The sequence below is a fragment of the Lentilactobacillus diolivorans DSM 14421 genome (assembly GCF_001434255.1).
Classification (GTDB): domain Bacteria; phylum Bacillota; class Bacilli; order Lactobacillales; family Lactobacillaceae; genus Lentilactobacillus; species Lentilactobacillus diolivorans.
In genome coordinates this window covers 273,134-330,804 of sequence record NZ_AZEY01000090.1, presented here as the reverse complement: position 1 = coordinate 330,804, position 57,671 = coordinate 273,134, and the positions used below count along the sequence as shown (strand labels likewise).

Annotated in this window: 61 protein-coding genes, 1 tRNA gene and 1 other annotated feature (2 of these 63 running past the window's edge); of the genes, 4 read left to right on the top strand and 58 right to left on the bottom strand. The window is 39.4% G+C overall.

The genetic code is table 11. The features are described 5' to 3' along the window. The 18 genes from hslU to FC85_RS11100 all read right to left on the bottom strand — a co-directional run. A protein-coding gene (gene hslU, locus FC85_RS11185; protein WP_057865617.1) for an ATP-dependent protease ATPase subunit HslU crosses the window boundary here: on the bottom strand, positions 1–596 show its beginning. 820 nt of this gene lie to the left of the window's left edge; 596 of the gene's 1,416 nt are visible here — the first part of the coding sequence; its start codon is at positions 594–596; its stop codon lies off the left edge, out of view. A 15-nt stretch (positions 597–611) separates the two neighbouring features. Then, positions 612–1,154, bottom strand: a complete 543-nt coding sequence (gene hslV / locus FC85_RS11180) for an ATP-dependent protease subunit HslV (RefSeq protein WP_057865616.1) — start codon at positions 1,152–1,154, stop codon at positions 612–614. Positions 1,155–1,168: 14 nt separating this feature from the next. Then, positions 1,169–2,104, bottom strand: a complete 936-nt coding sequence (xerC, locus tag FC85_RS11175) for a tyrosine recombinase XerC (protein WP_057865615.1) — start codon at positions 2,102–2,104, stop codon at positions 1,169–1,171. A gap of 422 nt (positions 2,105–2,526) precedes the next feature. Then, entirely contained in the window at positions 2,527–2,889 is a 363-nt protein-coding gene (gene rplS, locus FC85_RS11170) for a 50S ribosomal protein L19 (RefSeq protein ID WP_057865614.1), read from the bottom strand. A gap of 124 nt (positions 2,890–3,013) precedes the next feature. Continuing rightward, on the bottom strand, positions 3,014–3,784 hold the full coding sequence (gene trmD, locus FC85_RS11165) for a tRNA (guanosine(37)-N1)-methyltransferase TrmD (protein ID WP_057865613.1): 771 nt from the start codon (positions 3,782–3,784) through the stop codon (positions 3,014–3,016). After that, complete coding sequence (gene rimM / locus FC85_RS11160; protein ID WP_057865612.1) at positions 3,781–4,308, bottom strand: ribosome maturation factor RimM; 528 nt, start codon at positions 4,306–4,308, stop codon at positions 3,781–3,783. The genes trmD and rimM overlap by 4 nt, the downstream gene beginning before the upstream one ends. A 72-nt stretch (positions 4,309–4,380) precedes the next feature. Next, complete coding sequence (locus FC85_RS11155; protein WP_057865611.1) at positions 4,381–4,626, bottom strand: KH domain-containing protein; 246 nt, start codon at positions 4,624–4,626, stop codon at positions 4,381–4,383. A 17-nt stretch (positions 4,627–4,643) separates the two neighbouring features. Continuing rightward, positions 4,644–4,919: a 30S ribosomal protein S16 gene (rpsP, locus tag FC85_RS11150; RefSeq protein ID WP_057865610.1), complete on the bottom strand. Its 276-nt coding sequence runs from the start codon at positions 4,917–4,919 to the stop codon at positions 4,644–4,646. 207 nt (positions 4,920–5,126) lie between these two features. Beyond that, positions 5,127–6,560 (bottom strand): signal recognition particle protein, encoded by a 1,434-nt coding sequence (ffh, locus tag FC85_RS11145; RefSeq protein WP_057865609.1) that lies wholly within the window; start codon positions 6,558–6,560, stop codon positions 5,127–5,129. A gap of 13 nt (positions 6,561–6,573) precedes the next feature. Further along, the gene (locus FC85_RS11140) at positions 6,574–6,915 is read right to left on the bottom strand and encodes a putative DNA-binding protein (protein WP_057865608.1); all 342 of its coding nucleotides are present in this window, start codon (positions 6,913–6,915) and stop codon (positions 6,574–6,576) included. Between the two features lie 286 nt (positions 6,916–7,201). After that, on the bottom strand, positions 7,202–8,695 hold the full coding sequence (gene ftsY / locus FC85_RS11135) for a signal recognition particle-docking protein FtsY (protein WP_057865607.1): 1,494 nt from the start codon (positions 8,693–8,695) through the stop codon (positions 7,202–7,204). A 2-nt stretch (positions 8,696–8,697) separates the two neighbouring features. Continuing rightward, positions 8,698–12,249 carry a chromosome segregation protein SMC gene (gene smc, locus FC85_RS11130; protein WP_057865606.1) on the bottom strand — a complete coding sequence of 1,184 codons (3,552 nt, stop codon included), beginning with the start codon at positions 12,247–12,249 and terminating at the stop codon, positions 8,698–8,700. A 14-nt stretch (positions 12,250–12,263) separates the two neighbouring features. Then, positions 12,264–12,953, bottom strand: a complete 690-nt coding sequence (rnc, locus tag FC85_RS11125) for a ribonuclease III (RefSeq protein WP_083485125.1) — start codon at positions 12,951–12,953, stop codon at positions 12,264–12,266. A gap of 86 nt (positions 12,954–13,039) precedes the next feature. Beyond that, positions 13,040–13,282, bottom strand: coding sequence for an acyl carrier protein (gene acpP, locus FC85_RS11120; protein WP_057865604.1), 243 nt, complete (start codon positions 13,280–13,282; stop codon positions 13,040–13,042). 50 nt (positions 13,283–13,332) lie between these two features. Further along, positions 13,333–14,376 carry a phosphate acyltransferase PlsX gene (gene plsX, locus FC85_RS11115; RefSeq protein WP_057865603.1) on the bottom strand — a complete coding sequence of 348 codons (1,044 nt, stop codon included), beginning with the start codon at positions 14,374–14,376 and terminating at the stop codon, positions 13,333–13,335. A 124-nt stretch (positions 14,377–14,500) separates the two neighbouring features. Beyond that, positions 14,501–16,531: an ATP-dependent DNA helicase RecG gene (gene recG / locus FC85_RS11110; RefSeq protein ID WP_057865602.1), complete on the bottom strand. Its 2,031-nt coding sequence runs from the start codon at positions 16,529–16,531 to the stop codon at positions 14,501–14,503. Between the two features lie 286 nt (positions 16,532–16,817). Next, positions 16,818–18,539 carry a DAK2 domain-containing protein gene (locus tag FC85_RS11105; RefSeq protein WP_057865601.1) on the bottom strand — a complete coding sequence of 574 codons (1,722 nt, stop codon included), beginning with the start codon at positions 18,537–18,539 and terminating at the stop codon, positions 16,818–16,820. A 35-nt stretch (positions 18,540–18,574) separates the two neighbouring features. Continuing rightward, on the bottom strand, positions 18,575–18,937 hold the full coding sequence (locus FC85_RS11100) for an Asp23/Gls24 family envelope stress response protein (protein ID WP_057865600.1): 363 nt from the start codon (positions 18,935–18,937) through the stop codon (positions 18,575–18,577). Between the two features lie 236 nt (positions 18,938–19,173). Here FC85_RS11100 and rpmB point away from each other — a divergent pair, with 236 nt between their 5' ends. Further along, on the top strand, positions 19,174–19,359 hold the full coding sequence (gene rpmB / locus FC85_RS11095) for a 50S ribosomal protein L28 (protein WP_008856832.1): 186 nt from the start codon (positions 19,174–19,176) through the stop codon (positions 19,357–19,359). 465 nt (positions 19,360–19,824) lie between these two features. Here the strand turns inward: rpmB and FC85_RS11090 are convergent, their stop codons facing one another. The 11 genes from FC85_RS11090 to gmk form a co-directional block, all read right to left on the bottom strand. Continuing rightward, entirely contained in the window at positions 19,825–20,487 is a 663-nt protein-coding gene (locus FC85_RS11090; protein ID WP_057865599.1) for a thiamine diphosphokinase, read from the bottom strand. Next, positions 20,488–21,141, bottom strand: coding sequence for a ribulose-phosphate 3-epimerase (gene rpe, locus FC85_RS11085; protein ID WP_057865598.1), 654 nt, complete (start codon positions 21,139–21,141; stop codon positions 20,488–20,490). Positions 21,142–21,152: 11 nt separating this feature from the next. Beyond that, on the bottom strand, positions 21,153–22,043 hold the full coding sequence (gene rsgA / locus FC85_RS11080) for a ribosome small subunit-dependent GTPase A (protein WP_057865597.1): 891 nt from the start codon (positions 22,041–22,043) through the stop codon (positions 21,153–21,155). A 73-nt stretch (positions 22,044–22,116) separates the two neighbouring features. Beyond that, on the bottom strand, positions 22,117–24,198 hold the full coding sequence (pknB, locus tag FC85_RS11075; RefSeq protein WP_057865596.1) for a Stk1 family PASTA domain-containing Ser/Thr kinase: 2,082 nt from the start codon (positions 24,196–24,198) through the stop codon (positions 22,117–22,119). After that, positions 24,191–24,940: a Stp1/IreP family PP2C-type Ser/Thr phosphatase gene (locus tag FC85_RS11070; RefSeq protein ID WP_057865595.1), complete on the bottom strand. Its 750-nt coding sequence runs from the start codon at positions 24,938–24,940 to the stop codon at positions 24,191–24,193. The genes pknB and FC85_RS11070 overlap by 8 nt, the downstream gene beginning before the upstream one ends. Before the next feature lie 14 nt (positions 24,941–24,954). Further along, entirely contained in the window at positions 24,955–26,289 is a 1,335-nt protein-coding gene (gene rsmB / locus FC85_RS11065) for a 16S rRNA (cytosine(967)-C(5))-methyltransferase RsmB (protein WP_057865594.1), read from the bottom strand. Continuing rightward, entirely contained in the window at positions 26,290–27,234 is a 945-nt protein-coding gene (fmt, locus tag FC85_RS11060) for a methionyl-tRNA formyltransferase (RefSeq protein WP_057865593.1), read from the bottom strand. It abuts the gene before it with no gap. Positions 27,235–27,258: 24 nt separating this feature from the next. Beyond that, positions 27,259–29,658 carry a primosomal protein N' gene (gene priA, locus FC85_RS11055; protein ID WP_057865592.1) on the bottom strand — a complete coding sequence of 800 codons (2,400 nt, stop codon included), beginning with the start codon at positions 29,656–29,658 and terminating at the stop codon, positions 27,259–27,261. Positions 29,659–29,676: 18 nt separating this feature from the next. Then, the gene (gene coaBC / locus FC85_RS11050) at positions 29,677–30,882 is read right to left on the bottom strand and encodes a bifunctional phosphopantothenoylcysteine decarboxylase/phosphopantothenate--cysteine ligase CoaBC (protein ID WP_057865591.1); all 1,206 of its coding nucleotides are present in this window, start codon (positions 30,880–30,882) and stop codon (positions 29,677–29,679) included. Between the two features lie 308 nt (positions 30,883–31,190). Continuing rightward, the gene (gene rpoZ, locus FC85_RS11045) at positions 31,191–31,403 is read right to left on the bottom strand and encodes a DNA-directed RNA polymerase subunit omega (RefSeq protein WP_057865590.1); all 213 of its coding nucleotides are present in this window, start codon (positions 31,401–31,403) and stop codon (positions 31,191–31,193) included. A 3-nt stretch (positions 31,404–31,406) separates the two neighbouring features. Then, a complete protein-coding gene (gene gmk, locus FC85_RS11040; protein WP_057865589.1) occupies positions 31,407–32,021 on the bottom strand; it encodes a guanylate kinase in 615 nt (204 codons plus the stop codon). Positions 32,022–32,195: 174 nt separating this feature from the next. Between gmk and FC85_RS11035 the strand changes: the two genes are divergently transcribed. Beyond that, positions 32,196–32,498: a hypothetical protein gene (locus FC85_RS11035; RefSeq protein WP_057865668.1), complete on the top strand. Its 303-nt coding sequence runs from the start codon at positions 32,196–32,198 to the stop codon at positions 32,496–32,498. A gap of 201 nt (positions 32,499–32,699) precedes the next feature. Here FC85_RS11035 and recN read toward each other — a convergent pair whose 3' ends face one another. The 13 genes from recN to rplU all read right to left on the bottom strand — a co-directional run bounded on the left by recN (position 32,700) and on the right by rplU (position 41,794). Further along, positions 32,700–34,394 carry a DNA repair protein RecN gene (recN, locus tag FC85_RS11030; protein ID WP_057865588.1) on the bottom strand — a complete coding sequence of 565 codons (1,695 nt, stop codon included), beginning with the start codon at positions 34,392–34,394 and terminating at the stop codon, positions 32,700–32,702. A gap of 25 nt (positions 34,395–34,419) precedes the next feature. Continuing rightward, positions 34,420–34,875, bottom strand: coding sequence for an arginine repressor (locus tag FC85_RS11025; RefSeq protein WP_057865587.1), 456 nt, complete (start codon positions 34,873–34,875; stop codon positions 34,420–34,422). Between the two features lie 38 nt (positions 34,876–34,913). Beyond that, positions 34,914–35,726, bottom strand: coding sequence for a TlyA family RNA methyltransferase (locus FC85_RS11020; RefSeq protein ID WP_057865586.1), 813 nt, complete (start codon positions 35,724–35,726; stop codon positions 34,914–34,916). 2 nt (positions 35,727–35,728) lie between these two features. Further along, entirely contained in the window at positions 35,729–36,622 is an 894-nt protein-coding gene (locus FC85_RS11015; protein ID WP_083485118.1) for a polyprenyl synthetase family protein, read from the bottom strand. Beyond that, positions 36,603–36,872, bottom strand: a complete 270-nt coding sequence (locus tag FC85_RS11010; RefSeq protein ID WP_057865584.1) for an exodeoxyribonuclease VII small subunit — start codon at positions 36,870–36,872, stop codon at positions 36,603–36,605. Before FC85_RS11010 ends, FC85_RS11015 begins: the two co-directional genes overlap by 20 nt. Further along, positions 36,865–38,223 carry an exodeoxyribonuclease VII large subunit gene (gene xseA / locus FC85_RS11005; protein WP_057865583.1) on the bottom strand — a complete coding sequence of 453 codons (1,359 nt, stop codon included), beginning with the start codon at positions 38,221–38,223 and terminating at the stop codon, positions 36,865–36,867. The genes FC85_RS11010 and xseA overlap by 8 nt, the downstream gene beginning before the upstream one ends. Further along, entirely contained in the window at positions 38,213–39,079 is an 867-nt protein-coding gene (locus FC85_RS11000) for a bifunctional 5,10-methylenetetrahydrofolate dehydrogenase/5,10-methenyltetrahydrofolate cyclohydrolase (RefSeq protein ID WP_057865582.1), read from the bottom strand. The genes xseA and FC85_RS11000 overlap by 11 nt, the downstream gene beginning before the upstream one ends. 77 nt (positions 39,080–39,156) lie before the next feature. Further along, a complete protein-coding gene (gene nusB, locus FC85_RS10995; protein ID WP_057865581.1) occupies positions 39,157–39,570 on the bottom strand; it encodes a transcription antitermination factor NusB in 414 nt (137 codons plus the stop codon). Then, entirely contained in the window at positions 39,570–40,007 is a 438-nt protein-coding gene (locus FC85_RS10990) for an Asp23/Gls24 family envelope stress response protein (RefSeq protein WP_057865580.1), read from the bottom strand. Before FC85_RS10990 ends, nusB begins: the two co-directional genes overlap by 1 nt. Positions 40,008–40,042: 35 nt before the next feature. Further along, on the bottom strand, positions 40,043–40,603 hold the full coding sequence (gene efp / locus FC85_RS10985; RefSeq protein WP_057865579.1) for an elongation factor P: 561 nt from the start codon (positions 40,601–40,603) through the stop codon (positions 40,043–40,045). A 201-nt stretch (positions 40,604–40,804) separates the two neighbouring features. Beyond that, on the bottom strand, positions 40,805–41,098 hold the full coding sequence (rpmA, locus tag FC85_RS10980; protein WP_057865578.1) for a 50S ribosomal protein L27: 294 nt from the start codon (positions 41,096–41,098) through the stop codon (positions 40,805–40,807). Positions 41,099–41,125: 27 nt separating this feature from the next. Beyond that, positions 41,126–41,461, bottom strand: coding sequence for a ribosomal-processing cysteine protease Prp (locus FC85_RS10975; RefSeq protein ID WP_057865577.1), 336 nt, complete (start codon positions 41,459–41,461; stop codon positions 41,126–41,128). 24 nt (positions 41,462–41,485) lie between these two features. After that, positions 41,486–41,794 (bottom strand): 50S ribosomal protein L21, encoded by a 309-nt coding sequence (gene rplU / locus FC85_RS10970; protein WP_057865576.1) that lies wholly within the window; start codon positions 41,792–41,794, stop codon positions 41,486–41,488. A 17-nt stretch (positions 41,795–41,811) separates the two neighbouring features. Beyond that, positions 41,812–41,890 (bottom strand) — a sequence feature (ribosomal protein L21 leader region). Positions 41,891–42,157: 267 nt separating this feature from the next. On the opposite strand from rplU, the gene FC85_RS10965 reads away from it, so the two are divergent. Next, the gene (locus tag FC85_RS10965) at positions 42,158–42,916 is read left to right on the top strand and encodes a potassium channel family protein (RefSeq protein ID WP_057865575.1); all 759 of its coding nucleotides are present in this window, start codon (positions 42,158–42,160) and stop codon (positions 42,914–42,916) included. A 144-nt stretch (positions 42,917–43,060) separates the two neighbouring features. Here FC85_RS10965 and FC85_RS10960 read toward each other — a convergent pair. The 9 genes from FC85_RS10960 to FC85_RS10920 all read right to left on the bottom strand — a co-directional run bounded on the left by FC85_RS10960 (position 43,061) and on the right by FC85_RS10920 (position 51,909). After that, positions 43,061–43,134: transfer RNA gene (locus FC85_RS10960), tRNA-Arg, on the bottom strand. Between the two features lie 566 nt (positions 43,135–43,700). Continuing rightward, complete coding sequence (locus FC85_RS10955; protein WP_057865574.1) at positions 43,701–44,240, bottom strand: dUTPase; 540 nt, start codon at positions 44,238–44,240, stop codon at positions 43,701–43,703. Positions 44,241–44,249: 9 nt separating this feature from the next. Beyond that, the gene (locus FC85_RS10950) at positions 44,250–45,185 is read right to left on the bottom strand and encodes a hypothetical protein (protein WP_057865573.1); all 936 of its coding nucleotides are present in this window, start codon (positions 45,183–45,185) and stop codon (positions 44,250–44,252) included. Further along, the gene (locus FC85_RS10945; RefSeq protein WP_057865572.1) at positions 45,175–46,056 is read right to left on the bottom strand and encodes a hypothetical protein; all 882 of its coding nucleotides are present in this window, start codon (positions 46,054–46,056) and stop codon (positions 45,175–45,177) included. Before FC85_RS10945 ends, FC85_RS10950 begins: the two co-directional genes overlap by 11 nt. A 301-nt stretch (positions 46,057–46,357) precedes the next feature. Next, positions 46,358–47,992 carry a peptide ABC transporter substrate-binding protein gene (locus tag FC85_RS10940; RefSeq protein ID WP_057865571.1) on the bottom strand — a complete coding sequence of 545 codons (1,635 nt, stop codon included), beginning with the start codon at positions 47,990–47,992 and terminating at the stop codon, positions 46,358–46,360. A 402-nt stretch (positions 47,993–48,394) separates the two neighbouring features. Continuing rightward, a complete protein-coding gene (gene glnA / locus FC85_RS10935; RefSeq protein ID WP_057865570.1) occupies positions 48,395–49,738 on the bottom strand; it encodes a type I glutamate--ammonia ligase in 1,344 nt (447 codons plus the stop codon). A 14-nt stretch (positions 49,739–49,752) separates the two neighbouring features. Then, positions 49,753–50,154 carry a MerR family transcriptional regulator gene (locus tag FC85_RS10930; RefSeq protein ID WP_057865569.1) on the bottom strand — a complete coding sequence of 134 codons (402 nt, stop codon included), beginning with the start codon at positions 50,152–50,154 and terminating at the stop codon, positions 49,753–49,755. Between the two features lie 85 nt (positions 50,155–50,239). Beyond that, the gene (gene miaA / locus FC85_RS10925; protein WP_057865568.1) at positions 50,240–51,166 is read right to left on the bottom strand and encodes a tRNA (adenosine(37)-N6)-dimethylallyltransferase MiaA; all 927 of its coding nucleotides are present in this window, start codon (positions 51,164–51,166) and stop codon (positions 50,240–50,242) included. Between the two features lie 2 nt (positions 51,167–51,168). After that, complete coding sequence (locus FC85_RS10920; protein WP_057865567.1) at positions 51,169–51,909, bottom strand: glycerophosphodiester phosphodiesterase family protein; 741 nt, start codon at positions 51,907–51,909, stop codon at positions 51,169–51,171. Between the two features lie 102 nt (positions 51,910–52,011). Here FC85_RS10920 and FC85_RS15555 point away from each other — a divergent pair, with 102 nt between their 5' ends. After that, positions 52,012–52,188 carry a DUF3042 family protein gene (locus FC85_RS15555; protein ID WP_083485116.1) on the top strand — a complete coding sequence of 59 codons (177 nt, stop codon included), beginning with the start codon at positions 52,012–52,014 and terminating at the stop codon, positions 52,186–52,188. Between the two features lie 414 nt (positions 52,189–52,602). Here the strand turns inward: FC85_RS15555 and FC85_RS10915 are convergent, their stop codons facing one another. From FC85_RS10915 to FC85_RS10890, 7 genes are all read right to left on the bottom strand, one after another. Then, positions 52,603–53,004 carry a rhodanese-like domain-containing protein gene (locus FC85_RS10915; RefSeq protein ID WP_057865566.1) on the bottom strand — a complete coding sequence of 134 codons (402 nt, stop codon included), beginning with the start codon at positions 53,002–53,004 and terminating at the stop codon, positions 52,603–52,605. A gap of 17 nt (positions 53,005–53,021) precedes the next feature. Next, complete coding sequence (locus FC85_RS10910; RefSeq protein ID WP_057865565.1) at positions 53,022–54,035, bottom strand: ROK family glucokinase; 1,014 nt, start codon at positions 54,033–54,035, stop codon at positions 53,022–53,024. After that, complete coding sequence (locus tag FC85_RS10905; protein ID WP_057865564.1) at positions 53,983–54,228, bottom strand: YqgQ family protein; 246 nt, start codon at positions 54,226–54,228, stop codon at positions 53,983–53,985. The genes FC85_RS10910 and FC85_RS10905 overlap by 53 nt, the downstream gene beginning before the upstream one ends. Positions 54,229–54,272: 44 nt before the next feature. Next, positions 54,273–54,935, bottom strand: a complete 663-nt coding sequence (locus FC85_RS10900; protein ID WP_057865563.1) for a rhomboid family intramembrane serine protease — start codon at positions 54,933–54,935, stop codon at positions 54,273–54,275. Between the two features lie 21 nt (positions 54,936–54,956). Continuing rightward, a complete protein-coding gene (locus FC85_RS10895; RefSeq protein ID WP_225427541.1) occupies positions 54,957–55,502 on the bottom strand; it encodes a 5-formyltetrahydrofolate cyclo-ligase in 546 nt (181 codons plus the stop codon). 267 nt (positions 55,503–55,769) lie between these two features. Further along, entirely contained in the window at positions 55,770–55,919 is a 150-nt protein-coding gene (rpmG, locus tag FC85_RS15550; protein WP_083485100.1) for a 50S ribosomal protein L33, read from the bottom strand. A 122-nt stretch (positions 55,920–56,041) separates the two neighbouring features. Further along, a protein-coding gene (locus tag FC85_RS10890) for a peptidoglycan D,D-transpeptidase FtsI family protein (RefSeq protein ID WP_057865562.1) crosses the window boundary here: on the bottom strand, positions 56,042–57,671 show its 3' portion. 428 nt of this gene lie beyond the right edge of the window; 1,630 of the gene's 2,058 nt are visible here — the last part of the coding sequence; the start codon falls outside the window, past its right edge; its stop codon occupies positions 56,042–56,044.

Sequence of the window (57,671 nt, the reverse complement as noted above, 5' to 3'; positions counted from 1 at the left end):
TTTTCCAAAAGGCCGGCTCGAAGCTTTTCGGCAGTCGACATCCGCTTTTCGCGAATATCATCAGTTACTTCCTCTTGATTGGAATCATCATTGGCAGAAGGCATTTTCCCATTTTGCATTTGAGTAAACATGCTCATTAAATTCTGCATATCATTTTGACGATTTTCTTTCTTTTTAGCCGGAACCAATAATTTAACCAATTGATTGTTGGCTTGTTTTTCAGCATCGACATGAACATTCTTATATTCATCTTCACGCTCAAGTTGAATGGCGTTTTCAACCAAATCACGAACCATTGATTCGACATCACCACCAACATATCCAACTTCCGTAAATTTGGTTGCTTCGACTTTAACAAACGGTGCATTAACAATTTTGGCAAGTCGACGGGCGATTTCGGTTTTTCCAACTCCTGTAGGTCCAATCATTAACAAATTCTTAGGTGAAATTTCGTCCTGCATGGCTTTTGTCAATTGCATCCGTCGATACCGATTACGGAGAGCAACGGCCACAGCCTTTTTAGCTTCAGACTGACCGACAATATACTGGTCTAATACTTCGACAATTTGCTTAGGTGTTTGAGTAGATTCTGTCAATTTTTGAATTCCTCTCTATATTTCTTCAGAAATGACGTGTTGGTTAGTAAAGATATCAATATTTCCGGCAATATGAATAGCTGCTTCCGCAATTTCGCGGGCGCTCATATCCGAAGCGTGGTGTTTCATTGCGGTCGCCGCAGCAAGGGCAAAATTACCACCTGAACCAATTGCCAGGATATCATCATCGGGTTCAATAACTTCTCCGGAACCTGATACTAATAACAGATCATGATCATTCATGACAATCAGCAAAGCTTCTAATTTTTGAAGTTGTTGATCACCGCGCCAATCCTGGGCAAGCTCGACTGAAGACCGTTTCAAGTCACCATCAAACTGGCTTAATTTTTTTTCAAAACGTTCTTCAAGGTTAAATGCATCGGCAACGCTACCGGCAAAGCCGACCACTACTTTATCATTATAAATTCGACGGACCTTTCTAGCAGTTCCTTTCATAATGACTTTTTCACCCATGGTTACTTGACCATCACCGGCCATTGCTAAATGACCATTATGACGGACTGCACAAATCGTTGTTGCTTCAAATTTAACTGGCATAAAAGATACCCCTTTTATTTTTTAGATTTAAATGATTCATTATTTCTTGGAAAAAATTTTTGATAATCACTCATCAAGTGAGATTTAGTTACATGGGTATAAATCTGAGTGGTTGATAGACTGCTATGTCCCAGAAGTTCTTGAACTGATCGCATATCAGCCCCATTATTTAGCATCTCTGTTGCAAAAGTATGCCTTAACATATGCGGATGAATATTAGTTGTCAAACTACTTTGGTGAATTATTTCATCCATAATATATTCAATCCCTCGAGAAGAAATCGGGCGACCATAATGGTTGATGAACAAGACGTCATGATTTTGATGGAATTTAGTCATCAGCTTTGTCCGAGAGTCAATTTGGTAATGTTGAATCGCCCTCATAGCTTCCTGACCAAATGGTACATAACGTTGCTTGTTACCTTTTCCAGTAACTAGCAACATCTTATTCTCAAAATCAATATCTTTCAACCGAATACCCGCACATTCACTAACTCGAATACCAGTTGCATATAAAAGTTCCAAAATGGCTGTGTTTCGCAGTGCAAGCTCTCGGGTTCCCTTCTTGGCACCCGCGAAAAGCGCTTGCATTTCATTTTGATAGAAAAAGCGTGGTAAGTGCCGATTCTGGGCCTTCAAATGTACATATTCAAATGGATTGGTTTTCATGACGTCATTTTTGACCATAAAATTATAAAATGATCTGATCGCCGAAACCTTTTGAGCAATTGAATTACGAGCATACTTTTTATCATACAGATTAGTTAAAAAGGCCTCGACATCGTATGCATCAACCTTAATTAAGGACTTTCGATCATTGGGGACCTCATCTAAAAAAATCACAAATTCAGAAATTGCTAACTGATATGCAGTGATTGTGTCCACAGAATAATGTCGATCACTTCGAAGATATTTGAGAAACCAATCAATATTTTTCTGATCTGTTTCCATAATTTCAACCTCTTTTAAATTCAGAACCTCAATCGGTATTACCGGTTAATCCGTTATCTAGTATGCGACTCATCCATTTATCTCAAAATTAAACAAGATCGCTTCAAAATTTTCAACTAGGAATTATAGTTTGAGCCTAATTATCGCACATCTATTATCATATCAGACATGTTTAATAAATGCCCATGGAAACGCTAATATTTGTGGATTTTAAATCTGATTTAAAAAGATATTCGCTTGCTCAACTTTAATTAGCGGCGATTAGCGTAATTCTACTCACGATTTGGCAAAGGTAACCTATTTTAGATAACTTTTAAAAGGATATTAAGTTTCTTTATCCTTTCTCAAGATTCAAAGAAAATGTCGCAACAAAAAAGACCGGATCAAGGCTAACCCTTGATTCCAGTCCAGAATGTTTATAATTACGAACGAGTTCGCAGTGAAGCCTTGATACGAGCAGCTTTACCTTGTAATTCACGTAAGTAATACAATTTGGCACGACGAACTCGACCATGTCTAATTACTTCGACTTTGTCAACTCGTGGTGAATGAAGTGGGAAGATTCGTTCAACCCCAACACCGTTACTAACTTTACGAACAGTGTATGTAGCTTGAATTCCTGAACCCTTACGTTTGATAACAACGCCTTCAAACAACTGAATACGTTCTCTAGTTCCTTCAACAACTTTAACGTGGACTCTAACTGTATCCCCAGCACGGAAATCAGGAATGTCATCACGAAGTTGTCCTTGATTGATTTTTTCGATCAATTGATTTTGTCGCATAAATAAATCTTCCTTTCACTAACATTCATTATCTTGTCTGACAGCGGAATGTTGTTTTGCAGCTTACGCCAAGAACTAGTGTAACATAATAACCACAACTGTGTAAAGGGCTTTTTCTTGTCAGCTATTGTGGTGACTTCGCCTGTCTTTGCTCCTCTTCAATTCGAACATCGGCTAACAATCTTTTTTGAATACTCGTTAGTTTACGATGATCAATCAAATCCGGTCGACGACGATATGTTCGACGAAGTGCTTCTTTTTGATTCCATAAAGCAATCTTTTTATGATCGCCATTCATTAAAACTTCTGGAACTTTCATTCCCCGAAAATCTGCTGGCCGAGTGTACTGCGGTTCTTCTAACAGGCCGGTTGAAAATGATTCTTCCACCTTAGATTGTTGATTGCCCAAAACGCCTGGAATTAACCGTGTCAGTGCGTCAATCATTACCATCGCGGGCAACTCACCACCTGTCAGTACAAAATCACCCAGTGAGTACTCGTCAGTTACAATCGAGCGAATTCGTTCATCGTAACCTTCATAATGACCGCAGATAAAGGTAAGGTGTTCAGACTTAGACAAAGTTTCCGCATCATGTTGTTTGAACTGTTTTCCTGCGGGATCCATTAAAATAACTTTTCCAACAGGCAGCCCATCTTCTTCTGCGGCCCGCTTGGTGTGTTCATAAGCATCAATGATTGGTTGGGCTTGAAGTAGCATACCAGCACCACCACCAAACGGGTAATCATCAACATGACGATGCTTATCCTGCGTAAATTCCCGGAAGTTGGTGACCCTCAAGTCAAAGATCCCATTATCAATTGCTTTTCCTAAAATCGAATCATGCATTGGCACTTGAAACATCTCGGGAAACAAGCTTAAAACGTCTATTCTCATTCGTCCAACCCCTCCGGAATGTCTACAACAATTCGGTGAGCATCAAGATTAACCTGTTTAATGACAGAATCAATTTTCGGTAATAGTAAATCCGATTTTCCATCGCGAGCCACTACCCACACATCGTTGGCACCTGGTGAAAGAATCTCTTTGACAATGCCAATCAGTTGTTGGTCCCGGTCATACACATCCAACCCGATAATTTGATGATAATAATACTCTCCTGGTTTCAAATCATCATCAGATAATGTATCTTCGGTAATTTGTAAAAGAGAAGGTTTTAAATATTCAACATCATTAATTGAGGGATGGTTCTCGAAATGTAATAAAATAAACCCTTTATGTTTTCGAACACCATCAATCACAAGCGTTACTAAGTCAGGTTTCTTGTCAAGTTTAGCGTAAACTTTATTGCCTTTTTTAAATCGTTTCTCAGGGAAGTCAGTAATTGGAATGACCCGGACTTCACCTTTAAGTCCTTGAGTGTTTACAATCTTACCAACATTATAATACGTAGCCTTCATTCAAAAACCTCCACCAATGCTGAATACGAAAAAAAGCTCTTAAACAAAACGGCCGTTTCGCTTAAGAACCTATTACTTGCCATCATCAACAATTAATCGCACCTTTTTGCGACCTACAACTGGAACACTATAAACAACTGTTCGAATTGTCTGAATCACATGACCGTGTTTACCGATAATTCGACCAACATCATCTTCATTCAAGTGAAGGTGATATTCCATAAATCGATCAGACTCATCATGTAAAATCTCAATTTCGTGCGGATAATCTACTAATGGTGACACAATCTTTTTAATTAATCCGTCGACGTTAATCATGACGCTGATCACTCACTTTACTTTTTTGAGTATTTAGCTTCGTGATACTTCTTCATGATACCAGCATCTGATAATAAGTTACGCACCGTATCAGATGGTTGAGCACCGTTGTTTAACCAATTAAGAATTGATTCTTCTTCAAGAGTAACCTTAGCTGGTTCTGATAATGGGCTGTAAGTACCAACTTTTTCGATGAACCGGCCATCACGAGGGCTACGTGAGTCGGCAACAACGATTCGATAGTATGGACGCTTTTTTGAACCCATTCGCTTTAAACGAATCTTAACTGACATGCAATTTACCTCCTATAATCATTTAACGATTAATAATATACCAGTAATTCGAATGGTTGTAAAGGTTTTTTTCTTTACACCATAAAAATCCTGCTACAAGCAACCTTGAATAACGACTCTTGAAACATTTCAGACATTCTTTTATGCCTGTAATTAACTATCATATAAAAATCATTAAACGTCTAAGTTGTCGTGAACTCGATTTGATTACCGTTTTTTCCGTTTCTTGGCACGGCGTCGTTTATTCTTTTTCATCTTCCGACTAAATTGCTTCATTGCCAACTTGGATAATTTGCCACCCATCCCTGTCGACTGCATTACATTTTCCATACCGGACATATTACCTTTAGAAACTTTATTCATCATTGTCTTCATCTGACCAAATTGTTTGATCATCCGGTTTACTTCCTGAACCGGCCGACCAGATCCACGAGAAATTCGCCTACGTCTTGACGGATTTAACACATCGGGGTCAGTTCGTTCTTGTTCAGTCATTGAATAAATGATCGCCTTGATATGCTCGATGTCCTTTGGATCCATATTGACATTCTGAAGGGCCGGGTTGTTGGCCATTCCCGGAATCATCTTCATTATTTCATCCAAGGGTCCCATTTTTTGAATTTGACTCATTTGGTCTAAAAAGTCATTGAAATCAAAAGTGTTTTCTTTAATCTTTTCGGATAACTCGGCAGCCTGCTTTTGATCATATTCTTTCTGGGTCTTTTCAATCAGGGAAAGCATATCCCCCATCCCAAGGATTCGAGATGCCATTCGATCAGGATGAAAGACGTCCAAATCAGACATTTTTTCACCTTGACCAACAAACTTAATTGGTTTACCAGTCACTGCTCTGATTGATAGGGCAGCACCACCACGGGTATCACCATCAAGCTTTGTCAAAACAACTCCGGTAACGTCCAATGTTTCATCAAACCCTTGGGCAGTTGCAACAGCATTTTGACCGGTCATTGCATCAATCACTAACAAAATTTCATCAGGATTGACTGCCTTCTTAATATCACTTAATTCGCCCATTAACTTTTCATCAATTTGCAGACGACCAGCCGTATCAATAATAACATAATCATTATGATTTTCTTGTGCCTGAGCTAATCCACGCTTGGCAATTTCAACCGGATCAACATCAGTTCCTAGTTGAAATACCGGAACATCAACTTGCTGACCAACCGTTTGCAACTGCTCAATGGCAGCCGGTCGATACACATCATCAGCAATTAACAGCGGCCGGGCATTCTGCTCGTTCTTTAACTTTAAAGCTAACTTTCCAACAGTCGTCGTTTTTCCGGCACCTTGTAGTCCGGACATCATGATAACTGTTGGAATTTTCTCTGATTTATTGAGTGGGACAGCCTCGTCCCCCATCATCTTGGTTAATTCTTCATCAACAATTTTAACAATTTGTTGAGATGGATTTAACCCTTCTAACACTTTTGCACCAGTTGCGCGTTGTTCAACCGTCTTGACAAATTGGCGAACCACTTGGAAATTAACATCGGCTTCAAGAAGCGCCAATCTAATTTCACGCATTGTCTCGCGCAGATCAGACTGGGAAACCTTCCCTTTGCCCCGTAATTTCTTCATGGCATTTTGCAATCGTTCAGTTAATCCTTCAAAAGCCATTATTCCACCACTTTCATTCTTCTTCACTTGTTTCAAGACTACTAATCATTTGATTGAGCTTCTGATCCTTTGGATAATTATCCTTCACATAGGCCTGAATCTTATCTAGTTTATGATTTCGATCTACAAAACTGTGATACAAATCCAGTTTGCTTTCATATTGCTGTAAAATTTTTTCGGATCTGCGAATATTATCATAAACTGCTTGGCGACTAACATCATATTCCTCGGCAATTTCACCTAGCGAAAAATCATCGGCATAATATAGTTGAATATAATTCGCCTGCTTTTTAGTTAACAACGGTTCATAAAATTCAAATAAAGAATTAATATAATTATTTTTTTCAAGTTCCATCCTGAAACTCCTTTAGCCATATGAATACGTTCTCTAGATTACCGATTTTTCAGATGGTAGTCAATGTCAACTATCATTTATTCAATCGCAATTAAGTTCGAGATAAGACAAGGTGGGCCAAAAAGCGATTAGATTTCAAAGTGCCCATGGGTAAGCCGAACATTTCAATTCGAAGATTTGGCTTATTCGTTTATCCACCTAAAATCTACTTTTTGGCCCACCAACTTTTAAAAGCATATCTTTCATTTTGCGAAATAACATCATGAAATAACATCATGAAATAACATCATTCAGAAATTAATCCCTTAAATAAACCATATACAAAGTCATTTGGATCAAACGGCTTTAAGTCGGTCACCTTTTCACCCAAACCAACATATTTGACGGGCAAATGAAGTTCACTGCGAATCGCCAAAACAATACCACCCTTAGCGGTACCATCAAGCTTGGTTAATACAATACCGGTGACATCTGTTGCCTCTTTAAACATTTTTGCTTGCGTCATCGCATTCTGACCGGTGGTGGCATCCAGAACCAGCAAAACTTCATGTGGCGCCTCAGGAATTTCTCTGGTCAGAATTTTTTTCATCTTACTGAGCTCGTTCATCAGGTTAACTTTGTTCTGAAGTCGACCAGCTGTGTCTACCATCAAAATATCATAACTTTCATCGCGAGCCTTCTTAACAGCATCAAAAACAACTGATGATGGATCACTCTTGGGCTTACCCTTAACAATATCAACACCATCGCGTTCTGCCCAAACATTTAATTGCTCAATGGCCCCAGCCCGAAAAGTGTCGGCAGCCGCGAGAACAACTTTTTTGCCCTGGTCTTTATACATCTTTGCCATTTTACCAATCGTGGTTGTCTTGCCGACACCGTTAACACCAACCATTAGGATGACGGTTGGTCCGCTTTTAGCCATGTTAATGCTTGCATTTTCGCCATTACCAGCAGCATCATACATGTCAATTAATTTTTTAACAATAACGTTTTGAACATCTTTAGACTTCTTAGCGTTTTGCAATTTAACCTCTTCACGGAGTTCATCCGTAATTCGGATAGCTGAGTCAAAGCCGACATCTGATTCAATTAACATATCTTCCAAATCATCAAAGAATGATTCATCAACATGTCGAAAATTTGCTAACAGGGCGTTTAATTTTGCGCCAAATGAAGAACGCGATTTTTCTAATCCACGCTCATAAGATTGGGTTGAGGTAGTCTCACTTGACGCCTCTTCATCATCTAAGCGATGTTTTTCAGCGGGAGATGCTGCCTCATCCACCGTTGGCAATGTGCGTTGCACTTTCTCGTCAGTCTTTTTTTGCTCGTCATCTTGACTAGCTGGTACTGATTCGGGATGATCACGCGACGACTCTTTAGCCACTAATTGATCAGGCTCACCTGGTTGGCTTTTCTCAGCAGCTTTAGTTGACTCATTCTGATTAGATCCAATTTCCAGTTTTACCTCAGAAGAAGCCTGTGAGACATTATCACTTGAATTGCGATCATCAACCTGAGAAACCGATCGATTGGCCGATTCCTGTGAGTCATTCGTTGGTGCCTCCACTTGTCGCTGTTTACTGGTTTGACTCTGTTTATCACCTGTATCTTCCTGGCTTGCCTGGGTTACCTTTTCAGTATCTCCAATTGTTTTATTCGATTCAGTTTCAGCAGAAGATCGTTTGGATGATTTTTGTGTTTCTTGTTGCTGTTCTTTTTCTTGTTTCTTTTCGTTTTTCTTTGAACGACGCTTGAATATATCAAAGAGCCCCATATTTAACTCACCTCTGTTTTTAAATTATCTAAGTTAACAGTGACAACTTTAGAAACGCCAGATTCCTGCATTGTAATTCCATACAACTGATCGGCATAAATCATAGTTTCTTTACGATGGGTAATCACAATAAACTGAGTGTCATCCCCAAAACGTTTCAGATACTTAGCAAAACGATCAGCGTTAAAGGGGTCCAAAGCCGCCTCAGCCTCATCAAGGATGCAAAACGGGACTGGCCGAACTTTAATGATTGCAAATAAGAGCGTAATCGCCGTTAATGCTTTCTCACCACCAGACAAAAGACTTAAACTTCGATAATTTTTGCCAGGCGGCTTAACCATAATTTCAACCCCACTAGTTAACATATCGGCTGGATCAGTTAAAACAAGCTTTGCCTCACCACCACCAAACATGTCAACAAACACTGTTGAAAACGTTTCGGCAACCTCTGAAAACGCCTTGGAGAATTTTTGATTAATCGTGGTATCCATATCACTCATCGTTGCCGTTAGATGATTTTTAGCATCAATCAAATCTTGACGCTGTTGCGATAGAAAATCATAACGCTTCGAAACTTCCTTAAATTCTTGGATTGCCGACACATTTACTGAACCAATTTCAGCAATCCCCATTTGGAGAACTTTTATCTGCCGTTCAACGTCTGAGGAATCCAAATCAAGTTTTAACTGCTCCAATGCATCCCTATCAATTTGATGCTTTGTCTTTAATTCTACCAAATTAGTTTGAAGTTGCTGCTCATGATCCCGATATTGATCGCGATCAACCGTCAACTCGTAAGTCGCATGATTAAGATTTTCACGTTGATCATTGAGCTGCCGATCAACAAGATCAAGTTGTTGCTCATCCGTAGCAACTTGTTGCTTTGTCGCGGTCAACTGTTGATTTAACTTTATTTGCGTATCCATTAATTGCTTAATTTTTAGCTTCAAAGTCTCGGTTGCTTTTTGATTGCCAAGTTGTTTGCTCAATTTTTCAATCTCGCATCGCTGCTTTTGTTGATCAGCTTTCAGCATATCAATTTGGCCTCTTAGTTCAACTTCTTTTTCTTTAGACTGTTTTAACTTCTGACGCGTCACAATTAGCGTTTTTTGGATCGTTTGTTTTTGAACCGCATATTGGGAAGCCAGTTCCTTAACATGGTTTAGCTGATCACGCTTTTGCGACACCTGTGAAGCCGTTTCGTCCAATTGATGTTGAATGCTGTCAGCTTGTGATTCTAAAGTTGCATCATCTGCAGAAGCCGTATCTCGTAGTGAATTCGATAATGACAGTTTAAGCGTATCGACTTCCCGTTGTTGATTGTTAAAAGATGTCTCTAATTTGGCAAGATCAGCTTGTCGGCTGCTTAATGTTTGGCTAACCTGGAATTTCTTTTGTTTACCACGCTCCAAAGAAGCTTTAATGTCAGAAAGCGCCTGCTTAGCAACAGAAAGATCACTTTCTCTTTTCTTTAGACGCTGTGCCATTTCCTGGGTCGCCTTCTGCAAAGATATTAACTCAGTCTTTTGAACAAGGACGCCCTCATTCTCGGTCCGATTGGCACCACCCGTCAGCGAACCGCCTGCATTCACAATTTGGCCATCCAAAGTAACTACTCTGGTACGGTGTTGGATCTTTTGACTGATTAGAATTGCATTATCTAATTGATCGGCAATAATCGTTCTTCCCAACAGAAATTTCTTGATCGAGGTCATCTTTGCCGGCATTGAAACCAAATCGGCTGCTATCCCAATATATCCAGTCATCTCGGAAGCTAACTGCACAAGTTGATTTGATAACGTTCGCGCCGAAATCACCGAAATAGGTAATAGTGTCACTCTTCCCAGCCGCTTACGGGTTAACAACTGAATGGCTGTTGAAGCGGCCGAATTGTCTTGAACAATGACATGTTGAGACTGACTACCTAGTGCAATATCAATTGCTTTAACAAATTTGGGCTCGATATCCAGGTAATCAGCAACTGGGCCAATAACTCCGGATATTTCATTTCGGTACTTTAAAAGATTAGCAACTCCGCGATAAAAGCTGCGATAAGAATCATGAAGAGATTGCAGGGAATTTAACTTAGCCTTGGCCTGCTCGGCAACCTTCAACGCCGTCAGCCAATTTGCTTGAGAATGGTCTGTTGTCGATTGCTTAGCTGATAAAGTAGCCGTAAGCTCCGTCAACTGTTGATTGATATCAGCCAGGTCAACTTGTGTTTTTGAAATTTCTTTTTTCTTTTCAACAATCTGCTCTTTAGTCTTTGTTAAATGGTCGCTAGCTAAATCAATGCGCTGATGACGAGAACGCAGCTGCTCGCTCAATCGTTGATTGTCATGCTCATTCAAATTGATTTGATTTTTTACAGATGTCTGCTTCTGAAGCAAATCAACATAATGATTTCGAAGCGTCTCGATCTTTTTTTCAAGTGCACCCGGATTATTTTGCCTTTCCTTTTGAATCAACTCATCGAACTGTTGCTGATGAATTGTTAGCGTTTCTGCCAATTTTTGCTGATCATCCGCTGAGTGGTTTAATCTTAACTGTAAGTCCTTTATTTGCTGCTTATTTGAGTTGATATGCTGGTTAATGCGCGTAAAATCCGCACTTTTATAATCATGAGCCTGCTCAGACAATTGATGTTGGCTTTTAAGCGTTTGGACCTGCTGAGTCAAATCCAACAATTTTTGATTCGTTTTTTCAATTAATGACCTCTGTTGGCTAATAGTGGCCTTTAATTGTGCCCGCGATTGTTCACGTTTATGGATTTGGGCAGATAACCGATCAACAATTTGCTCCTTCTGATCAACAGTTTGACGTAATTGATCAGTATCAGTAATGAGACGAGTCGCTGTAATGATCAGTTGTTTTTTCTTAAGCCTCTGGAGCTTTTTAGTCTGATCCAAATAATCGGTAGCTAAGCTGCTTTGTTCTTCAAGCGGATCTAGCCGTTTCTTGATTTCATGAATAATATCGTCAACGCGATTAAGGTTATCAACAGTTTGATCAATTTCCTTTTGAGCGGTTAACTTATGCTGCTTGTATTTATAAACGCCGGCAACATTTTCGATAATCGAACGTCGCTCAATAGGTTTGCTATTAAAAATATTTTCAACGTTCCCTTGCGAAATAATCGAAAGAGACCCCTGACCAATCCCCGTATCCATAAATAAATCTGTAATATCTTTTAAACGACATTGATTTTCGTTAATGTAGTATGAACTATCACCATTTCGAAAGAGCTTTCGAGAAATTTTGAGTTCTGAATAGGGCGTCTTAATAAATTGATCTGTATTATCAAGCGTTAAAGTAACACTAGCCATATTCAAAGAACGCCGATCAGTAGAGCCGGAAAAAATAACGTCCGGCATCCGTGATCCGCGTAGATTCTTAGCAGACTGCTCCCCAAGCACCCAACGAATTGATTCAGCAATATTGCTTTTTCCACTTCCATTAGGGCCAACAATTCCCGTCATTCCAGCTGGAAAATTGATTCGAGTCTTATCTGCAAATGATTTAAAGCCAATAATTTCAATGGATTTCAGTTGCACAATGTTTCTCCAATCTAAACTAAATTATCTCCGGCTGTGTCATAGTGGGTAAGTGCTTGTTGAGCCGCCCTTTGTTCCGCACCCTTCTTAGAATGACCAATACCAACACCAAACAATTTGCCGCCAATTGACACATTAACCTTAAATGAACGGTCGTTGTCCGGGCCATACTCGTCAACTAATTCGTAATCAATATCGACGGGGCCATCAGCTTGGGCTAATTCTTGGAGTTCAGTTTTATGATCAAAAAACTCAGCGAACATCCCTTCATCCAACTTAGGAAAAATAACCTGCTGAACAAAAGCTTCAACTGTTTTTTTACCCTGATCCAGATATAATGCGCCAACAAACGATTCAAAAATATCGCATAAGAGGGAGTCCCGTTTGCGAGCACCGGCTTTTTCTTCACCCCGGCCCAAACGAATATATTTATCAAAATGGCATTCACGGGCAAATGTGCTAAAACTCTGCTCATTAACCATTGCTGCCCTTAAGCGGGTTAGTCGACCTTGGGGCAACTTAGGGTAGCGAACAAAAATATATTCCGAAACAATTAATTGCAAAACCGCGTCACCTAAAAATTCGAGTCGTTCATAAAATTTGAGACCCTCACCCTTATGTTCGTTAACATAAGATGCCTGTGTAAATGCTTCATCCAACAAATCCTGATTGTCTACATGAATGTTAAAATCCTGCTTCAACATCTCATTTAAACCTGCTATCAAATTAATGCCTCCATAAATTAATGGTTCTTTTCCTATTTCAAAACACCTCATCAGGCATCTTAAAATTACTTTTGATTATTCATTACAAAATCAACTGCTTCGTCAATCGTATTTAGCTTCTCAGCGTCTTCGTCTGAAATTTCGGCATTAAACGTATCTTCCAAATCCAAAACAAACTCAACGAAATCAATTGAATCTGCATCTAAATCCTTTTTAAAATTTAAATTGCCGGTAATTTTTGCACGGTCAACATCAAATTGGTCAGCTACCAAATCGGCAATCTTGTTAAAAACTTCTTCTTTGCTCATTTTCTACACCTATTTCATTTATTAGTTAACATAACATTTATTATATCAAATTATCGGTTACTTTTAATACTGTCTTTAATTTGCTGTAATTCCTCAGCATGGTCAGTCACATAGTCATTTAATTGTGGGATCATTTTAGAATCAATGATGTCCTTAATTTGCCCAATCGTGTTCTTAACAGTTGGCGCTTTACTGGCACCGTGAGTCTTAACAACTGGGGCCTTGACGCCTAGCAAAACAGCCCCACCGTACTTTGAATAATCCATTGAGCTGGCAATATCTCCAAAGGTACTTTTTAGCATAACCGCACCCATTTTTGATTTAACACCACCCGACATGATACTCCCTTTAATCAATTTAAGCATGGAAAGTGCCGTTCCTTCAATACTTTTAAGAACGGCATTGCCAGTAAACCCGTCAGTGACAACAACGTCAGCGACACCATTTAAGAGTTCACGAGATTCAACATTGCCAATAAAATTAAGATCTTTATCAGCCGCTAGTAAGTCATGGACTTTGCGGTGATTCATATCTCCTTTGTCGGCTTCGGTTCCGTTATTAAGCAAGCCAATCCGTGGCTGATCAATTTTTAAAACATTTTGCGCGTAATACTTTCCCATCAGCGCATATTGATATATGTTCAACACCTTCGTATCCGCATTGGCACCCACATCAATCATGACAAAGTTTTTATGATCCTGATTATTAATAACGGGCAAAGTAGTGGTTAACCCAGGCCGATCAATCCCTTTAATCCGGCCAACAATGAATAATCCGGCCGCTAAAATTGCACCTGTATTACCAGCGGAGAAAAAGGCATCTGCCGTCCCTTCCTTAACAGCCGTAGCGGCCAAGACAATACTGGACTGCTTTTTTGTCCGAACAGCTTTAACCGGTTCATCCCCCATCTCAATAACCTCATCAGCTTGAACAACTTGAATTCTGGTATCGTTGTGTAGGTATTTCTTAATTTGGTCAGTTCGGCCGAACAATTGAAAGGTAATATCCGGATAGGCATCCCTCGCCAATTCAATCCCTTCAATAATTTCTTTAGGGGCAAAGTCGCCGCCCATAGCGTCAACAGCAATTTTCATAATGAAATCGTTCCTTTCCTGATTAGATATCACGATGATACAATGTAAGATTCTAATAACACTCGCTCTGAATTATTGGCAGAATTTAATCAATTTAAATTGGATTAATCATTAACCTTTCCGCCTAATCAGTTGTTATTGTTTGATTAAATTTTAAATACTGTGCTAATTGTACATTTTCTGGCTTTTTTTGCCAATTTCGATCAATGGCAATTTCCCGAGCCTCTTGATTCGCAACCGTTAGGATATTCAAGTCACCAACCGGATCAGCAACTTTAAAATCCGGCATCCCTGATTGTTTAAGCCCAGTAATATCGCCCTGACCACGCAATTCTAAATCTTTTTGTGATAAAAAGAAGCCGTCAGTGCTACTGGCAATAGCTTTCATTCGTTTTTTGCCAATTTCGTTTTTGGGATCAGCAATCAAAATACAATAAGACTGAGTTGATCCTCGGCCAACTCGTCCCCGTAGTTGATGCAGTTGAGCTAATCCAAAATGATCGGCATCAAAAATTAACATCGTATTGGCGTTGGCAACATCGACACCAACTTCAATAACCGTTGTGGCCACTAAAACCTGAAACTGATTATTTTTGAAATCAACCATTGCCTGATCCTTTTCATCGTTGGACATGCGCCCGTGCAATAAGCCAACCGAAAAATTCGGTTCAAAGATTGCCTTAAACCGTTCATATATGGCAACTGCATTTTTCATATCAACTGCTTCAGATTCTTCAATCAAGGGAGTTACAACATAAATCTGATTGCCACTTTGAAGTTGTTTTTTGACAAATCTAATGGCAGCCTCCGTTTTAGCTGACGTGATCCAAGAAGTCTTAATTGGCTTACGACCCTTTGGCAGCTCATTAATAATTGAAACATCCATATCACCGTACATAGTAATGGCCAACGTTCTGGGAATTGGCGTTGCCGTCATTGCCAACATATTAGTGCTGGTTCCTTTCTTGCGCAGTGCTTGACGTTGATGAACACCAAATCGATGCTGCTCATCGATGACCGCCAATCCTAAATTGTCGTAAGTCACCTGATCTTGGAACAATGCATGTGTCCCAACAATTAGATTAACCTCCCCATCTTTAATCCTCGGCAACATTGCTCTTCTTGCAACAGCTGATGTATCTCCAGTTAACAGAGCAATGTTAACGTTAAATTTTGCAAACATTTTGGCAAAATTATTTGCATGTTGTTCAGCAAGAATCTCAGTTGGCGCCATAATAGCTGCCTGCTTGTGTGCACTAATTGTGGCCAAGATTGCAATCGCTGAAACAACGGTTTTGCCACTCCCAACATCACCTTGGAGCAATCGGTTCATTGCCAGAGGCTGTTGCAAATCAGTCAAAATTTCATGGGAAACTTTATTTTGAGAATCGGTTAGCTGAAAGGACAATTGATCCTTAAATGACTGAATCAGCTGAGGATTATACTTGATCTGCGCTTGTGGATCTTCCTGCCGCCGAGTGACTTTCAAAATTTGAATTTTCATGGCAAACAAAAAGAACTCCATAAATTTTGCAGTTCGAAATGCTTTTTTAGCCGCAATCGGTGACTCTGGAAAATGAATGTTTTGAATCGTATCATGAAAGCTTTCCAATCGGTACTTTTTTCGTAACGAAGTTGGAACAATATCAACCAATTGACCACCATAAGCTTCAAAAGCTAATTTAATTAAATGTTTGATCGTTGCCTGTTTAACTTCTTTGTTGACTGGATAGATTGAATCATAAGCATCGTTTTGATCCTGACTCAAAATCTTCATTCCTTGGATTTGATTTCGCGATTGATTAAAAGTCCCAAAAACAATGACCTCAGATTCAAGAGATAACTGGCGCTTTAACCAGGGTTGATTAAAAAATGTCACATTGTAAATATCGTCATTGATTTTTAACCGAAAACTGAGTCGGCTACGTTTACGGCCAAAGAAAACAACCGTGGGCGCCGTAATGACGATGCCTTTAACCGTTACCCTTTCGCCGTCTAGAGCTGTTGACAAGTCTTTGAGTGACAGATCATCATAACGTCGGGGAAAATAAGTTAGCAAATCGTTAATCGTGTCAATTCCCAGTTTATTCAGTGCAATCTGCCGTCTTTGACCAACACCTTTAAGTACCGATACCGGATCGCTAAGACTACTCATTTTTAACCCCCATCTTTTATAAAATATAAAAAGGAGGCTGAGACAAAAGTAATTTTGCCCAGTCCCTTTTAGTGTGATCACGCTTATTAGCAAGTAGAAACATAGTAAGTAAGGCAACCCTTTCGTTCCACTCTTCTTTTTTTAATAACAACGATTGCTGAATTAAAACAAACACCAAAACCAATTTTAAGGAAAGTTAATCACTCATGTATTAAGATATTGGTTTTCTTAAACCGATGATTCTGAGTCTTATTTCTCCAGCTTGATTCAACTTGTTTTGCCTATTTTATTCAACAGAAATTAAGAACGGATAAACGGGCTGATCCCCTTCATGGACTTCAACTTCAAGGTCATTATCGATATCTGTAATTCCCTTTTGAACCTGATCAGCCAGTTTTTCGTCAGCACCATCACCCCAAATAATTGTGATGGCCTCACTATCATCATCGAGCATTGTTTTAACCATTGAAATTGCAGTTGCGACCAAATCGTTATCAACGGTTTTAATTGTTCCATCAGCAATTCCCATATATTGGCCTTTTTTAATTTGGAGTCCGTCAATATTTGAATCACGAATGGCAGTAGTTACCTGTCCAGATTTAACCGTTGGCAAATTATCTTCCATGGCTTTTTGATTATCAGTTAACGAATCCTCGGGATTATATCCCAGCATAGCAGTAATTCCCTGAGAAATTGTTTTTGAATGAACAATGACTGTTGGAATATCAACCACTTGTGCGGCTTGTTCAGCAGCCAAAAAGATATTTTTATTGTTAGGCAAAATGATGGCTTGCTTAGCATGGGTGTTCTTAATGGCGTTTGCAATATCCTCCGTACTTGGATTCATTGTTTGACCCCCATTAACAATATAGTTAACACCTAAGCTATTAAAGAGTTCATTAAGCCCCTTACCAGAAGAAACAGAAATAATCGCCGTATCTGAAATTGGCTGCTGGGTATTTAAATTCTCGGCTTTCTCAATTGGTGTGGCGGCATCTGAGCTCTCGCCTTCATCCTCATCGCCTTCAATAATTGTCTCTTGCTGCAGTCGCATATTATCCACTTTAACTGTCGCAAGATCACCGAATTCTTGTCCCCAGGCTAATACTTTGCCGGGATGCTCAGTGTGAACGTGAACTTTAACAATATCTTCATCATTGACAACTAATAACGAATCTCCAAGCTTTGCCAAATAATCATAGAAAGTTTGATAATCAAACTTACGGTCAACTTCCTTACCCTTGCCGATTCGAACCATAATTTGAGTACAGTAGCCGTAAACAATGTCATCAGGATTTAGCTTACTTTGGACACTTTGATGATGAGCGGCATCGATCATTTCAGTCATTTCGGCATCATTAGGTTGATATGAATCTTTTTGTGCTTCATCACGACCATTTAAAACATCATCAAATGCTTCTAATACGAACACCAGTCCCTGGCCACCGGAATCCACGACACCAACCTGTTTCAGGACAGGTAATAAATCAGGTGTCTTTTGAAGGGCGGTCTTTGAATTATTAAAAATGGCATCCATCACAGCAATGACATCGTTAGTTGTAGCTGCGGCTTTCTTGCCAGCTTGGGCAGCCATTCGAACAACTGTCAAAATTGTTCCTTCAGTTGGTTTCATCACTGACTTATAAGCGGTTTCGGTACCAGCCACAAAGGCATCGGAAAGATCCTGTGCGCTCAGACTCGCCTTGCCAGCCGTTGACTTTGAAAAGCCACGAAAAATCTGCGACAAGATGACACCAGAGTTACCTCGGGCACCCATTAAAAGCCCCTTGGCTAATGACCCTGCCAAGTCGCCAACATCCGAACTGGTATCCTTGTTAACATACTTATAACCACTAGCCAGTGACAAACTCATATTGGTTCCGGTGTCACCATCTGGTACCGGGAAAACATTCAGTGAATTAATAAAATCAGTATTTTTATTTAATTTATTAGCTGCAGCTTGAACCATTGCCGTAAATTCAGCGTTGGTAATTTTTGTTACTTTCAACTACTTTTCCTCCTTGGTCAATTTACAGTAATTAGTTAGTCATTTTGAACCTGAACACCCTGAACAATTACATTGACCGAATTTGCGGTGACGCCAAGCATGCTTTGAAGATTGTACTTCACTTTTGATTGGACATTCTTTGAAACTTCAGAAATCTTATTCCCATAACTGACAATAATATAGACATTGATGACAATTTCATTGTCACGCTGCTTAACCTCAACGCCCTTAAAGTAATTTTCTCGATTTAAAATATCGTTCATATTGTCGCGAAGTTGATTTCGGCTTGCCATACCAACAACACCGTAATTATCAGTTGCGGCACCACCAACAATATTTGCAATGACATCATTGTCAATATCAACTGTACCAAACTTCGTCTTAATTTTGACGGCCATGTGTTAACAGCCTCCTTGAATTTTATCTAAAATGGTCTATTTTATTATTAACGATAGTTAATATTACCACAAACCCCTAAAAAACCAAAGTAAACTTAATGTGTTCAAACAATCCTGTCAAGTATAATTACTTGAAAGAAAAGTGTTGCAATATCAGGGTAACTATGATAAATTATTCAAGTGTAATGATTCAGACATTTAACACTAAAATTGCAAAGAAGGGAGATTTGTTATCCATGGCTAAAGATTTTATTAATGGTAAACGGACTCACTTTGGTAACAAACGTTCACACGCATTGAACTCAAGTCGTCGTAGCTGGAAGCCAAACTTGCAAAAAGTTCGGATCCTAGTTGACGGAAAACCAAAGAAAGTTTGGATTTCAGCCCGGACTCTTAAATCAGGTAAAGTTACTCGGGTATAATTGCTTAATTGGATCGATGAGATGTCGGTCTTTTTTTGTACGCTCAATTCTGACTGATAAAAAAGCTGAGCATCAGCCAACACGACCAAATTGGTGGCCAATTGCCGTTATTCCAGAAACTCATCATCGCCCCCTAATTCCGATAGCAGCGTCTACCATCTTCAATAAAGCCAAAACGATGAGAGTGAGACGAAAGGCGGTTACGCTCTGGAAGTTGTCTTTCTTCCCACATTTTTACTCGGTAATAATTGTGCTCGTGCAAAAAAGCTGGGACATAAGTCAATAAAAATAGTTACTTTTCAAAAATCCCGTAAAATCAGTTTTCAAAAAAAACTGATTTTACGGGATTTTTACTTTGAAGTTAAGACGCCATAATACAAATTTGGACTATTGTCCCAGCCACTTTCTGTTTTAAATTAAATTAGCCACATACCGTAATCCCACAGCATGGAAAAGAGAGTCCATTTAACTAAAGCGGTCCACATCGCGACTCTGAATCACACACATCATACCACTGGCAAATTTGAAGCGGGCGGTTTGGCCGACAAATTCATTACTGGCCAGCGAAATTGGTCGTTTCACCTGATAGTCATTCAACTTGTATTTTTCATCAAACAACGTGAGATGATCCATTGGCGTTAAGGCAACAAAGGCTAAATATTTTTTGTCTGGTTCCTTGTTGATTTCATATTCACCAGGCAAAAAGAAGGTGATCGTGTTTTGGCGGTCAATCATTCGAATCTTTGGCGCGTACTTTTTAAACCGTGGCTCCAAGACCATCCATAGATTTGCCAAAAAATGATCAAGACGCCCCCCAGTTGCGCCGTAGATATCCAAGCGATCCGCCTGATGTTCCTCAATGGCAACTTTAAGTCCCAACTGAGTATCCGTATCATCCTTCTCTGGGATTGACTGCCGGATATCAGGAATATGATCCCGAACCAGTTGAAGCTCTTGGGGCTTTAAAGAATCAAAATCGCCAATGGCCACAATTGGGTCAATGCCCATTCTAATTAAATGCAAATTGCCTCGGTCAATCCCAATCCATTCACCTTTAATTTGACCAGCTTTCAATGTATCCGGCCATAAGTCAATTGGTCCCCCAACTAACAAATTTAAAATTTTCATTTATTTCGTAGCATCCTTTAAGGCTTGAATTCTTGAAACTGGATCATCAGCATCAAATACATACGATCCGGCAACAGCAACCGTTGCACCAGCTTGATAGGCATCAACAACGGTTTTTTCATTAACACCACCATCAATTTCAATATCAAAGTCCAATCCCTGATGTTTCTTAATATCATTTAGTTCGGCAATCTTTTTGACTGTTTCAGGTAAGAACTTTTGACCACCAAAACCAGGGTTAACCGTCATTACAAGAACCTGATCAACCATATATAAGACCGGTGTGATTGCAGCAACCGGTGTTCCTGGATTAATAACAACTTCAGCTTTAACACCCTTATTTTTGATCATCTGCAAAGCTCGGTGAATGTGGGGGGTAGCTTCAGTATGAACCCCAATAATATCAGCCCCGGCATCAGCGAACGTATCAATATAGCGCTCTGGATTCTGAACCATCATGTGAACATCCAACGTTAAACCAGTAATCGGCTTGATGGCTTTAACCCAACCTGGACCATATGACAATGCTGGAACAAAAGCACCATCCATGATATCAATATGCAGCAGTTCAGCACCACCCTTATCAACCATTTCAATATCTCTTTGTAAATTAACATAATCCGCGCTCAAAATTGAAGGTGCAACTTTAATCATAACTAACTTCCTCACTTTTTATATATAGGTTTACGGTTTTTAATATCCGTATACAATTGTAAATAATTTTCATATCGACTTGTCATAATTGTGCCCGCGCTTACCTGCCGTTTCACTTCACAACCTGGTTCGTTAACATGCGCACATCCCCTGAATCGACATTTTACTGAAGCTCGTTTGAACTCAGGAAAATAACTTCCTAACTGACGATAATCAATATCAAATGTATCGTATGATGAGAATCCCGGTGTATCAGCAATAATCCCATCATTGACATTTAAAAGGGCAACTTTTCGGGTGGTATGCTTTCCCCGATTTAAAGCAGCCGAAATCTCACCTGTCGCTAAATCAAGTCCTGGTGCCAGATGATTTAACAGAGTTGACTTACCAGCCCCAGTTTGCCCCATGATCACGTTTTCTTTTCCAGCAAACAGCTGCCGCAATTCATTTAATGATGCGTCATCAAATGCCTGTTTAGGAAAAATAACATCGTAGGGAATTGCTCGGTAATCCGTAGCAATTTGTGACAATCGTTGCCACTGATCCTTAGTTAACAAATCAGTCTTAGTAAAATAAATAATCGGCTTAATGCGACTAATTTCCAACCCAATCAATTGACGGTCTAATAAGTTGCTGGAAAAATCCGGTTCAATCGCGGCTGTTGCAACAATTGCCTGATCAATATTAGCCACCGGCGGCCGAACCAACGAATTCTTTCGCGGTAAGATTTTTAAAATATATCCTTGATCTTGATCTTTAATCTTAAATTCAACGTCATCCCCGACCAGTGGTGTTATTTTCCGTTTTCGAAAATTCCCCCTGGCTCGGGTCCGATAAATCTTATCACCCACATGAACGTCGTAAAATCCACTCAGTGACTGATAAATTTTTCCTTGGGTCAATTAATCACCTCTATCAAAAAAAGTTACTTCATCTTTCATTATAAGAGAAGTAACTTTAATTTGCAGTAATTTATTAATGTGAGTCGTAAGTTATATTATTATCCCGTAAAATAGTTTGACCATCACGGACAATTTTATAACGACCAACTTCATTTTTAGTTAACTTAAATGGCAGTGACACCGCTGTATCTTTAGTAATCACCATTTGCTTATAAACCGTTCCGAAATCATGATCGTGGTCCTTCAAATAAATTAAAACCACGTTTTCTGGCGTTTCGGCACTGGTTGGTTCGGGAGTCGCCGATTCCGCACTTGAAGATGATGCTGGTGCTTGCGTCCCTTGGGAATTGTTAAATGCCGAGCTGGCACTGCTTGAACCTTGATTACCATCAAAATAAGGAATTGTAACGCGAACATCAAAGCTCTTCAAGTCGTCATTCTTTTTAGTCTTTGACCCTCGTGACAAGGAAACTGCAACGTTTCCCCCCTGCCGAATACTTGTATTCGCAGCCGGCGATTGTTTAACAACCCGGCCTTTAGGTTGATCACTAGAATAAACGTAGTCAAACGTTGGATTGATTTCTTCCTTATTTGCATATGAAATAACCTGTGCCTTGCTCATTCCCGTTAGATCTTCCAGAGTAATTTGTTTAATACCCGTTGACACCACAAAAGTTAGCGTATGTTTGGCCGGATTCATTTTCTTACCAGCTTCGAAATCTTGTTGCAGCACGCGCCCAGTCCGAAATGAACTTGATGGTGCATTCCGACGACGAACTTTGAATCCTTCAGATTCCAGTCGTTGCTTTACCTGATCGTAATTTTGGCCGACATAGTTGTCAACTCGAACTTTACGAGGTCCGGAACTAACGACCAACGAAACTTTCGTATTTTTCTTAACTTTTGTATTTTCATGGGGGTTAGAAGAAATAACCCGGTTACGATCGATCGTATCACTACTATGATAACGAACTTTCCCCAACCGAAGATCAGCTGATTTAATTTTTTGGCTGGCTTCATTTTCCTCTGTACCGGTAATCACTGGAACGGTCGTTTTACCGTTAGCTGTCACAATCATTACCAGAGTCAGCAGCAATACCAGGAAAGCAAGAATGCCCCCCAATATCAACCAACGACGCTTACGTTTCGACATCCTTTTTTTTGGCCGTTTATCGGCTGAACGATTCTCGTTATCGTTAGGCAACGGACGCTGAGCATCAGATTCGTTTGCCGAAGCACTACTACTCGGTAAAGCATTAAAAGGCATCACCCGGGTCTTTTCATCAACTTTTTGCCGTTCATCAGGAACGATAAACTTTGACTCATTTGCTCGAGATTTATCAAGTGATGTGTTTAGGTCATCTGCCAGCTGATTAACAGTCCGATAGCGATCTTTTGGATCCTTAGTGGTGGCTCTTAAAACCACATTTTCCAGTGCCTGGGGGATTCGCGGATCAAAGTCACGGACAGACGGCATGGGTTCTTGTGAATGCTTAATTGCGATTGAAACAGCCGTATCACCATTAAATGGTACTTTTCCTGTTAAAATTTGGTAGAGAATAATCCCCAGTGAGTAGATATCCGATTGTTGCGTTGCCATTTCGCCTTTAATTTGTTCCGGCGATAAATAGTGAATTGAGCCGATAATTGATCTGGTCTGAGTCATCGTATCTTCGGTTCCGGCTCTTGAAATCCCAAAATCAGTGATTTTAATATACCCTTTTTTGTCAACCAGAATGTTTTGAGGCTTTAAATCACGGTGAATGATGTTATGACGATGAGCTTCGCTGACCGCGGAACAAATTTGTTCCATGATGTCAACGACTTCAGCGTAAGGAATTGGAAATCGGTCTTTAATATACTGCTTTAAATCCTCGCCATCGACATATTCCATGACCAGGTACTGCATCCCTTCAACTTCATCAACATCATAAATCCCAACAATGTGTGGATTATCAAGTTCCGTTGCCGCCATCGCTTCATGCTGAAACCGCTTTTTGGCTTTCGGGTTATCACGGAAATCCAAACGTAAAAGCTTAACGGCCACTTTCCGTTTCAAAATCAAATCCTCAGCCAGGTAGACATCAGCCATTCCGCCTTCACCTAACCGATTAATAATCTCATAACGACCGTTTAATACATAGCCTTTATTCATCGGGTTTCACCTCCGAATCGGCTTTGGCAATCAGTACTGTAATATTATCCAAACCACCATTTTGATTTGCTAAGGCCACTAGTGAATTACACTTAGCTTGCAATGGTTCTTGACGAGCCAAAATTTTTTCGATTTCCGGATCATCAACCATGTTGGTTAGGCCATCCGTACAGAGCAAAATTTGATCATTTGGTTGAACAGCATACGATTTAAAATCTGCTGCCGAATCATTATTAATGCCCAGACTTTTAGTAATAATGTTTTTATATGGATTGTTTTTAGCTTGGTCGGGAGTTAAATCACCGTGCTTCACCAATTCATTAACGTAAGAGTGGTCCTCCGTAATTTGAAATAGACGCTGGTTTGAAAAGATGTAGCCACGGCTATCGCCGATATTGGCAATAATACTCTTGCCGCCATCAACCAGTGCTGCAACAATGGTGGTTCCCATTCCTTTTAGCCGTAAATCGGTATTGGACTCATCAATAATGGCTGCATTAGCTTCCGCAAGTTGTTTTTCAAACCAACCTTCGATACCATCCAAAGTATCGATGGCTGTCTTTTCAAAACTAGCGCCAATGTGAGTAACAACCATTCTAGACGCAACTTCCCCGGCATTATTGCCACCAATCCCATCTGTAATCAAAGCTAAAATCAAACCGTGCTTATTTTTAAATACACCGACGGCATCTTCATTTTTATCGCGAACCTTGCCAGTTGATGATTGATAAGCAATCTGCATGTTAATCAACTCCGTTAAGATTTCTTAACCAATGAACAGACAAAGAACCCATCCGATTCATAATCATCCGGATAAATCTTAAGCATCCCGGTTTCATCCTGATGAAGGTCTAAAGCTGTTTTGGTTTTATCAATTTGAAAATCAGGATGGCGACGAACAAATTCGCTCACCACGTCCTGATTTTCCTGCTTCACAATTGTACAAGTACTATATGTAATAGTACCACCAGTTTTCACTTTAGGTGCAACCGCTTCTAAGATCTGCATTTGGATGTGACTGAGACGTTCGATATCTTCAGGGGTCTTGTCATAACGAATCTCTGGCTTGCGACGAAGAAGTCCCAGTCCCGAACAAGGGGCATCGACCAAAATTTGATCAAACATCTCGTCTTTAAACTTCTGATCAACCTTCCGGGCGTCCAGCTCAAATGTTTCGACTTGGGGCAAAACACCCAACCGGCTGGCGTTGCGCTTAACCGTCTTCAATTTATTGTTATGAATATCCAACGCGAACACTTTACCATCCGTCAGATGACTGGCAATTTGGGTTGTCTTGCCTCCTGGTGCACTGCAGGCATCTAAAATGAGGTCACTTGGGTGAATTGCCATTGATTCAACTGGTAACATGGCACTTTCATCCTGAATGGTTAACAAGCCATCCTTAAAAAACGAGCTGTGGATAATCTGACCACCATCAATGACGATGCCGCTTTCAGAAACTTTGCTTGCCTCAACATCAAATCCATCAACAGTTAGTTGATCCATTAATTGGCTTTTAGTAATTTTAGCCGCATTAAATCGAACTGATTGTTTTGGGGCCTTATTAAGTGATTTAAGAATTGCAGCGGTCTTAGGTTTACCAAGTTGAACCTGAAGCATTGAAATCAACCAGGTTGGTACACTGTACATCACTGACAAGCGGTCGGTTTCATTTTGAATATCGGCAATCTTAGGCATTCCCTTACGATCCATTTGGTGCAAAATACCGGTTACAAAACGGCGGGTACCATCATGACCCATCTTTTTGGAAATCTTGATGGTCTCATCAAAAATTGCCCGTTTTGGAACCCGATCTAAATATTCCAACTGATACATGGCTGTGTACAGCAGCTCTTTAACCCAGGATTCTGTTTTTTCAGGATCCCGAAGAAATGGCTTGAGCTGAAACTCAAGAGTTAACCGATGCTGAATAACGCCATAGACAATATTGGTGAATAGTCCCCGATCAGCCGCGTTCATAGTCGTTGATTCAATAACTGCATTAATCTGCAAATTCGAATAAGAACCACTACTTGTCCGAACCAATGTTTCCACAGCCAATTGCCGTGGATTGTTTGTTGTATATTTCATTTAATTAATCACCTTTTGGCCGACTGTTAAAGTCTGACCAATTCCATTCAAATAATCTGTAATTTTTTGCTTGGGCTTACCAGCAGGTTGGAGCTCCAAAACTGAAAGGACCGATCCGCTACCTGCTGACAAATATAAATGATGCTTGTCTTTATAGACAACTGTCCCGGCCTCATCGTCAGTCGTTTGATCAATCACTTCAGTCACCCAAATCTTAGTCCGCTTATTGCCGATCACCGTATAAGCTCCTGGATCTGGACGCAACGCTCGAACCTTGGCATCAACCAAAGCGGCGGGTTGAGAAAAGTCCAGTTGTTCTTCACCGGGTTTAATTGTTGGCGAGAAAACAACTTGGCTTTCATCCTGTTCAATTGGATGGACATCCCCTGCAAGTAGCTTAGGCAGTGTATCGAGTAACAGGTTCCGACCAACAATGCTTAATTTTGCAAACATTGACTCAGTGTCATCATTCTTGGTAATGGGGATGGCCTGTTGTGCCAAAATATCACCAGCATCCATCTTTTTCACCATGTAGATTAAACTAATCCCGGTTTCATGATCACCGTTCATAATTGCGTATTGAACAGGCGCACCACCCCGATATTTAGGTAGGAGTGACCCATGGACATTAACCGCAGCAACCTTAACTGATTGTAACATTCTGGTGGGTAAAAACTGGCCGAATGCAGCAGTTATAATTAAGTCAGCATGTAGGTCGATCACCTGCTGAAGCTCGTCACTGCCACTCAGTTTTTCTGGTTGTAAAACCGGAATCCCTAACTTAAGTGCTAATTGTTTCACTGGTGACTGCTGAATTCGATGCTTTCGACCAACCGGACGATCCGGCTGAGTAACAGCCGCCAACACTTTATATTTTGAATCAACCAAGCCTTGCAAAATTGGCACTGCAAAGCTCGGAGTTCCCATAAAAACAACTGTTGTCAAAGTAATGTTTCCTTCTTTCATTTTTTACATAAAATCAAGTGGTTCATTATCAATGGCGATCTGAAGCCCATGACGCTGTTTTTTTTGCGATTTAAGCAACACCTGGTCAAGAACCGCTTTTAGATGTGGCTCGTTTTGATACTTGATAATGATTTGGTAGTAGTAACGATTGTTAATTCTAGTAATGGTCTTAGGGGTTGGCCCTAGGATGATTGCCATCTTTGATAAATTCGCCTTTAGGAAATTTAATATCGCATACATCTCTGCAGCTGTTTGATTTTCATTTGGTGAACTACCAGTTAGTTTCACTGTAAAGTAATACGGCGGATATTTACCATCATGGCGAACACGCATTTCAGTTGCATAAAACCGCTCATAATCTTGCGTTTGTGCCAGCTGAATAGCGTAATGGTCCGGATTAAAGGTTTGGATAAATACCTCGCCAGTTTTATCAGCTCGACCGGCTCGACCAGAGACTTGCGTTAATAATTCAAACGTTCGCTCGCTGGAACGAAAATCAGGAAAAGCTAATGCTGAATCGGCGTTTAAGACGCCAACCAGGGTTACCTCGGGGAAATCCAATCCCTTGGCAATCATCTGAGTTCCCAACAAAATATCAGCCTTGTGAGCACCAAATTTATCAATAATTGCTTCATGAGATCCCTTTCGACGAGTTGTATCAACGTCCATTCTTAAGACCCGCGCAGTCGGAAACATTTCCTTAACCTGTTCTTCCAACTGTTGGCTCCCCATACCATAATGACCAATTCGCTTGCTATGACATTGAGGACACACTCGGGGGATCGGTTCTTTATGGCCACAATAGTGACAATCTAATGTCCCGGTATCTTTATGCATCGTTAACGAAATATCACAATTGGGACATCGGGGAACATAACCACAGTCACGGCACATGAGAAATGAGGAATAGCCCCGCCGGTTCAATAATAAAATAATTTGTTCATGTTTAGCCAACCGATCACTAATTGCCGTTGATAGTGCCGTTGATAATGCACTATGGTGTTTGGCCATTTCTATTTTCATATCAATAATTGAAACATGGGGAAGCGCATGGCGATTAATTCGATGTGGCAATCGCAACAGCCGATAAACGCCCTTCATTGCACGTGCACGCGATTCTAAGGATGGCGTTGCACTTCCCAGAACAACCGGGCAATGGTGATAGGCAGCCCGCCATTTTGCAACATCACGAGTTTGATAACGAGGATTATCTGCTTGCTTGTAACTACTATCATGTTCCTCATCAATGATAATGAGGCCCAAATTTGTTAACGGCGCAAAAACTGCCGAACGAACTCCAACAACAACTTTGGCTTGACCACTATTAATCCGTTGCCATTCATCGAACCGTTCGCCATTCGATAAGGCACTATGCAGCATGGCCACCTGATCACCAAACCGGCTGCGAATTCGACCCACAATTTGAGGGGTTAAAGTAATTTCTGGAACAAGCATTAATGCCGTCCGTCCCAATGAAAGGGCATGGGCAATCGACTGTAAATAAACCTCGGTCTTTCCTGATCCCGTAACGCCCTCCAGTAAAAAGATTTGATTTTGTTTGGTGGAAGTTGCTGAATTAATCTGGCTCACAGCAGCTTGCTGATCCGCATTAAGCTTCAACGGTTGGCTTTTCTTAACCGACCTTAAAAATGGATTACGAATTTGGCGAACCTGCGTCTTTTTTATCCAGCCGCGCTGTTCAGCCACCCGCGTTGTTGAACTGCTAATCCCTTTCTGGTTCAATTTTGACTGCAAAAATTGTTCGTCGGGATGGTCTAATAATAGTTTTAAAAGGTGCTGTTGGGCAATGGCATTACTGCGAACATGTTGACTCTCGGCCTTAAGAGCTTCAGGCGTCATTTGACGTTTGAAAGCCGCCATCATGACTGGCTTAGCATGAATGGTCAATTCATATTCAACCTTAATTTGATCAGTCTTCTGCAGATTGAGAATTTGCGATAAAAGGTTGCTTGAATAATGGGCACGATCATAGTCAACCTCGTTTTGACCTGCAAAAATTTGGGGGTTGTCATCCCTAATTTGATCACTCTTAGCAATTAATTTCTTCTTAAATTTTGTTCGCATCCCACCAGGAAGCATGGTTTGCAAACAATTAATCTTAAATGAATACGTCTGACCTGCCATCCAGGTTGCCAGTTCGAGCAATTCTTGATTAATAACCGGATACAAATCCACCAACGAACTGATTGGCTTTAATTTCCCCTGAAATTCAGAACGATCGGTAATTGCCACAATGAATCCAGTTATTTTTCGGGGCCCAAATGGCACCTGGACCCGCATTCCTGGACTTACCTGACCACTCAAGTTATCTGGAATAAGATAACTAAACGGATTATTCGTCTGACTTGTCGGAATATCGACAATGACTTGAGCAATCTGCAAGTTTAATCCTCCTCTCAATCAAAGAAATTTATCAGCGATTAGTCTAACCAAACGATTGGCTATTTGCTGTTTACTCTCGACATCTGTTTTGATTTGATCGCCATTAGCAAATAGAAAAGTCACTTGGTTGTTGTCAGAATTAAAACCAATTGTCTTTTTTGAAACATCATTGGCAACAATCATATCCAAGTTCTTGGCTTTAATTTTCTTTTGAGCATTCATAATTAAATCATTTGTTTCGGCTGCAAAACCGATCATTACTTGATCTTTCTGTTTCGTTTGACCAACCGTCTCCAAAATATCTGGATTTCGAATCAAATCCAACGTCATCCTTTGATTATCAGTACTCTTTTTTATTTTTCGATCGGCCACATGAGCCGGTCGGAAATCAGCAATTGCGGCTGACATAATCAACACGTCTGCTGATTGAAAAGCTTTTTGAACTGCAGTTAACATATCCGCAGCCGTTTCTACCTTTATTAGTCTAACATGATTGGGTATCTGTAGAGATGAATTCGCGGAAATTAATGTCACCTCGGCGCCCGCCAATTGGGCTGCGTGGGCAATCGCATACCCCATTTTTCCAGAGGAATGGTTTGTTAAGTATCGAACCGGGTCTAAAGGTTCACGAGTTCCACCGGCAGTTACAACAACTTTTTTACCAGTTAACGCTGTTGGCACCGGTTGATATGAAGACATCACCCAGTTTAAAATTGCTTCTGGCTCAGGCATTCGTCCCTGTCCAGAATAACCTTCAGCTAAAAAACCGGTTTCCGGAGTCATTACATGAATCCCAGCGCTTGCCAACCTGGTTAAATTATTTTGAGTCGCGAAATTATTGAACATATGGTTATTCATTGCCGGTATCACAAAGATTGGACTTGTCGTCGCCAGAAGTGTTGCGTTAACCACATTATCAGCAATGCCATCAGCCATTTTTGCAATCGTATTTGCTGTAGCCGGAGCAACAATCGCTAAATCGGTTTCATCAGCCAATTTGACGTGAGGAATACTTTTAGGATCATCGGAACTGAAGTCATCTGTTACCACTCGATGTTTACTGAGTGTTTGAAAGGCCAAGGGCGTCACAAATTTTTGCGCCGCTTCCGTCATAACTACCTGAACATCATTATTATTTTTAACCAGTAACCGTGTCAAAATTAAAGATTTGTAAACTGCAATACTTCCAGTCACAAATAATGTAATTTTTTTGTTTTGAAACAATATGTTCACCGCCGTTTCTTCTTAATACAAATCTAATTGTAAGAAAATCAATTAATAAGCACAAGCAGATAAGCCAATAATTCAAGGCAACCTGAATTCGTAATCCAATCGTGTTTATTTTAATCAATACCGATTGACATTTATTTTCGATTAATTTAGATAGGAATAATCCCATACATTGACAATTGCAATGTCCTTGTTAATTCTCAACTATTAATTCGATTGTTATCAATTAATGATCTAAATGTAAAAAAGACTGGTGACAAAATTTTTCATTTTGTCCCAGTCTCAGATTCATAAACAAATCGCTAATTAAAGTCTTTTTCGTTTGGATCAATCTTCAAAACGCCGGCTGCAATCTCTTCAAGTGCTTTTCCAACTGATTTTTGTGATTTATAGCTATCTAACAGTGGTTTAGCGCCGGCATCTAATTCATGAGCCCGTTTACTGGCAAGCATAATCAAAGAATATCGTGAATCAATCTTATCTAGTAGCTTATCTACTGATGGGTAAAGTAACATAGTTTAATCGTCTCCTAACATCGATTCGTAGTCGGGCATTACCCGGGCAACTTTTAACCTTTCACTTCGAATAATTGACTTTATTCGATCAACGGCAAATGGTACCTTATCATTCAACACTGCGTAATCGTAATTCCGCATCATGCTAATTTCACCAACCGCTTTTTTAATTCGTTTGTTGATGACATCCATCTTATCGGTTCCGCGACCAACAAGTCGGTGCTTAAGCTCCATAAGATCTGGTGGGGTCAAAAATACGAACACAGCATCGGGACAATTTGCACGAACTTGCATGGCACCATTCACTTCAATCTCCAAAAAAACATCTTTTCCGGAATCTAACGTTTCATTAACGTATTTTAATGGTGTGCCATAGTAATTGTCAACGTATTTGGCATATTCTAACATTTCACCATTTTGAATATTACTTTCAAATTGTTCTTTTGAAACAAAATAATAATCAACGCCGTTCTTTTCTCCCGGTCGAGGCTTCCTGGTCGTCATTGAAGTTGAATATTCAAAATCAACGTCTGGTTGTTCAAAAAGCGCCTTTCGCACTGTTCCCTTACCAACACCAGATGGTCCAGATAAAACAATCAACATTCCTCTTTTTGCCATTGATAAAATCCCTTCAATTATTTATAATACCAACAATTATCGCCCTTTTTCCCCCGTTTGACAAGTTAAATCAATGTTTTATGGGAATTTGATTAAATTCAAAATTGGGGGTTGCGTTTTAGAACTAATGTTCGTATAATGAAATTACAAACAAACGTTCGGGGTGAACAAAACATGCAAAACAAACAATCCTATCTCTCAGAGATCAGTAAATCAGTTAAAGATAATTACTATCGTTTCTTCGAAATCACACCACACACTCAATTAAAACAGATGCCGACTTTCCAACTTAACTTTTTTATTGATCAGGCATTATCCAGAAACTTTCAGGTCACCATTCAATTTAATGATCAAACTCCGGCCGCCACGGGAATTTTAAATAGAATTTCCGGTGACCGATATCTCGTCACTTCTAGTGATGGAAGTATGAATCGACTTTTTAGTCTTGGAGAAATTCAATCGATTAAACGAAACTAACAACCATCATCCACAGAGACTGCTGCAATCAATTTGCTGCAGCCTTTTTTATATCCAGGAAAAGTTAATTTAATATAGCCAAAAAGAATCCAATTCCCATCACCCACAGAATGAGTTATAACTTGATCACCCAATTATAACAAAATATTGGCCATTCCCCATTCAAAGGGAACTTTTATAAGCCAAGCGTTTATTTATCGTTTACACGCTAATTTTCTTCTTTTCTTCGTCTGCCAATCTAAGCAGTTCACCAGCATGTTCCTTGGTCAATTTGGTAATTGCTGTTCCCGATAACATTCTTGAAATTTCAGTGACACTCTGAGCCGCAGTTAATTCAGTGATTGTTGTCGTAGTCCGATCATCATGCACCTTTTTTTCGATAAAGTAATGATGATCACTCATCGCCGCAACCTGTGGTAAATGAGTAATACATAAGACCTGTGATTTGGTTGAAATTGTATAGATTTTGTTTCCAATTGCTTGGGCTACTCGGCCAGACACACCGGTATCAACCTCATCAAAAATAATCGACGTCACTCCGGCAGCTTTAGCAAACATCGTTTTTAAAGCCAGCATAATCCGCGATAATTCACCACCTGAAGCTGATTTAACCAATGGCAGCATCTTTTCACCCGGATTTGTCTGAATATAAAATTCGACGTGATCAGCTCCCAATCGATTCAGAGATGTGTTCTGGCGAATTCGAACTTCAAAGACGGCCTTATCCATATATAAATCGGCCAGCTGCTTGTGAACCGCCTTTTCCAACTTCTTAGAAACTTTTCGACGAATCTGACTAATCTTTTTTGCATGTTCAACCAGTGATAACTTTATTTCAGTCAGTTGAGCTTCCAGATCATCATGGGCAGCTGTATTCCCAGACATCTCGTTAAGCTCATCTTTGATTTTACGAAGATAATCCAATATCTGAGAAACCGAATCACCGTATTTATGCTTTAGTTGATAGATCGTATTTAATCGTTGCTCAACCTGATCTAAACGATCTTGATCAAATTCAAGATTACTTAATTGATCTGAAATTTGACTGGCAACATCCTGCAATGTAAAAAAGGCACCCGACAAATCATCAGAAATTTGCTTATATTGGGGATCTAAATCTTCAATATCCTGCATAGCACTCATTGCTGAACCAATTGAATCCAACGATCCTGTTTGTTCACCATTGATACCCTCATAACTATTCACCAATGAATCATGAATTCTTTGAAAATTAGTGAGATGATCACGCTCTGAGACTAAATCGGTGTCTTCATTTTCATGAAGATCAGCTGCTTCAATTTCCTTAATCTGAAATTTTAGCATGTCAACTCGTTGCGCCCATTCTTTTTCATTCTCGTGCTTTTTTTCGTTTAAATCACGAAGCTTTACAAATTCATCGTATTCTTGCTGATACTTAGCCATAATAGCTCGGAGCTGATCATCAGCAAAATCATCCAATAGTTGAATATGTTTTTCTGGTCTCATCAATTCCTGATGTTCATTTTGGCCTTGAATATCAACCATTGTTTCGCCAATTCGTTTTAACGTCGCAATGTTAATCATGATGCCATTAACGCGACAACTATTACGACCATTGGCAAATATCTCTCGTTCGATAATAACGTTTCCATCCGAGTGATCAATCCCTAATTTATCAAGAACCGAATATGTAGGATTATCATCATGAAGAATAAAGTTTCCTTGAATTACCGATTTCTTGGCTCCAGTTCGAATTAAATCATGCGACCCACGACCACCGACCAACAACCCAACCGCGTCAATGATGATTGATTTGCCGGCACCTGTTTCACCTGTCAAAACGGTCATTCCAGATTGGAATTCAATATCTAAATGTTCAATTATTGCAAAGTCAGTAATTGATAGTTCAAGTAACATAAATAAATCCTTTCAATGATAATCATTAATTGCTTAACATGTTGTCAATTCGTTCACGAAAATCTGCGGTGCTTTCTTCGGTTTTACAAACGATCAAAACAGTACTGTCATCGCCAATTGTTCCAAATATCCCGCTGTAATTCATTTGATAAAGCAGGCTCGAAATGACTGGGCCACTACCAGGTAAAACCTTCATAAAAATCATCTTGTCCTGTGAAGCCACTGAGACAAATGAATCACGAATCGTTTGAATTAATTTTTTCTCTGTATCAACATTTTTTTGAGTTGGCAAACTATACCGATAGCCACCGGTCACCGAGGGGACTTTAACCAGCTGCATATCCTTAATATCTCGCGAGACGGTTGCTTGGGTGACCCGAATCCCCTGATCGCCGAGCAAACTCACGAAATCTTCTTGACGTTGAATGTTGTTACTAGTAAGTAGCTGTTTAATAAGCCGCTGTCGTTCTTTTTTCCGCATATCGTCATCTCCAAAAAGTTTTAAGTACGCATTGATTGTTAACCCTTGAGTTCAGAATAAGCGTTCTCAATCACTTTTTCAATTGAAATATTAGCACCCATTGTTGGCTTATCGGTTGATTTAAGCTGCACTAAGAATTCAATATTGCCGGCACCACCCTTAATCGGAGAATAATCCAAATTTTCAACTGAATAACCAGCCTTGACGGCAAAATGGAGGATCTTTTCAAGAACCATCTTGTGAACATTAGAATCTCGGACAATCCCATGCTTGCCAACATTCTCTCGACCAGCTTCAAATTGCGGCTTGATTAGCGCCACAACTATGCCATCTTTAACTAGAATCTGCTTAAGTGGTGGTAAGATCAACTCCAGTGAAATGAATGAGACATCAATCGAAGCAAACTGTGGTTGCCCATGGGTAAAATCACTCAGCTTACTGTAACGAAAGTTAGTATGCTCCATCACAACCACTCTTGGATCTTCCCTAAGTTTCCAAACCAGTTGATTGCTGCCGACATCCAAGGCATAGCTTAATTTAGCTCCACTTTGAAGCATGACGTCTGTAAATCCACCAGTTGAGGAACCGATATCTAAAACAGTTAGATGGTTGACATCAATATTAAAGACTTTTAATGCTTTCGCAAGTTTTAAGCCTCCGCGACTGACATAAGGCATGGGTTTTCCTTTGAGATGAAGCTCGGTATCTACCGGAATCTTCATGCCTGGCTTGTCCAATCTTTCTTCATTGTCACCAAGAATCTCTCCTGCCATCACTGCTCGTTTGGCTTTCTCTCGAGTATCAAATAAGCCCTGGGTCACTAATAATACATCAACACGTTGTTTTTCCATTCTTATTTTTCGTCCTTAATTTTAAAATAACTACAAAAATCCACTAATAGAGAAGTGTCTATCCCAGATAGCTGTTGAGCGTCATATAAGACCTGTTTTGCTCGAGCGACTGTCTGGCTTAGAACAGAATAAGATTGATCCAAGCCAAGCAAATTAGGATAGGTGTTCTTACCATTATCTTGATGCACCGGCTTACCAATTGCTTTTTCATCGCCAACAACGTCTAAAATATCATCATAAATTTGAAAGGCCGATCCAAACAATTCAGCGAATTGGAGTAACAATTTTCGATCGCTTTTAGGCGTTGCCGCAATAATCAGACCGGCTTCCACCGCATAACGAATCAATGCACCGGTTTTATTCCGATCTAATTTTTGAAGACCTTTTAAAGACAATCGAGTGCCCTCAAATTGAATATCATCTGCCTGTCCAGAAACCATTCCATGCGGGCCGGCGGCTTTGGAAAGTGCGAGAGTCAATTCAGCCTGTTTAATGGAATTCAAATTATTATCCACGAGCCATTGAAAAGCAAGAGTCTGCAGGCCATCCCCGGCAAGAGTTGCCATCCCCGCCCCATATTTGACGTGATTAGTTGGTTTGCCACGGCGAAGATCATCGTTATCCATCGCAGGCAGATCATCGTGAATCAGTGAATAAGAGTGCATGAGCTCCAGCGCACAAGCGACTTTCAAAATAACGTGATCAATTGGATGACCAACTGTTTGAAGCGTCGCCAGCGTCAATAAGGGACGTAACCGTTTGCCACCGGCATTAACCGAATAGCTCATTGATTCGGCTAATCGTTGTTGATCGGCATCTCTTTGGATATCATTTTCTAAAATTGTATCAATTTGGGGTACCCATGTTTGGATAAACTTACTTAGCTTGGTTCCCATCAGCATCATCCTTTTTATCATCGGCATTTTCAAACGAAACTTCATCGCCATTTTTATCCATCATTTTTGCCATTGTATGTTCGGCTTTGGTAAGTGTGTCCTGAAGCTGTTCGCTTAATTTGATTCCAGTCTTAAATTTGTCCATCGAATCTTCTAAAGAAACGTTTCCCTGTTCCAACTGGTTCACAATCGTTTCCAACTGGTCCATTTTTTGTTCAAATGTTTGGTTATCTTGTTGCTTATCAGCCATTCTTCTTTTCCTCTTTTTCTTTAGGTATTACCTGATCAACACGAGCCTTTAATATTCCATCACTAAAATGGACTTGAACTGAGTGACTCTTTAATTGACTCACTCTGCTAATAAAATGGTTCGCATCGTCAGTCGTATACGTATAACCGCGACTTAGGATCTTCAAAGGACTTAAATGATCCAGTGAGCCAACCAATACCTGATAATGTTGGTGAATATTTTTAAAATTCTGCTTGGTTGCCCTTTCAAGCCGTGCCTGCAAAGTCGTCAACAATTGTTGTTGTTGTTTAATCGCATACGTAGGTGCCACCAGTCTTAATCGCATTTTAAGATCAGCAAACTGGTACTTTCGCTTACCGGTAATCTTATCCGCCTGATTATACAAGCGTTGGGTCAGTATGTCTAAACGCTGTGAGAATGTTTCGTAAATTCGTTGAGGAGCAGTCAAGACTGGGGATTGTTCAAGCCGTTTGAGTCTCAATTTTAACTGTTCAAGAATTTGGTATTCAGCATTCACGATGCGATTTTGCGAGGTCTTTAGATCAACCAACACCTGATCCAATCGGGGAACAGCCAGTTCTGCGGCTGCAGTTGGGGTTGCAGCGCGAACATCAGCAACCAGATCAGCAATCGTTGTGTCAGTCTCATGCCCAACTGAAGAAATGATCGGAATTTTACTGGCAACAATTGCTCTGGCAACGTTCTCTTCATTAAATGGCCACAAGTCTTCAATTGAACCGCCACCACGGCCAACAATTAAAGTATCAAAACCACCAATTTCATTTACCCGTTGAATTTGTTGAACAATATCGGCGCTAGCTTCCGTTCCTTGAACTAATGCAGGAAACAAGACGATTTGAGCAATCGGATACCGTCGCCGAACCGTCGTAATGATATCGCGAATAACGGCACCACTTGGGGATGTCACAACGGCAATTTGTTTTGGAAACTTTGGCAGCTCCTGTTTTTCCAAACTAAACAGTCCTTCAGTTGCCAATTTCTTTTTTAATTGTTCGTAGGCTTGGTACAGCTGACCGACACCATCCGGTTCCATTCGCTCCACATAAATCTGATAGCTTCCCGACGGCTCATAAACTGAAATGTGACCCACAACAAGGACCTTCATCCCTTCTTCAGGGGTAAACTTAATCTTATTAAACGCAGACTTGAACATGATGGCACTAATTTTTGCATGATCGTCTTTTAAACTAAAATATTGATGTGCGTTTGGCCGTAAACGAAAGTTAGAAATTTCACCCGTTAAATAAATCTTATTCAGATAAGGATCCACATCAAATTTACGCTTAATATATTTTGTTAACGCACTAACAGTCAGATAATCATTTTCCACGTTGCATGCCCCATTCTGCCAAATCAACACTTTGCTGCATCAATGTTGCAATAGTCATTGGACCAACTCCACCTGGAACGGGTGTAATAAAGCCAACTTTATCAAAAACATCATCATAGTCAACATCCCCGACCAAATGACCTTGTTCATTCATGTTCTGACCAACATCAATAATGACGGCACCTGATTTAATTGCATCAGGACCCAACAAATGTAATTGACCAGTTGCAGAGACAATAATATCAGCATCCTTTGTATAATCCTTAATATCTGGTGTGTAACGATTCAAAATTGAAACTGTTGCGCCAGCGTTAATCATTAAAGCAGCCATCGGTTTACCAACAATTGCACTTCTACCAATCATGACCGCTTTTTTGCCTTTCAAGGAAATCCCATATTCATCAAACATCGTCATAATTCCCTTAGGGGTACAAGAAACCGGATATTTTGTTGAATCATCAATAAAGAGCTTACCAACATTAACCGGGTGAAAACCGTCCACATCTTTTTCTGGCAAAATTGTGCGAGTAACATCTTTTTCGTTAATCTGATCAGGCAACGGATCTTGAACAAGGATGCCATCAATTGTCGGATCATTATTATATTGCTGAATGATTTTAAGCAGCTCAGCTTCAGAAATATCGACCGGCAATTGTCGAACGATCGAATTAATTCCTAAACGCTGAGCTGTTCGATGCTTATTGCGAACGTAACGTTCACTGGCTTGATCAGTTCCCACAATGAGGACAACTAACCCGGGCGTAATGCCATAATCTGCTTGTAATTTTTCAACCCGTTGGGTGGTCTGTTCATTTATTTTTTTAGCAAGTGCTTTACCATCGATAACTGTCGCCATCTCGAAACCTCTCCTTTTGAATTGTAAGCCACTGATTGACTCAGGATACAAAAAAATAGACTTACAAATATGTAAATCTATTTTACCAGTTCTTCTAAAGCATGTGACAAAATCCCGTTAACAAATTTTCTGGAACGATCATCGCTAAATTTTTTAGCAAGTTCAATCGCTTCATTAATTGAAACCTTTGCCGGTAAATCATCAACATACATCATCTCGTAAAGCGCAATTTCAAGAATAATTAAATCAGTTTTCGCAATTCGGTTTAGTGACCAACCACTGATTAAATACTTTTCAATCGTTTGGTCAATTTTATCCTTATGGTCAAGAACACCCGTGATTAATTGTTCTAAATAATCAGGATACTTATCGCCATACTTACCGTCCGTCAAAACCTGGAAAAAACTTTCTCGATCAGTCTGTTCATTTGTATTTAACGCAAACAGCGTCTGAAAGGCGAGTTCACGAATTTGGTGTCGGTTTAATTCCACTATTCGTCACCATTCTCTTCATCATCTGCAAACGGGTTATTGGGGTCAACAGTACTGGTTGTTTTCTCCGGAATAACGCCCTGAACGTGCACATTCACTTCATGAACTTTAATTTCAGTCATAAACAAAAGTTGCTGTTCAACTTGGCTCTGAATCTCTAAAGCAACCTTTGGAACAGAAACACCGTAATTCAAGTAAACATAAATATCCACATCTAATTCTTCGTTGGTATAAGTGAGTTTAACGCCTTTGCCATGTTCCTTACGTCGACCAAGCAATTCGTTAACACTCGATGAAAATGATCCTCTCATCCGATTAACACCATCCACTTGAGCAGCAGCAACGCCAGCGATAATTTCAAGAACATTGGGGGCAATTTCAATCTTACCCAATTCAGGATCATTTGTGTGGAGAATAATATTCGTATCTTCAGCCATTATAAAAAGCCTCCGTTTTAAATCAGATCAAATTACTATGCTCGTGAAATGTAAGTTCCATCAGTTGTGTTAATCACTAACTTGTCACCCTGGTTAACAAAAAATGGTACTTGTAAAGTTAAACCAGTTGTCATCGTAGCAGGTTTGGAACCACCAGAAGCTGTATCACCTTTGATACCCGGCTCGGTTTCAGCAACTTCAAGTGTCACTGTGTTAGGGAGCTCAATTCCCAGTGTCTCATTGCCATATTGAATGACGTTAACATCCATATTTTCCTGAAGGTACTTGAGCTCAGATTTTATTTCTTCAGCTGGAATTGAAATTTGATCATACGTATCTGTGTCCATGAAAACGTGTTGGTCACCGTCAGCATACAAATACTGCATATTACGAGAATCAATTTGAGCTTGTTCCATTTTAGCGCCGGCTCGGAATGTCTTTTCCTGAACGGCACCCGTTCTTAAGTTCTTTAACTTTGAACGAACAAATGCGCCGCCTTTACCAGGTTTAACGTGTTGAAAACTCAAAATTCTCCAGATCGCACCATCGACTTCGATAGTTAATCCATTTTTAAAATCAGCAGTTGAAATTGCCATTTTTGTTCCTCCTAAATATAAAGTAACATACAATAATTATATAATACTTTAATGTCAAATATCCATTTTTTCGTGAATAACCTTAAATTCTTAACATCTTACCCTGACATCCAATCAACTTATAAAAATGTTTTAATTCGGATATCATTCATTCGAACAAAAAAAGGACCCTAACCGGCCCTTTTTGAAAAAACTAAAAGATTACTTAGCAGTTTCAGCAACTGGATAAACTGAAACTTGGCGCTTATCGCGGCCCTTACGCTCGAAGCGAACAACACCGTCGACCAAAGCAAACAACGTATCATCGTTTCCACGACTAACATTGTTTCCCGGATAGATATGAGTGCCCCGTTGACGATAAATAATTGAACCACTGTGTACTGATGAGCCATCAGCAGCTTTGGCGCCTAAACGACGACCAGCTGAGTTACGGCCGTTAGCAGTTGATCCACCACCTTTATGGTGAGAGAAGAATTGTAAATTCATTGCTAGCATAGGTTTACACCTCCAGATTTAACTTGTTTAATTAGCTACTTTTAACTTAATATAATCACTATAACTTGAAGCGATATCCGCCATGCCATTTTCAAAGGTCTTCAAAATGGCATCTGCCTGGAGACCCTTTTTTGAATTAGCAATAACAGGGATTTCAACTGATAAATAGCCGCCATTTTTATCATCGCTATCGACGCTAACGTCTAAACCAACAACCTCTTGTAAGCCGTTAACAGTTGTGATACTTAGAACAGAAACAGCTGAACAAACAATATCCTGTCCGTATTCCCCTGCATCAGCATGGCCGGTGATCGTAAAGCCGCTCACGTGATCACGATAATGGTGAATGGTTGCTTGAATCATCTTATCAGTCACCTCAAACTTAAATTAAGCCTTGATAGAATCAATGACAACCTTGGTATATGGTTGACGATGGCCCTTCTTTGAACGTGAACCCTTCTTGGGTTTGTAACGGAAGATGGTAATCTTCTTTTGACGTCCTTGTTTTTCAACAGTTCCAGTAACTGATGCGCCATCAACTAATGGTGTACCAAATTTTGCTGAATCACCGCCGAGCATAACAACTTGATCAAAAGTAACTTTGTCGCCCTCACTTGCGTTTAATTTTTCAACGTAAATGGCGTCACCTTCTGAAACCTTGTATTGCTTACCGCCTGTAGTAATAACTGCGTACATGTTGTGCACCTCCTTGTATTTTTGCTTAGACTCGCCGAAACAAAGCGCCCTTTAAAAAGGAACTTGATAGCTCGAATCGAGCGGTTGTAGCTGTGGAAGCCACAATTACAACGATACAAGTATACATAATTGACTGACCTTCGTCAATAGAAAGCTTGAAGATAATCTATTACCCCTTATTTTGTTAATTGTTAAGCCGTATCAATCATTAGGTAACGATGACTATCCAACCGTCGCCAATTCAAAGTGAGACACTTTACTTTTACGGACTATATCTTACAATTCAGATGTGATGGGTTATGTAAGCGACAGAAAAACATCTGAACCGTATTACAAAATCATTTAAAAATCGAGGCGGATTCAATGAATAAACACACTATAAAAATGTATAATGTAATCATTGTTATTCTAGCACTATTCTCAATAGTTTTAGCCATCAGTGACTTTTCAAAAACAATCAATTTAGACGAATCACCATGGTTCGAAATGGATAATGGCATATTGCTAATTTTCACCGCTGATTACTTCATCAGATTATTTTTAAGCAATGACAAATGGGATTTCTTTAAACATAATATTTTTGACTTACTAGCAATTTTACCTTTTTACTCGATTTTTAGTTTTTTTCGTTTCGCACGCATTTTGAGATTGATAAGAGTCGCCCGAGCCTTTCGCTTCATAAGATTCGTTGGTTTTATTGGTAAAATTCAAAAATATTCTCATAATATTTTAAAAACCAATGGATTTATCTATTTAGTTTGGACAAGTTTGGCAACTTTACTTCTGTCAACTACATTGTATGCCTTAGCCGAAAATGTCTCTTGGGGAGAATCGCTTTGGTGGGCAATTACAACTGCAACGACTGTTGGGTATGGTGACATTTCACCTCATACGGTTATTGGTAAAATTGCCGCTATCCTTTTAATGTTCATTGGTATTGGTTTCATTGGTTCCTTAACAAGTACAATGACCACATTCTTCACTAAAAAGGATAGTGACGATCGATTAAACAAAATCTTTAAAACACTGAAACATATTGAAAGTGAAAATATAACTTTAAAGTTGGAAATGAAGGACTTGGAGAACCAGTTAAAAAAAGGGTCTAAAAATTCTAGTAGATAAACCACCTTTTCAAAATTCACAAGAATCATAATTCTTAAATCCATTAAGGTGAGGACAGCACCAACTTTTTATAGTTATGAATGAAAAAACGGCTAAGGCATAATTGCCTTAGCCGTTTACTCTATATCAACAAAACTAGTGTTATGTCGCAAGAGAGATTCGAACTCTCGACCTACGGTTTAGAAGACCGTTGCTCTATCCAGCTGAGCTATTGCGACAAATCAACAAGGACAATTATATGAAATATTAACAAGCTAGTCAATGTTAATTCGATAAAACCCGGAATGGCTTTATTATGATTTCCTTAAGAAAATTTATTTTTTATTAAATTAGAGACGCTCTCATGCGAAATATTTGAATCACAAGTATTAAGAAAAGATAATCAAGGTAGGCGGTTTTTCTGCCGCTATATTTTAGGAGGTGGAAGTTGTGGGATTCGTTCTATTTATTGTCTTCATATTTATAGTTTGTGGATTGATTCAGTATTTTGTCGGTTCTCCAACATCCATGAAAGAGAACGGCAAGCATTTAGCTCAACGAAAATAAAAAATCAACCGTGGAAAAGTGTCTGTGCAATTATCCATCAAAGTTTCAGCTGTGAGAACGGCTGATTTTTTATTTTCAAAAAATGATTGCCGTCTGTAAAGTTTGATCAGCCTTTATCATGTCACTTAAAAATCCAGTTTAACTCGCTTGAACTTACCAATTTTAATTAGATTGAAATTGGTCTATAAAAAAAGAGTCCAGGTAAAATTGTTTTTTGCCTGGACTCCCACGATGCTAATTAATAATTGTCTTTTTGTCGTTCCTGATTAATCTGATTCTTATCATTAAACGCTGTTTCGATTTCCTGTTCGGTAAACCCGAAATCAACTAAACCAAATTTCAAAAACAACCGCCATGAATGATTAAAGCTATCACCACTGTGGTTAAAATAGGCATCAAATAGCATTCGCTTCATCGCTAAATATTGCTTATCCAAATTATCTTCCTTTTTTAACTGCTTAATTTTTGAAAGATCATCTTGAGAATTCAAAACAAAATGATTCCAATTCTTCAAATTTGAGATGAGCAAATAGAAATCAAGGGCATCAACGTATTCATACAGCAGTGTTTCCTTTGGAGTCTTATTTGGTTCACTCTTGCCGCGATGAATTTTCCAAACTTTGAACCATTCTGACGTATTCGCCATTTCTGACAATTCAACATCCAACGAAACAAATGCGTTCTTAATTCGAGCTTCATTTGACCAATGTAATTGTTTTTTCTCTTCAATTTGCCGGTTTAAAAAAACTGATGATGTCATTAAGCTTTGTAAATCCATGAAAATCTCCTATCCAAAAATAAATTGATTAGAGAGAATTTCCAGCTGTTTTTGGTTTCTTAAATACCATTCTTTAATAAATGGATAATCCAACAAAAGACACAGCCAGCTCTCTTTTTGATCCTGATCATGAATCGTAGCACCCCATTTTGGTCGAGATGCATCCCCAGCATCATAAACGGTCACTTCTGTTTTATCGTCCAATGTTAACGATGCACCACCATTTTGGGCAGACATCAGGATAAAGTGATTTTCAGCCGATTTTACGAATAATTCATCCATAATTGAATCTGGTAAGTCACCGGAGGCAAACGCATAAAATTCACCATTAACACTGTCGAGGACATTAAAGTCAATTTTAAAACCAAAACTTTCTTTCAAAATTTGAGCCGCCTTTACCATAACTTGCAAAGCACTCTTAATTTCGTCAGTTTTAATCCCTTCAAGGTCAACCACAAAGTATTCAATTAGTGACGACCCATGAAACATTAATTCTTTGGCCTTGAGGTTAACATAAAAAAGCGGTCGATTCATCATTGTTGGTCCGAAGAAAAAGCCATCTGGATTTTTACTTGATCGTGAAAAAGTAAAGGTTTTATCACCCAACTCACTAAATTTACATAGCAATTTTTGAACATGCTCCGGGTTACTAATGACAAGTTCATTTTCAATACCAGAAAGCGTTAACAAACGTTCCAAAAAGACAAGCTGAATATCTTCATCAGAGAATTTATGAGGGAACGTCACAAAATCAGTGTCCAATTGAAAACTTGTGAGTTTTACAGCGGCAGATAATAATTCCTGAGTATCTTGGGTTTCATTTAAAACATTAAACGACTTGATATACGCTGTCCCGTTATCCAATCCGCTTTGAATGGCATGACTATAATTAGCTAAAAGTTCATTAGTTGTTATTTTCCGGTCTTCATTTTCATTACTCACCATCACTCACCTGCGATTCTTTATCTAAACTCTGCAGATACTTTGTGTAGAGGTGATTATTATTATCGATAAAGGCTTCAAAGCTCCCAAAAGTTGCTCTAATATTCTGTTTTTCAAGACTCAAAATCGTTTCTTCCTTAGATAAAACAAGAATCTCATTCTCGTTTTGTTTAATGGTTGACCGACCGTTGGTTGCCTGCTCATCAGTTTTTGTGAGCTCAAGCATCTCATCGTTCAATCGTTGACGCTCTTCCTTTACTTTGCCAGCCTCCCAGGGCATCGGTGACTTTTCCTCATTTTCCTTAAGTTGTTGACGAATGGCTTCTTTACGCTGATCGCGTTTATCTTGGTCTTGAATCAGTTTGGTAAGGTACTCGTTTTTCTCTGCTAATTGACGCATTTCATCATCATTAACGCGTTTATTGTCAGTCTCTAGACTAAATGATTGTGATAATTTATTGTATTCGTCTTCGGCAAAATCAAACCGCACATTAATCGGATCAAGTTGACCGAATAACCGATGATCCCACCAATTTCCAAAATACACATTGAATTTGCCCAGTTCGTATTCGTGATAATAAAAGAAAGGATATGTCGCCCCCAAATAATCAATTAACTTATCACTTAAATGATGACTAAGCTGCGCGTTCAAATCTGATGCTAATCCAAAAAAACTAGCTTTTGGCTGATCAGAATCTTCGCCTTTTAACTCAGTCGCAAAACGATTGGGATCCATTAACTCGTAGATCTTTAAATCGTCACCATTTTTAACGGAATCATTCAGATCATTAAGATATGTTATCTTCTGATTAAGCGCGGAAGATAATTGATCATCATTCTGACTGAACTGATCCGTTTCAGTTTGTCTGTCCATAGTATTGCCTCATTCCCCGTTATTTATACATTTAATGGTATCGGAAAAGTCATGATAAATAAAGCCCTAATCTAATAATTTCATAATGTTTTATCTTTTAAAAACAATAACGGCCATTTGAACATTCAACAAGGAAAAAAGACATTAAATTCATCAATTAAAAGAAGATGATGAATTCACATTAATGTCATCAACTTTCCAACCTTTTTAAATTACCTCCATCACAATGACCAACAAAAGAGCTGAGCAAAATAGCATCTGCTCAGCTTCTCTACTAGACTTTGAAAATTAATCAAAGAGATTATTTACTAATATAAACACCTTTATAATTATTCGAACCAGCGGGGCTATAAACTAAGCCTTTAACCTTACTACTCAACAAACTCATGCTGCCCTGTTGATAAAGTGGTGTAATTCCTTGCTGTTCAAGTAACACATTCTGAGCCTTCACTAAATCATTAAATCGCTTTTTAGCATTTCCAGCATCCGTTGAAGCAGATTTCTTAATTAGGCGATCGTATGTCTTGTTAGACCATTGAGAAACGTTGCTAGGATTACCAGTAGTTAAAATATTTAAATAGGTAATTGGATCAGCAAAGTCTGCATACCAATCTCCAACAGTTACTTGGAAGCTGTGCGTTTTTTGGCGGGAAAGCAAAGTCTGAAATGGCACATTTCTTAATTGAACAGTCAAGCCTGGTAAATACTTTTCAAGTTCTGCCTGTAAATATTCACTAACTTGTTTTGAAGAGTATTCATCAGAGTTCAAGATTGTAAATTTCATTTTTTTAATTCCAAGTTCCTTGAGTCCCTCCTTAAATAATTTTGCGGCTTGATCCTTATTAAATGTCATTGACTGTGGTTTATTTGTCGACTTGGTAAAGTCCTTTCCGGTGTTGGGATCAATCGATAAACCACTTGCAACAAAACTTTGTGAATTAAAAGAACCATCTCCAAGAATTTTATTCGTCAATTGATCACGATCAATTGCCATAGAAATTGCTTTTCTGATCTTCAAGTTCTTAAATATCCGCTTCTTTTGATTTAACGCTAAATAATAGGAACCAGATGATTTTCGCGAAACTAAATCTTTATTATTTTTCAAGTTTTTCGCTAAAATTCCAGTCAAGCCGACATACTGGAGCTTTCCCATCTTAAATTGGTTGTAACCAGTCGATGGATTCTTCGTTACTTGGTAATTAAGCTTATCAAGTTTGACATGTTTTTCATCCCAATATGTTTTATTTTTGGCCAGAGTCCAAGTCATTCCAGTTCCATTCCAATTTGTTAACCGATATGGTCCGTTATATACCATCCGGTTACCCTTAGTTCCATAATTAGTTCCATACTTTTCAACCACTTTCTGATTTTGTGGGAAGAACACGGGAAAGCCCATCAAAACTTTAAAGTACGGAATTGGTTTTTCGAGATTTACAACTAACTTATATTTACCAACTGCCCTGATTCCAAGGCTTCGATACGATTTCTTATGATCCTGAATGGCGTCGGCATTTTTAATCCCTGAAAATAAATAGCCATATTGTGAGGCAGTCTTAGGATTAACCGTTCGTTGCCACGAATAGACAAAATCCTTAGCTGTTACTAAATCACCATTACTCCATTTGGTTCCCTTACGAAGATTGAACGTATATTGTAATCCGTGTTTTGAAACAACCGTTTTTGTAGCTAATGCATTATCTGCGTGACTATTTTTTCCTAATCGATAAAGTCCCTCGTCAACATTGGTCAAAATTTCAAAGGTTTGCAGAGATGTTGTTTTTGAAAGATCAACAGTTGACAATTCAGAATCAGTTGCTGTGGTAAATTCCTGTTTATCTGCTAATTTTCCAGACCCACTTTGCTGTGACGAACAGCCTGCCAAGATTAATCCGAGAGAAGCTACCCACATTAGCTTACGTAAATGCTTTTTTTCCATATTTTAACTCACTCCTAATATTCCTAACCCAGCAACCAAAATTTATACCCGATGCCTGTTTCTGAACTTTGATTAATACGGATTTTCACTTAAAACTAATCAAATTCAAGTTAAAATATCATTTAATTAAATTTGAATTAGATACTTTTTTGATACAAAAAGCCCGCACAAGTACACTAACCAATTTGGTAAGTGTACTTGTGCGGGCTCATTACAGTTATAACATGTAACACAAATTGCTATAACGTATATAGTTGCTGTTATGAACGGTAGTTAACCGCCAAAACATCATTTGTAAAGAATGATTTTTATTAATTCTAATATTTGCGATTTCTCACTCATTACTAAATCAACCATTCTTTAGCAAAGCCAGTACCTGATTACCTAATAACAAATTAAATATTAGTATTTTTCGAGGTATTGATCACGTTCCCAGCCAGAAACTTGAGTTCGATATGAATCATATTCAAGGTTCTTAGCCTCAATGAAACTGTTAAACAAATGCTCGCCGAGGGCATTTCTCATTACATCATCTGCTTCCAAATCTTTCAAAGCATTATGAAGGGTATCTGGGAGATTTTGAATATGACTCTTTGCTAATTCCTCTTCGTTCATTCGATAAATATTTCGGTCAACACTGTGTTCAGGTTGAATCTTATTCTTCAAACCATCAAGGCCGGCCTCCAAAACAGCAGCAATTGCCAAATATGGATTGGCAGTGGGATCAACACTTCGAAGTTCCAATCGAGTTGAATTACCACGGGCACTTGGAATTCGAATTAATGGTGACCGGTTTGACCCTGACCAAGCAACATAAACAGGAGCTTCGTAGCCAGGTACTAAGCGTTTATACGAGTTAACGATTGGATTACATACGGCTGTGAACGAACGGGCATGTTTCAATAATCCGCCTAAGAAGTAATAAGCTTCTTGGGAAATTTCAAGTTCACCATTCTTATCATAAAATGTATTACCAGCATCAGTAAATAGTGACATATTAATGTGCATTCCTGACCCGTTAATACCACTCAATGGCTTTGGCATAAAGGTAGCGTAAAGACCATATTTACGAGCAACAGTTTTAACAACTAACTTGAAAGTCTGGATATTATCAGCAGCAGCTAGTGCATCTGCATATTTGAAATCAATTTCGTGTTGACCAGGGGCAACCTCATGATGAGCTGCTTCGACATCAAATCCCATTTCTTCAAGTGTTAGGACGATTTCACGACGACAATTTTCGCCAAGATCCATTGGTGCCATGTCGAAGTAACTCCCCTTATCATTTAAGTGCAAAGTTGGTTCGCCGTTTTCACCCATCTTAAACAAGAAAAATTCTGGTTCAGGACCGATATTAAAAGCAGTAAAACCAGCTTTACGCATATCACCAAGTACTCGGATAAGGTTATTTCGAGGATCTGCAGCATAAGGCTCACCACTTGGGGTGTAAACTTCACAAATAACCCGGGCAATCTTGCCACGATCAGTACTCCAAGGGAAAATCATCCAAGTTGACAAATCTGGGTGTAAGTACATATCACTTTCTTCAATTCGGACAAATCCTTCAATTGAAGAACCATCAAACATCAATTTATTATCAAGTAATTTGTCTAATTGACCAATTGGAACTTCAACGTTCTTAATTGTCCCAAATAAATCAGTGAACATCAGACGTAAAAATTTTACGTCCTCGTCCTTTACCATGCTGCGAATATCGTCTTTTGTATAATCATGCTTTGTCGCCATTTATAACGCTCCTATCAGTGATTAAATTTATTGAAATTATTCGGATTATCAAACGTCGAAGAAGGTGGCTTCAGCCCACCGATATTAAGGAATTCATCCTGAAGAATTCTTCTGACATCACTATCAGTCAGACCCTTTTTAAGATTCTTCTTTCGCTCGTCTTCCAACTGAGATTGCTTTTTATAGACCTCTTTGATCCCTGAAATATTGAGGCCGTCATCCAAGTAGTCTTTAATTTCCAGAAGCCGATCGATATCATTTAATGAATACATTCTTCGATTTCCTTCATTACGAACGGGTTTGATTAAATCCTGCTGCTCATAATATCTGATTTGCCGTGCAGTTAAGTCAGTCAGCTTCATTACGGTTCCAATCGGCAGAACTGACATTGAACGCCGTAGTTCCTTCTCTCGCATTGTTCACCTCCTAAATCTTGTAACTATAATACCATTACCAAGGGCAATGTCAATAGCTAATGTTATATTTTATGACATTGATTTTCTAAACACCTTCAGAAAGCCATTTGGAGACGTCACTTATTAAGCGGGTAACATCGGCATGGTGTTCAATAATGTTATACCAATTAGGATGCGTTTTATTACGGAACCAAGTCAACTGCCGTTTGGCGTAATGCCTTGAATCCTGTTTAACTAATGCCACCGCTTCGTCTAAAGAAATCCATCCGTTAAAATAATCATAGAATTCATGATAACCAATGCCCTTTCCCGCTTGAAGCCCGGTGGCACCATGATCATACAGATATCGTGCTTCATCTAGGATACCTGCCTTTACCATCAGATCGACTCGTTGATTAATTCGATCATATAATTTTTGGCGATCAGTTGTTAACCCTACGATGAATGAATCAAAATCTGGTTGGGAATGATTAGTCTGGTCGGAAAATTTACGGCCGGTCTTTATGTAAACTTCTAATGCCCGGATGACTCGCCGAACATTATTGGCGGGAATTGCGGCCGCAGAAACCGGATCAACGGCTGCAAGTTGGCGATGCAATTCATTATTTCCTTGGTCTGCCGCCCGCTTAAATAGTTCCTTCCTGATGTGATCATCAGTGTAATGATCCCCGCCAAGTTCCAAACCATCCAAAAGTGCCTGAAGATAAAACCCAGTCCCACCGACAATAATCGGTAAACGACCAGCTTTGGAAATTTGATTAATTAGCTCAGTCGCATCGGACACAAAGTCAGCTACCGAATAACGCTCATCAATATTGCGAATATCAATCAAATGGTGCACAACTCCCTGCTTTTCTGATTCGGTTATTTTGGCCGTTCCAATATCAAGTTTTCGATACACCTGCATTGAATCTCCAGAAATAACTTCGCCGTTAAATTGCTTTGCCAGTTTAATTGACATGTCGGTTTTGCCGACCGCAGTTGGTCCAACGATCGCTAATACTTTCTTCAAATTTATTCACCTCGCATCTCTGCTCTTAATTGAACCGCTCTACCGGGATAGTCCGTAATAATTCCGGCCATGTTTTTTTCAAAACAGTACTGCATATCCTCAGTTGCATTAACTAACCATGGCCTCAAGTGGCGAGCCGGGGCAAAAAAAGGATGTCGTTTTAGCCACTTAATATCTGGATGAAAGTCCTCAATCACTTTGCTGCGTTTGAGGGTTTTGGCTTGTTTTGCAGCTGTTGTAAAAATTCGGGCCTCAACAGCTTTAGGATCAATATGATTTAAAATCTCCAGCGATTTACCATTAAAACTGGAATAAATGAGTTGGAATGAATAATGAATTGATGAAAAATATTCATAAATCGCCCTTTCAATTCCTGGATAATGAATTTTATTTGTTTTCAATTCAAGATTAAAAATTCCTGTAAAATTATTTTTTAGCAATAGCGCAACTACTTCTTGCAAAGTTGGGACTCTTGTTCCTTTGAATTCTTCACTAAATCGATAGCCGGCATCTAGTTGTTTGATTTCAGCCAGCGTTTTATCTTTTACCAAGCCAGTACCATTGGTCGTCCGATCAACAGTCTCGTCGTGCATAATGATGAATTGTTGATCTTTTGAAAAATGAACATCTGTTTCAATCCCTTCGCAACCGTCATCGATGGCTGCCTGAAATGAAACAAGTGTATTTTCCGGGCGTGTCCCCCGACTACCCCGGTGGGCAATAATTTTTGTATCAATTTCCATTTTGTTCTCCTCATAATTGTGAAATTTTAATCAATAAACTAGATATCTTCGCGTAAATAACGCATAATGAAAGTATAAAAGTTGCATTGGAGGTATTTAATTATGAAACATTTTACCAGTGGTTTAGTTGTCGGCGTTTTAGGAACAGTTGCCGCAGGGCTTGGCGCATTATTTACTTTTAAGAAGTCCGTTGTTGATCCAATTGAGGATCAAGAACAGAAATTTGAAGATAACCGTAAACGGGCACTGCGAAAAAGCCGAGCCGCTCACAACGGTTAATGAATTAACACAAGTAACCTAAGGACAGTTGGGACTAGTCAACGAACCTAGACCGGTATCCAATTGGACTAAGTACAAGAGTCGACTAATTGACTAAGCGGTAGGGGCTGAGACAAAAGTAATTTTGTTCAGCCTCGTTTTGTGTCATCACAATTATTACCGAGTGAAGACGTGCGCCAAAGGCAACTTTCTGCCGTGCAACCGAATCATCCCACTATTTTACCCGGAGCATATTTGAATAATCTAATTGCACTCTGAAAGTTAACCGACTTTTGTCTCATTCTGTTTTTATTCTAATAATTAGCAAACTTCAATTAATTGTCAAAAAAGCGACAACTTATCAATAATGACAATTTTTATTAAAAAATAGGACCGGCCGCAAAATCAGATCCCTTTGCGGTCAGCCCTATTTTATCAATTATGACTCTTTTTTTCTTTACCATTCCAATTTTGATAACCAGTTTTTAAGATATACAGCTCATGATAACCTTTTTTGCTTAGATAAAGGGCTGCTCTTTTACTAATCGTTTTGCCTTGGTCATATAAATACACTGGCAAATCAGGACGAATTTGATGATAAAAGTTTCTAATTGTTGAATATGGCAAATTGCGAGCACCAAGAATATGGCCGTCTTTAAAAGACTTTTGTTCTCGCAAATCAATTACTTGGGCTTTTCTCATACCACTCTGAAATTTATCGTTCGTCAAATATGTAGCGACCTTTTTTACGCGCATATTCTGGACAACCGTGTAACCTACCCAAGCAAGGATCATAATGATTAAAATAATTGTCATCCAAGTATTGGCATTATTCATTAATTAATATCCCTCTTTTATTTTACATTCAATGGCTGATTATTTCGAAACTGAAGGGCTAATGAAGCGGCACCAATTACACCTGCATCATTTCCTAACTGTGCTAATTTCAATCTGGTTGAATCTCGAACTGACGGAAAGGCATTCTCTTGGAAATAACGAGTAGTTGGTTGGAGCAACGTATTCCCGGCATTGGAAACACCGCCACCAATAATAATGTTTTCCGGATTTAAAGTATTACCAACATGCGATAACGCTAGACCTAAATATGAGCAGACCCGATCAACAATTTGATTAGCTAGAATATCACCGTTATCTGCCAAGAAGAACACCATCTTTGAGGTTAACTCCTCATCCCCGGCAATTAATTCTTTGATTCGTGACTTACCAGTAAATTTCTTAGCAATTTCTTTGGCAACTTTCACAACACCGGTTGCTGATGCGTATTGCTCTAAGCATCCCCGTTTACCACAGGTACATAAAAATCCGTTGCGGTGGACAGTAATATGGCCAATCTCACCGGCACCACCATTAATTCCGTGGACTAGGTGGCCGTTTGTCACAACACCGCCACCAACGCCGGTACCTAAAGTAACGAAGACAACATCGTCGGCTTTGTCACCAGCACCCTTCCAATATTCACCCATTGCTGCACAGTTCGCATCATTATCAATCATCGTAGGCAAATTAAGGTTTTCAGATAATGTTGCGCCAACTGGTTGAAGTGTGTCCCAGCCAAGATTGAAGGCGCCAATAACCGTTCCTTTGTCACGATCAACAGCTCCAGGAGTTCCCATGCCAATTCCATAGAAGTCTTGTGAATTGTAGTCCTCTTTTCGCATTTGATCTGAAATTGACTTAATCATATTTGGCACAATATGACTACCATGATCACTAATATCAGTTTTAATATGCCATTTGGTTAAAATATTACCATCTTTGTCAATGAAGGCAAATTTAGTTGTTGTGCCACCAAGATCAATTCCGATTAGTCGTTTCTGCTTTACCACGATAATTCCCCCTGCTTTCATGTTTTTCTTCAATTCGATGTTCATGGGTCAAAATTAGCTTTGCATGAATAAACTGGTCATTTGTGATCAATTTAGCTTTATGCAGATGATCCAATTCTAACGCCATGACCTCAATGTCCCAAAGTCGCTTGCCAACGTAGACATAAATATCGAACTGTTTTAATAACTGTTGCACATCATACAGCGTTTTCATTATCTCACATCCTCAGTTAAATTTCTTAGGACTTTGAAAAATATTTAAAAATTACCTTGCATTCCCAACGAAAAGAGAACGACGGCGATAACCACCAGCATAATTGTAGCAATAACTCGCTTAACCGGACTCACCTTTGCAAAAGAAACACCAACGAGATAGGCAATTAAAAAGCCACCAACTAGACCACCAATATGACCGGCAATATCAATACCTTGAACGAAAATATCCGTTCCAATATTTAACACAATGAATAGTAAGAATGTTTTGGCCATTGAGACAATCGCTGGATTATTCGAAAAGCTCTCTCCCAGCATCATGAAAGCACCAAACAATCCAAAAATTGCCGTACTTGCGCCCGCTGATAAATTCGAACTAAACGCAAAACTTGCGAGGTTTCCCATAACACCGGAAACCAGGAAAATAATGAGGTACCGAACATGACCAAAAATCTGCTCAACGTACTGACCAATAAAATACAATGTGATCCCATTCATCAAAATGTGAGTGAACCCAATGTGGATGAATACCGGTGTAATCAGCCGCCAATAATCACCAGCACGAATTGCGGGATTATATTTTGCACCAAAGTTGAACAAAGTGACGCCGTTTTCAGTACCGCCCATCAAAGACATTATGATGAAAACGATCACCATTATTGCCAACAAGCCATACGTGATATATGGTTTGCCTCTTAATCTGCTCATAGTTTCCTCCAAACAAATCTACTAATAAATAATTTTATCAATTAACACGTCGAAGTCTTCAGGCGTCCAAGATGGCGCTTCAAAAAGCTGTGGCGGCATTGCAACTGCGATACTTGTCCCATTAAATCCCTTCAAGAACCGGTCATAAAATCCACCACCATAACCAACACGATAATGATTTTTTGAAAATGCCAATCCCGGAACAATTAAAACATCAATCTCATTTTTTGAAACTACTTGACCACCGACTGGTTCGGTTGTCCCAAATTTCGTGGTTTCAAGCTTTGAATGGCCATTGTATAAAACAAATTCCATTTGCCGTTTTGGCAACGTTCTTGGGATAACAACTTGTTTTTCACTTTGAAGTGCCCGGTTAATAATCGGTTGAGTATCGAGCTCATCAGCCATGCTTAACGTAATCCCGATCATTTGACTATTCAAAAAGTCTGGATCGACAAATAACCGCTGGTAAAGGCTTTCAAGTAATTGATCGGCATCATCACGCCGTAAAAAATGATGAATTCTTTTCAGTTGTGCAGTTCGAAGTTGTTTTTTTGTTTCCAACACTATCACCACCAGCTAGCTAATTAGTTATTTATCCATCGGCTGGAAGCCAGACCATTCGTTTTAAACGCCGTTGAAAAGCGTGTCCTAACGATCTATCCAACCAAGGATAATTCAGTTTACCTCAATTTAAATGACGAAACTTATAAGCCCGTGAAAAGGCCATTTGTGCCATATGACGTTACAGAAAAACTCAGAGACTGTCGCCATGATGGTCAAAGAGACGGCTTCATGATAAATAAAAAAGGTTTGGGTTAAATTCCCCAAGCCTTATTTGGTTTCACGATGTAATGTCACTTTACGTTGACGTGGGCAATACTTGTTAAGCTCCAAACGGTCGGGATTGTTACGACGGTTTTTGCTAGATAAGTAAGTACGTTCGTGGCATTCAGTACATTCCATTGTAATGTGTACTCGCATGGAATACTACCTCCAAACTTTCTTTAATTAAAAATGTAGCTATCTTAATAGCCTCAACTTAAAGTATTTTATCATCAATTACGCAAAATTACTAGGCGTAATTCAATAAATGTTAAGTATTTTTACTTAACAGTTGACGTTGACTGAACATATTTCCAATAAGCAGCATAAATTTGCTTTGCAAGCGCCATGTTATTGCTCTCGGCATTAACGCCCAAATTAGGCATTGCCAAAGCAACGACAACTTGTGGATGAGTTGATGGTGCGTATGAGGCTAAACTTAACGTAACCGTTTCATTTCCCTTATAAAAGGTTTGGGCAGTACCGGTTTTAGCGGAAATCTCTGGTTTGATACTGTCCAACATCCCACCAGTCTTATATGTGTTAGTCCCGTGAACCACATCATACAGCCCACGTTTAACCACCGCTTTTTGAGACGAAGTCATATTAATTTGATTTAGAACATGTGGCATGACCGTTGCTTTAATTTTGCCGAGTTCACCATCTTTGCTTGTACCACGGATTGCTTGAACGACGTGTGGTTGAATTCGATAACCGCCGTTAGCAATGGTTGACATATACTGAGCAACCTGCATTGTCGTATAAGCATCATAGTTACCAAATGCTAAATCCAAAGCACTTCCAATATGAGAGGATCCACTAGCCCCCTTCAACCCGGTTGATTCACCAGGAATATCAATTCCTGTATCAACACCCAGTCCAAACTGGTTAAAGTAGCCCCGCATTGTGTTAAAGACCGTCGGTTTCATGGTCAAGGCACCACCCTCAACGTAGTGAAAGTGTCCTTCCTTCATAGCTAATTGCATCATGTACGAGTTGGATGAAACCTCTAAAGCCGTACTTGCGTCGACAGCAATATTGGCACTTCCACCGTGGTTGAACCACGATGACTTTTTAACCCCACCGGTGGTAATCGGTTGATCAGTCAATGTGCTGTTAGTCGGTGTAATCACACCATCCATCAAAGCACCGGATACCATCGCTCCTTTAACAACAGACCCCATAACAATCGAACTATTGATTGTCCCTAAAATGTTATCGGTAATCTTGGAAGTTGATGGGTTTCGGTTAACTCCGGCCATTCCAATGATTGCACCGTTGTCTGGGTCCATCACAACCGCATAGGTTCCCGTCGAATTGCCGCCGGCACCTTGTTCCGCAGAATGAACCAATGATTGAAGCTTCTTTTGAAAACGACCGTTAATGGTTAGCTGCAGGTTATCTCCCTTTTGCCCACCGTATTTTTTAATTTCTTTCTTAATTTCATTATCACTATTTAGTACGACTTGAGTTTGTGATTTAGTACCACGTAAAACCGGCTCGTATTGTCGCTCTAAATAACTTTGACCAACACTATCGTTTCGTGAATAACCCTGTGCCAGCAACTCATTAACCCGATCACTTGGTAATCCGGTTTTTTCGTTGGATACGGTACCGGTAATTCCCTGAATGGCTGTTCCACTAGGATAGTTACGGCTCCAACTTGTACCAACATTAACGCCAGACATTTCTGAAAGATGCTCACCAACCTCGGCAACTTCTCTTTGAGAAACGTGATCATCTTTAATGTTAACCGTTGATAATTGATAAGCACCACTCATCTTGGCAAAAATTGTTGCGGCATTTTTCATTGATTTGCTAAACGTAACTGATGGCATCTTTTCAACGTATGCCAATGCTTTGTTGTACTTTGCATCAGCACTATAGCCACTCAAACCAGAAAGTTTGCCC

Excerpts from the sequence above, each read along its gene's own strand:
- hslV (WP_057865616.1), bottom strand. The coding sequence starts at position 1,154 with ATGCCAGTTAAATTTGAAGCAACAACGATTTGTGCAGTCCGTCATAAT.
- xerC (WP_057865615.1), bottom strand. The coding sequence starts at position 2,104 with ATGGAAACAGATCAGAAAAATATTGATTGGTTTCTCAAATATCTTCGA.
- rplS (WP_057865614.1), bottom strand. The coding sequence starts at position 2,889 with ATGCGACAAAATCAATTGATCGAAAAAATCAATCAAGGACAACTTCGT.
- trmD (WP_057865613.1), bottom strand. The coding sequence starts at position 3,784 with ATGAGAATAGACGTTTTAAGCTTGTTTCCCGAGATGTTTCAAGTGCCA.
- rimM (WP_057865612.1), bottom strand. The coding sequence starts at position 4,308 with ATGAAGGCTACGTATTATAATGTTGGTAAGATTGTAAACACTCAAGGA.
- FC85_RS11155 (WP_057865611.1), bottom strand. The coding sequence starts at position 4,626 with ATGATTAACGTCGACGGATTAATTAAAAAGATTGTGTCACCATTAGTA.
- rpsP (WP_057865610.1), bottom strand. The coding sequence starts at position 4,919 with ATGTCAGTTAAGATTCGTTTAAAGCGAATGGGTTCAAAAAAGCGTCCA.
- ffh (WP_057865609.1), bottom strand. The coding sequence starts at position 6,560 with ATGGCTTTTGAAGGATTAACTGAACGATTGCAAAATGCCATGAAGAAA.
- FC85_RS11140 (WP_057865608.1), bottom strand. The coding sequence starts at position 6,915 with ATGGAACTTGAAAAAAATAATTATATTAATTCTTTATTTGAATTTTAT.
- ftsY (WP_057865607.1), bottom strand. The coding sequence starts at position 8,695 with ATGGGGCTCTTTGATATATTCAAGCGTCGTTCAAAGAAAAACGAAAAG.
- rnc (WP_083485125.1), bottom strand. The coding sequence starts at position 12,953 with ATGTTGAAGCAGGATTTTAACATTCATGTAGACAATCAGGATTTGTTG.
- acpP (WP_057865604.1), bottom strand. The coding sequence starts at position 13,282 with ATGAGCAAAGAAGAAGTTTTTAACAAGATTGCCGATTTGGTAGCTGAC.
- plsX (WP_057865603.1), bottom strand. The coding sequence starts at position 14,376 with ATGAAAATTGCTGTTGACGCTATGGGCGGCGACTTTGCCCCTAAAGAA.
- recG (WP_057865602.1), bottom strand. The coding sequence starts at position 16,531 with ATGAGTAGTCTTAGCGATCCGGTATCGGTACTTAAAGGTGTTGGTCAA.
- FC85_RS11100 (WP_057865600.1), bottom strand. The coding sequence starts at position 18,937 with ATGGCCGTCAAAATTAAGACGAAGTTTGGTACAGTTGATATTGACAAT.
- rpmB (WP_008856832.1), top strand. The coding sequence starts at position 19,174 with ATGGCTAAAGATTTTATTAATGGTAAACGGACTCACTTTGGTAACAAA.
- FC85_RS11090 (WP_057865599.1), bottom strand. The coding sequence starts at position 20,487 with ATGAAAATTTTAAATTTGTTAGTTGGGGGACCAATTGACTTATGGCCG.
- rpe (WP_057865598.1), bottom strand. The coding sequence starts at position 21,141 with ATGATTAAAGTTGCACCTTCAATTTTGAGCGCGGATTATGTTAATTTA.
- pknB (WP_057865596.1), bottom strand. The coding sequence starts at position 24,198 with ATGAATAAAGGCTATGTATTAAACGGTCGTTATGAGATTATTAATCGG.
- FC85_RS11070 (WP_057865595.1), bottom strand. The coding sequence starts at position 24,940 with ATGCAGATTGCTTATCAATCATCAACTGGCAAGGTTCGCGATAAAAAT.
- rsmB (WP_057865594.1), bottom strand. The coding sequence starts at position 26,289 with ATGAAATATACAACAAACAATCCACGGCAATTGGCTGTGGAAACATTG.
- rpoZ (WP_057865590.1), bottom strand. The coding sequence starts at position 31,403 with ATGTTACTTTACCCATCAGTAGATAAGCTACTAGATAAGATTGATTCA.
- gmk (WP_057865589.1), bottom strand. The coding sequence starts at position 32,021 with ATGGCAAAAAGAGGAATGTTGATTGTTTTATCTGGACCATCTGGTGTT.
- FC85_RS11035 (WP_057865668.1), top strand. The coding sequence starts at position 32,196 with ATGCAAAACAAACAATCCTATCTCTCAGAGATCAGTAAATCAGTTAAA.
- recN (WP_057865588.1), bottom strand. The coding sequence starts at position 34,394 with ATGTTACTTGAACTATCAATTACTGACTTTGCAATAATTGAACATTTA.
- FC85_RS11025 (WP_057865587.1), bottom strand. The coding sequence starts at position 34,875 with ATGCGGAAAAAAGAACGACAGCGGCTTATTAAACAGCTACTTACTAGT.
- FC85_RS11020 (WP_057865586.1), bottom strand. The coding sequence starts at position 35,726 with ATGGAAAAACAACGTGTTGATGTATTATTAGTGACCCAGGGCTTATTT.
- FC85_RS11015 (WP_083485118.1), bottom strand. The coding sequence starts at position 36,622 with ATGGGAACCAAGCTAAGTAAGTTTATCCAAACATGGGTACCCCAAATT.
- FC85_RS11010 (WP_057865584.1), bottom strand. The coding sequence starts at position 36,872 with ATGGCTGATAAGCAACAAGATAACCAAACATTTGAACAAAAAATGGAC.
- FC85_RS11000 (WP_057865582.1), bottom strand. The coding sequence starts at position 39,079 with ATGGCGACAGTTATCGATGGTAAAGCACTTGCTAAAAAAATAAATGAA.
- FC85_RS10990 (WP_057865580.1), bottom strand. The coding sequence starts at position 40,007 with ATGGCTGAAGATACGAATATTATTCTCCACACAAATGATCCTGAATTG.
- efp (WP_057865579.1), bottom strand. The coding sequence starts at position 40,603 with ATGGCAATTTCAACTGCTGATTTTAAAAATGGATTAACTATCGAAGTC.
- rpmA (WP_057865578.1), bottom strand. The coding sequence starts at position 41,098 with ATGCTAGCAATGAATTTACAATTCTTCTCTCACCATAAAGGTGGTGGA.
- FC85_RS10975 (WP_057865577.1), bottom strand. The coding sequence starts at position 41,461 with ATGATTCAAGCAACCATTCACCATTATCGTGATCACGTGAGCGGCTTT.
- rplU (WP_057865576.1), bottom strand. The coding sequence starts at position 41,794 with ATGTACGCAGTTATTACTACAGGCGGTAAGCAATACAAGGTTTCAGAA.
- FC85_RS10965 (WP_057865575.1), top strand. The coding sequence starts at position 42,158 with ATGAATAAACACACTATAAAAATGTATAATGTAATCATTGTTATTCTA.
- FC85_RS10955 (WP_057865574.1), bottom strand. The coding sequence starts at position 44,240 with ATGGATTTACAAAGCTTAATGACATCATCAGTTTTTTTAAACCGGCAA.
- FC85_RS10950 (WP_057865573.1), bottom strand. The coding sequence starts at position 45,185 with ATGGTGAGTAATGAAAATGAAGACCGGAAAATAACAACTAATGAACTT.
- FC85_RS10945 (WP_057865572.1), bottom strand. The coding sequence starts at position 46,056 with ATGGACAGACAAACTGAAACGGATCAGTTCAGTCAGAATGATGATCAA.
- FC85_RS10940 (WP_057865571.1), bottom strand. The coding sequence starts at position 47,992 with ATGGAAAAAAAGCATTTACGTAAGCTAATGTGGGTAGCTTCTCTCGGA.
- glnA (WP_057865570.1), bottom strand. The coding sequence starts at position 49,738 with ATGGCGACAAAGCATGATTATACAAAAGACGATATTCGCAGCATGGTA.
- FC85_RS10930 (WP_057865569.1), bottom strand. The coding sequence starts at position 50,154 with ATGCGAGAGAAGGAACTACGGCGTTCAATGTCAGTTCTGCCGATTGGA.
- FC85_RS10920 (WP_057865567.1), bottom strand. The coding sequence starts at position 51,909 with ATGGAAATTGATACAAAAATTATTGCCCACCGGGGTAGTCGGGGGACA.
- FC85_RS15555 (WP_083485116.1), top strand. The coding sequence starts at position 52,012 with ATGAAACATTTTACCAGTGGTTTAGTTGTCGGCGTTTTAGGAACAGTT.
- FC85_RS10915 (WP_057865566.1), bottom strand. The coding sequence starts at position 53,004 with ATGAATAATGCCAATACTTGGATGACAATTATTTTAATCATTATGATC.
- FC85_RS10910 (WP_057865565.1), bottom strand. The coding sequence starts at position 54,035 with ATGAAAGCAGGGGGAATTATCGTGGTAAAGCAGAAACGACTAATCGGA.
- FC85_RS10905 (WP_057865564.1), bottom strand. The coding sequence starts at position 54,228 with ATGAAAACGCTGTATGATGTGCAACAGTTATTAAAACAGTTCGATATT.
- FC85_RS10900 (WP_057865563.1), bottom strand. The coding sequence starts at position 54,935 with ATGAGCAGATTAAGAGGCAAACCATATATCACGTATGGCTTGTTGGCA.
- rpmG (WP_083485100.1), bottom strand. The coding sequence starts at position 55,919 with ATGCGAGTACACATTACAATGGAATGTACTGAATGCCACGAACGTACT.